Origin of the sequence: Streptomyces sp. NPDC060028 (assembly GCF_042736725.1) — a bacterium.
Taxonomy (GTDB): domain Bacteria; phylum Actinomycetota; class Actinomycetes; order Streptomycetales; family Streptomycetaceae; genus Streptomyces.
This window is the reverse complement of the sequence record NZ_JBHWVJ010000009.1, coordinates 1-56,233: the sequence shown is the minus strand read 5'-3', so window position 1 is coordinate 56,233 and position 56,233 is coordinate 1. Positions and strand designations below refer to the sequence as shown.

50 protein-coding genes (1 of these 50 cut by a window edge) are annotated in these 56,233 nt (G+C 73.6%); 20 read left to right on the top strand and 30 right to left on the bottom strand.

From position 1 onward, the window contains the following. On the top strand, nt 1-452 hold the 3' portion of the coding sequence (locus ACFWBF_RS07365; RefSeq protein WP_385596600.1) for a hypothetical protein. It extends 283 nt beyond the left edge of the window; the window shows 452 of its 735 coding nt (coding positions 284-735); the start codon falls outside the window, past its left edge; it ends in the stop codon at nt 450-452. Then, nucleotides 449-1,702 (top strand): ATP-binding protein, encoded by a 1,254-nt coding sequence (locus ACFWBF_RS07360; protein WP_385596597.1) that lies wholly within the window; start codon nt 449-451, stop codon nt 1,700-1,702. Before ACFWBF_RS07365 ends, ACFWBF_RS07360 begins: the two co-directional genes overlap by 4 nt. 106 nt (nt 1,703-1,808) lie before the next feature. On the opposite strand, the gene ACFWBF_RS07355 is transcribed toward ACFWBF_RS07360, so the two are convergent. The 3 genes from ACFWBF_RS07355 to ACFWBF_RS07345 all read right to left on the bottom strand — a co-directional run bounded on the left by ACFWBF_RS07355 (nt 1,809) and on the right by ACFWBF_RS07345 (nt 3,842). Next, nucleotides 1,809-2,084 carry a hypothetical protein gene (locus ACFWBF_RS07355; RefSeq protein WP_385596594.1) on the bottom strand — a complete coding sequence of 92 codons (276 nt, stop codon included), beginning with the start codon at nt 2,082-2,084 and terminating at the stop codon, nt 1,809-1,811. Nucleotides 2,085-2,094: 10 nt separating this feature from the next. Further along, nucleotides 2,095-2,808, bottom strand: a complete 714-nt coding sequence (locus ACFWBF_RS07350; RefSeq protein WP_385596592.1) for a TetR/AcrR family transcriptional regulator — start codon at nt 2,806-2,808, stop codon at nt 2,095-2,097. 95 nt (nt 2,809-2,903) lie between these two features. Further along, entirely contained in the window at nt 2,904-3,842 is a 939-nt protein-coding gene (locus ACFWBF_RS07345; RefSeq protein ID WP_385596589.1) for a diiron oxygenase, read from the bottom strand. Nucleotides 3,843-4,029: 187 nt separating this feature from the next. Between ACFWBF_RS07345 and ACFWBF_RS07340 the strand changes: the two genes are divergently transcribed. Then, nucleotides 4,030-5,136, top strand: a complete 1,107-nt coding sequence (locus ACFWBF_RS07340) for a ferritin-like domain-containing protein (RefSeq protein WP_385596586.1) — start codon at nt 4,030-4,032, stop codon at nt 5,134-5,136. 51 nt (nt 5,137-5,187) lie between these two features. Here ACFWBF_RS07340 and ACFWBF_RS07335 read toward each other — a convergent pair whose 3' ends face one another. Genes ACFWBF_RS07335 through ACFWBF_RS07325 form a run of 3 tightly spaced genes read right to left on the bottom strand, consistent with a single transcriptional unit; the run spans nt 5,188 to nt 8,589 of the window. Beyond that, nucleotides 5,188-5,673 carry a DUF3291 domain-containing protein gene (locus tag ACFWBF_RS07335; protein WP_385596583.1) on the bottom strand — a complete coding sequence of 162 codons (486 nt, stop codon included), beginning with the start codon at nt 5,671-5,673 and terminating at the stop codon, nt 5,188-5,190. Between the two features lie 43 nt (nt 5,674-5,716). After that, the gene (locus ACFWBF_RS07330) at nt 5,717-7,195 is read right to left on the bottom strand and encodes a penicillin-binding transpeptidase domain-containing protein (protein WP_385596580.1); all 1,479 of its coding nucleotides are present in this window, start codon (nt 7,193-7,195) and stop codon (nt 5,717-5,719) included. After that, nucleotides 7,192-8,589, bottom strand: coding sequence for an FtsW/RodA/SpoVE family cell cycle protein (locus tag ACFWBF_RS07325; RefSeq protein ID WP_385596577.1), 1,398 nt, complete (start codon nt 8,587-8,589; stop codon nt 7,192-7,194). The genes ACFWBF_RS07330 and ACFWBF_RS07325 overlap by 4 nt, the downstream gene beginning before the upstream one ends. A 96-nt stretch (nt 8,590-8,685) precedes the next feature. On the opposite strand from ACFWBF_RS07325, the gene ACFWBF_RS07320 reads away from it, so the two are divergent. The 3 genes from ACFWBF_RS07320 (at nt 8,686) to ACFWBF_RS07310 (ending at nt 10,902) form a co-directional block, all read left to right on the top strand. Then, on the top strand, nt 8,686-9,093 hold the full coding sequence (locus ACFWBF_RS07320) for a DUF6325 family protein (protein ID WP_385596574.1): 408 nt from the start codon (nt 8,686-8,688) through the stop codon (nt 9,091-9,093). Next, on the top strand, nt 9,093-9,485 hold the full coding sequence (locus tag ACFWBF_RS07315; RefSeq protein WP_385596571.1) for an SHOCT domain-containing protein: 393 nt from the start codon (nt 9,093-9,095) through the stop codon (nt 9,483-9,485). The genes ACFWBF_RS07320 and ACFWBF_RS07315 overlap by 1 nt, the downstream gene beginning before the upstream one ends. A 280-nt stretch (nt 9,486-9,765) precedes the next feature. After that, entirely contained in the window at nt 9,766-10,902 is a 1,137-nt protein-coding gene (locus ACFWBF_RS07310) for a C40 family peptidase (RefSeq protein ID WP_385596568.1), read from the top strand. Here ACFWBF_RS07310 and ACFWBF_RS07305 read toward each other — a convergent pair. Genes ACFWBF_RS07305 through ACFWBF_RS07285 form a run of 5 tightly spaced genes read right to left on the bottom strand, consistent with a single transcriptional unit; the run spans nt 10,863 to nt 16,395 of the window. Continuing rightward, nucleotides 10,863-12,113, bottom strand: coding sequence for a styrene monooxygenase/indole monooxygenase family protein (locus ACFWBF_RS07305; protein WP_385596566.1), 1,251 nt, complete (start codon nt 12,111-12,113; stop codon nt 10,863-10,865). The two genes, ACFWBF_RS07310 and ACFWBF_RS07305, sit on opposite strands and share 40 nt — an antisense overlap. Nucleotides 12,114-12,142: 29 nt before the next feature. Further along, nucleotides 12,143-12,766: an ATP/GTP-binding protein gene (locus tag ACFWBF_RS07300; RefSeq protein ID WP_385596563.1), complete on the bottom strand. Its 624-nt coding sequence runs from the start codon at nt 12,764-12,766 to the stop codon at nt 12,143-12,145. Beyond that, nucleotides 12,747-13,136 (bottom strand): DUF742 domain-containing protein, encoded by a 390-nt coding sequence (locus tag ACFWBF_RS07295; RefSeq protein WP_385596560.1) that lies wholly within the window; start codon nt 13,134-13,136, stop codon nt 12,747-12,749. Before ACFWBF_RS07295 ends, ACFWBF_RS07300 begins: the two co-directional genes overlap by 20 nt. Further along, a complete protein-coding gene (locus tag ACFWBF_RS07290; RefSeq protein WP_385596557.1) occupies nt 13,133-13,615 on the bottom strand; it encodes a roadblock/LC7 domain-containing protein in 483 nt (160 codons plus the stop codon). Before ACFWBF_RS07290 ends, ACFWBF_RS07295 begins: the two co-directional genes overlap by 4 nt. Continuing rightward, nucleotides 13,612-16,395, bottom strand: a complete 2,784-nt coding sequence (locus ACFWBF_RS07285; protein WP_385596555.1) for a nitrate- and nitrite sensing domain-containing protein — start codon at nt 16,393-16,395, stop codon at nt 13,612-13,614. The genes ACFWBF_RS07290 and ACFWBF_RS07285 overlap by 4 nt, the downstream gene beginning before the upstream one ends. Before the next feature lie 464 nt (nt 16,396-16,859). Here ACFWBF_RS07285 and ACFWBF_RS07280 point away from each other — a divergent pair, with 464 nt between their 5' ends. Beyond that, a complete protein-coding gene (locus ACFWBF_RS07280; RefSeq protein WP_385596552.1) occupies nt 16,860-17,633 on the top strand; it encodes a hypothetical protein in 774 nt (257 codons plus the stop codon). 138 nt (nt 17,634-17,771) lie between these two features. Here ACFWBF_RS07280 and ACFWBF_RS07275 read toward each other — a convergent pair whose 3' ends face one another. The 3 genes from ACFWBF_RS07275 to ACFWBF_RS07265 form a co-directional block, all read right to left on the bottom strand. Continuing rightward, on the bottom strand, nt 17,772-18,212 hold the full coding sequence (locus ACFWBF_RS07275) for a MarR family winged helix-turn-helix transcriptional regulator (RefSeq protein ID WP_385228118.1): 441 nt from the start codon (nt 18,210-18,212) through the stop codon (nt 17,772-17,774). A gap of 166 nt (nt 18,213-18,378) precedes the next feature. Beyond that, the gene (gene lon, locus ACFWBF_RS07270) at nt 18,379-20,775 is read right to left on the bottom strand and encodes an endopeptidase La (RefSeq protein WP_385596549.1); all 2,397 of its coding nucleotides are present in this window, start codon (nt 20,773-20,775) and stop codon (nt 18,379-18,381) included. A gap of 200 nt (nt 20,776-20,975) precedes the next feature. Next, nucleotides 20,976-21,389 (bottom strand): HIT family protein, encoded by a 414-nt coding sequence (locus ACFWBF_RS07265; protein WP_385596546.1) that lies wholly within the window; start codon nt 21,387-21,389, stop codon nt 20,976-20,978. A gap of 167 nt (nt 21,390-21,556) precedes the next feature. Here ACFWBF_RS07265 and ACFWBF_RS07260 point away from each other — a divergent pair, with 167 nt between their 5' ends. Next, nucleotides 21,557-21,937 (top strand): VOC family protein, encoded by a 381-nt coding sequence (locus ACFWBF_RS07260; protein WP_385596543.1) that lies wholly within the window; start codon nt 21,557-21,559, stop codon nt 21,935-21,937. A 35-nt stretch (nt 21,938-21,972) separates the two neighbouring features. Here ACFWBF_RS07260 and ACFWBF_RS07255 read toward each other — a convergent pair whose 3' ends face one another. After that, on the bottom strand, nt 21,973-22,830 hold the full coding sequence (locus ACFWBF_RS07255) for a sulfurtransferase (protein ID WP_385596777.1): 858 nt from the start codon (nt 22,828-22,830) through the stop codon (nt 21,973-21,975). Nucleotides 22,831-23,269: 439 nt separating this feature from the next. Continuing rightward, nucleotides 23,270-24,688: a glycosyltransferase family 39 protein gene (locus ACFWBF_RS07250; protein WP_385596540.1), complete on the bottom strand. Its 1,419-nt coding sequence runs from the start codon at nt 24,686-24,688 to the stop codon at nt 23,270-23,272. Between the two features lie 37 nt (nt 24,689-24,725). On the opposite strand from ACFWBF_RS07250, the gene ACFWBF_RS07245 reads away from it, so the two are divergent. From ACFWBF_RS07245 to ACFWBF_RS07230, 4 genes are all read left to right on the top strand, one after another. Continuing rightward, nucleotides 24,726-25,295 (top strand): hypothetical protein, encoded by a 570-nt coding sequence (locus tag ACFWBF_RS07245; RefSeq protein WP_385596537.1) that lies wholly within the window; start codon nt 24,726-24,728, stop codon nt 25,293-25,295. A gap of 229 nt (nt 25,296-25,524) precedes the next feature. After that, nucleotides 25,525-26,265, top strand: coding sequence for a response regulator transcription factor (locus ACFWBF_RS07240; RefSeq protein WP_385596534.1), 741 nt, complete (start codon nt 25,525-25,527; stop codon nt 26,263-26,265). Next, the gene (locus tag ACFWBF_RS07235; protein WP_385596531.1) at nt 26,262-27,344 is read left to right on the top strand and encodes an ATP-binding protein; all 1,083 of its coding nucleotides are present in this window, start codon (nt 26,262-26,264) and stop codon (nt 27,342-27,344) included. Before ACFWBF_RS07240 ends, ACFWBF_RS07235 begins: the two co-directional genes overlap by 4 nt. A gap of 258 nt (nt 27,345-27,602) precedes the next feature. After that, entirely contained in the window at nt 27,603-31,481 is a 3,879-nt protein-coding gene (locus ACFWBF_RS07230) for a multifunctional oxoglutarate decarboxylase/oxoglutarate dehydrogenase thiamine pyrophosphate-binding subunit/dihydrolipoyllysine-residue succinyltransferase subunit (protein WP_385596528.1), read from the top strand. A gap of 72 nt (nt 31,482-31,553) precedes the next feature. Here ACFWBF_RS07230 and fxsT read toward each other — a convergent pair whose 3' ends face one another. From fxsT to ACFWBF_RS07195, 7 genes are all read right to left on the bottom strand, one after another. Further along, complete coding sequence (gene fxsT / locus ACFWBF_RS07225; protein ID WP_385596526.1) at nt 31,554-34,541, bottom strand: FxSxx-COOH system tetratricopeptide repeat protein; 2,988 nt, start codon at nt 34,539-34,541, stop codon at nt 31,554-31,556. A 63-nt stretch (nt 34,542-34,604) separates the two neighbouring features. After that, the gene (locus tag ACFWBF_RS07220) at nt 34,605-35,849 is read right to left on the bottom strand and encodes an HEXXH motif domain-containing protein (protein ID WP_385596524.1); all 1,245 of its coding nucleotides are present in this window, start codon (nt 35,847-35,849) and stop codon (nt 34,605-34,607) included. Then, nucleotides 35,846-37,069: an FxsB family cyclophane-forming radical SAM/SPASM peptide maturase gene (locus ACFWBF_RS07215; protein WP_385596521.1), complete on the bottom strand. Its 1,224-nt coding sequence runs from the start codon at nt 37,067-37,069 to the stop codon at nt 35,846-35,848. The genes ACFWBF_RS07220 and ACFWBF_RS07215 overlap by 4 nt, the downstream gene beginning before the upstream one ends. 97 nt (nt 37,070-37,166) lie before the next feature. Beyond that, the gene (gene fxsA / locus ACFWBF_RS07210) at nt 37,167-37,361 is read right to left on the bottom strand and encodes an FxSxx-COOH cyclophane-containing RiPP peptide (RefSeq protein ID WP_385228079.1); all 195 of its coding nucleotides are present in this window, start codon (nt 37,359-37,361) and stop codon (nt 37,167-37,169) included. 90 nt (nt 37,362-37,451) lie between these two features. Further along, nucleotides 37,452-40,718: an SAV_2336 N-terminal domain-related protein gene (locus ACFWBF_RS07205; RefSeq protein WP_385596518.1), complete on the bottom strand. Its 3,267-nt coding sequence runs from the start codon at nt 40,716-40,718 to the stop codon at nt 37,452-37,454. A gap of 6 nt (nt 40,719-40,724) precedes the next feature. Then, a complete protein-coding gene (locus ACFWBF_RS07200; protein WP_385596516.1) occupies nt 40,725-41,741 on the bottom strand; it encodes an AAA family ATPase in 1,017 nt (338 codons plus the stop codon). A gap of 73 nt (nt 41,742-41,814) precedes the next feature. After that, on the bottom strand, nt 41,815-43,941 hold the full coding sequence (locus tag ACFWBF_RS07195; protein ID WP_385596513.1) for a trypsin-like peptidase domain-containing protein: 2,127 nt from the start codon (nt 43,939-43,941) through the stop codon (nt 41,815-41,817). A gap of 104 nt (nt 43,942-44,045) precedes the next feature. Between ACFWBF_RS07195 and ACFWBF_RS07190 the strand changes: the two genes are divergently transcribed. Next, nucleotides 44,046-44,231, top strand: coding sequence for a DUF6104 family protein (locus ACFWBF_RS07190; RefSeq protein ID WP_328719461.1), 186 nt, complete (start codon nt 44,046-44,048; stop codon nt 44,229-44,231). Between the two features lie 70 nt (nt 44,232-44,301). Here the strand turns inward: ACFWBF_RS07190 and ACFWBF_RS07185 are convergent, their stop codons facing one another. Continuing rightward, nucleotides 44,302-45,105 (bottom strand): hypothetical protein, encoded by an 804-nt coding sequence (locus ACFWBF_RS07185; RefSeq protein WP_385596774.1) that lies wholly within the window; start codon nt 45,103-45,105, stop codon nt 44,302-44,304. Nucleotides 45,106-45,270: 165 nt separating this feature from the next. Between ACFWBF_RS07185 and ACFWBF_RS07180 the strand changes: the two genes are divergently transcribed. Together ACFWBF_RS07180 and ACFWBF_RS07175 are read left to right on the top strand one after the other, a co-directional pair. Beyond that, nucleotides 45,271-46,203 (top strand): DUF4097 domain-containing protein, encoded by a 933-nt coding sequence (locus tag ACFWBF_RS07180; protein ID WP_385596510.1) that lies wholly within the window; start codon nt 45,271-45,273, stop codon nt 46,201-46,203. Between the two features lies 1 nt (nt 46,204). Next, a complete protein-coding gene (locus tag ACFWBF_RS07175) occupies nt 46,205-47,092 on the top strand; it encodes a helix-turn-helix transcriptional regulator (protein ID WP_385596507.1) in 888 nt (295 codons plus the stop codon). A gap of 36 nt (nt 47,093-47,128) precedes the next feature. On the opposite strand, the gene ACFWBF_RS07170 is transcribed toward ACFWBF_RS07175, so the two are convergent. The 4 genes from ACFWBF_RS07170 to ACFWBF_RS07155 all read right to left on the bottom strand — a co-directional run bounded on the left by ACFWBF_RS07170 (nt 47,129) and on the right by ACFWBF_RS07155 (nt 50,494). Beyond that, on the bottom strand, nt 47,129-47,689 hold the full coding sequence (locus ACFWBF_RS07170; RefSeq protein WP_385596504.1) for a Clp protease N-terminal domain-containing protein: 561 nt from the start codon (nt 47,687-47,689) through the stop codon (nt 47,129-47,131). Beyond that, nucleotides 47,689-47,898 (bottom strand): helix-turn-helix domain-containing protein, encoded by a 210-nt coding sequence (locus ACFWBF_RS07165; protein ID WP_385228056.1) that lies wholly within the window; start codon nt 47,896-47,898, stop codon nt 47,689-47,691. The genes ACFWBF_RS07170 and ACFWBF_RS07165 overlap by 1 nt, the downstream gene beginning before the upstream one ends. Before the next feature lie 74 nt (nt 47,899-47,972). After that, a complete protein-coding gene (locus ACFWBF_RS07160; RefSeq protein WP_385596500.1) occupies nt 47,973-48,935 on the bottom strand; it encodes a zinc-binding dehydrogenase in 963 nt (320 codons plus the stop codon). Nucleotides 48,936-49,291: 356 nt separating this feature from the next. Further along, nucleotides 49,292-50,494: an NADP-dependent malic enzyme gene (locus ACFWBF_RS07155; RefSeq protein WP_385596497.1), complete on the bottom strand. Its 1,203-nt coding sequence runs from the start codon at nt 50,492-50,494 to the stop codon at nt 49,292-49,294. A 525-nt stretch (nt 50,495-51,019) separates the two neighbouring features. Here ACFWBF_RS07155 and ACFWBF_RS07150 point away from each other — a divergent pair. The 3 genes from ACFWBF_RS07150 to ACFWBF_RS07140 are packed head-to-tail and all read left to right on the top strand — an operon-like array spanning nt 51,020 to nt 53,711. Then, entirely contained in the window at nt 51,020-51,967 is a 948-nt protein-coding gene (locus ACFWBF_RS07150; protein ID WP_385596494.1) for an ABC transporter substrate-binding protein, read from the top strand. A 29-nt stretch (nt 51,968-51,996) separates the two neighbouring features. Further along, nucleotides 51,997-52,947: an amino acid ABC transporter permease gene (locus tag ACFWBF_RS07145; protein WP_385596492.1), complete on the top strand. Its 951-nt coding sequence runs from the start codon at nt 51,997-51,999 to the stop codon at nt 52,945-52,947. A gap of 11 nt (nt 52,948-52,958) precedes the next feature. Continuing rightward, nucleotides 52,959-53,711, top strand: a complete 753-nt coding sequence (locus ACFWBF_RS07140; RefSeq protein ID WP_272263541.1) for an amino acid ABC transporter ATP-binding protein — start codon at nt 52,959-52,961, stop codon at nt 53,709-53,711. A 74-nt stretch (nt 53,712-53,785) separates the two neighbouring features. Here the strand turns inward: ACFWBF_RS07140 and ACFWBF_RS07135 are convergent, their stop codons facing one another. Beyond that, complete coding sequence (locus ACFWBF_RS07135) at nt 53,786-54,580, bottom strand: class I SAM-dependent methyltransferase (RefSeq protein WP_385596489.1); 795 nt, start codon at nt 54,578-54,580, stop codon at nt 53,786-53,788. An 81-nt stretch (nt 54,581-54,661) separates the two neighbouring features. Here ACFWBF_RS07135 and ACFWBF_RS07130 point away from each other — a divergent pair, with 81 nt between their 5' ends. Next, nucleotides 54,662-55,291: a CGNR zinc finger domain-containing protein gene (locus ACFWBF_RS07130; protein WP_385596486.1), complete on the top strand. Its 630-nt coding sequence runs from the start codon at nt 54,662-54,664 to the stop codon at nt 55,289-55,291. On the opposite strand, the gene sodX is transcribed toward ACFWBF_RS07130, so the two are convergent. Further along, the gene (gene sodX / locus ACFWBF_RS07125) at nt 55,195-55,662 is read right to left on the bottom strand and encodes a nickel-type superoxide dismutase maturation protease (RefSeq protein WP_385596482.1); all 468 of its coding nucleotides are present in this window, start codon (nt 55,660-55,662) and stop codon (nt 55,195-55,197) included. The two genes, ACFWBF_RS07130 and sodX, sit on opposite strands and share 97 nt — an antisense overlap. Nucleotides 55,663-55,785: 123 nt before the next feature. On the opposite strand from sodX, the gene sodN reads away from it, so the two are divergent. Next, nucleotides 55,786-56,181, top strand: coding sequence for a superoxide dismutase, Ni (gene sodN / locus ACFWBF_RS07120; RefSeq protein ID WP_136215065.1), 396 nt, complete (start codon nt 55,786-55,788; stop codon nt 56,179-56,181). The last annotated feature ends 52 nt before the right edge of the window (nt 56,182-56,233 follow it).

Below are 56,233 nucleotides of genomic sequence, written 5' to 3'. Positions count from 1 at the left end.
CCCTGGTCCAGGCCGAGGTGCGGGCGCGCCCGAAGGCCGATGTCGGCCCGGACGGGATGCCCCGGGAGACGGCCGACGCGATCAAGGAGTGCGGAGAGGAGGGGGCGGAGCCCCAGGACTGCCCGGTGCTGACGCCGTACTACCGGGACCTCACCGGGAACGGCAAGGACGAGCTGATCATCGGTGTGCGGCTCCCCGAGGACCAGATGTCCGTACGGGTGTACACGGCGGACGCCGACGGGCGGCTCAACCGCATCATGGCGACCACCCAGACCCTGATCAGCGTGGAGCTGGCCGGGCAGGACGTGATCCTGCACATGCCGAGCGGGCTCGGCGGGTACGAGCTGATCAACGCCTGGTCCTGGGACGAGAAGCAGCGCAGCATGCTGCCGACGCGCGAGCAGATCGTACGGATGCCCGCGGGCGGCGCGAGCGGGCCGGGCTCTTCGTGAGGATCCGGCTGCCCGCCTGGACGGCCACGCTGACCTGGAAGTCGGCGTGCTTCATCGTGGTGATGTGCTGCTCGCTGGCGGCGGTGGTGGGTGCGCTGGTGCACGTCGAGGTGACGCGGCAGACGGTCGCGACGGCGCGGGACAAGGCGCTCGGCAAGCTGCACGACGCCTCGCGCGCGTACGAGGCGGGCGAGGCGCTGCCGCCGGCGTCCGGGCTGGACCCGGCCGAGCTGCCGGCCTCGCTGCGGGCGCTGGCCCTGTCCGGGCACCGCGGCACGGTCGTGGCCGACTACGAGGGCCGGCCGGTGATGTGGGCGGCGGCGCCGGCCGACGGGCGGGCGCTGGCCACCGCGGTCGACTACGGGCAGAGCGCGCGGACGATCAGCGGCCTGGACAACGCGATCATCGGGTCCTCGGTGCTGGCGATCGGCGGGACGCTGCTGGTCGGCGCGTTCGCGGTGACCCGCGTGACGCGGCGGCTGCACCAGACGGCGACGGTCGCGCGGCGGATCACGCAGGGGGACCTGGACGCCAGGGTCGGGGACGCGCGCACGAAGGACCCCTCGCGGCACCAGGACGAGGTGGCGACGGTCGCGGCCGCGCTGGACACGATGGCGGGGAGCCTGCAGGCGAAGCTGCTGAGCGAGCAGCGGTTCACGGCGGACGTCGCGCACGAGCTGCGCACTCCGCTGACCGGTTTGCAGGCGGCTTCGGAGCTGCTGCCGGAGAGCCGGGCCACGCAGTTGGTGCAGGAGCGGGTACGGACGATGCGCGGGCTGACCGAGGACCTGCTGGAGATCTCGCGGCTGGACTCCGGCAGCGAGGTGGTGGAGACGGACCTGCACCAGCTGGGGCGGCTCGCACGGCGGGTGGTGCGGGCGTCGGGGGCGGAGGCGCAGACGGAGGTCGTCGTGCTGCGGGACGCGCACGTGGAGACGGACCGGCGGCGGCTGGAGCGGGTGTTGGGGAACCTGGTGGCCAACGCGCACAAGCACGGGCGGGGGCCGGTGGTGGTGACGGTGGACGGGCCGGTGGTGACGGTACGGGATCACGGGGACGGGTACCCGGCGTACCTGGTGGCGCACGGGCCGCAGCGCTTCCGCAGTGGCGGTAAGGGGCACGGGCTGGGGCTGACCATCGCGGTGGGCCAGGCGGAGGTCATCGGGGCGCGGCTGGAGTTCGGCGCGGCGGAGGGGGGCGGGGCGGTGGCGATCCTGACCCTCCCGGAGCCCCCGCCGGCCGTCCCGTAGCCCGGGCGCCTCGCCTCACGCTCCCCCAGCCTCCCCCCGGGGGGACCCCCCGGGGGCTGGATTTCGGCTGATGCCGCCGCCCTTCATCCCCACCGGCGTCGGTGCGTCAGGGCCGCGGGGTCGGGGGCTTCGACCAGGGCCAGCGCGGCTTCGGCTTCGTGCCCGAGGGGGTGTAGGCGTACTTCCAGCCCTTCTGGAGGCCCAGCCGCTTCGAGTAGCCCGACGGGACCCGCTCGTACAGCAGCAGTGTCGGCGGGCCGCCGTCCGGGGTCGGGACCGGGATCTCGTACCACTTCGGGGGGTGGCCGGTGGGGCCGAGGAGGATCGGCAGGACCCGGCCGTCCATCGGGCCGCCCTCGAAGGGGGTGGGTTGGCTTCTCACCCCTCCAGTGTCACAGCAGGTGCGCGGCCTCGGAGACCACCGGGATCACGCGGCGGGCGAGGACCCCGACCGGGCCGTCCGCCGATTCCAGGGCGAGCGCGGCCCGTGCGGCGGCCGCGGTTTCGGGGTCCGTGGCGGAGGTGGCCGTCAGGAGGGCGATGAACTGGTCCACCAGCCAGTCCCGGAGCGAGTCGACCTGCGGCTGCTTGCCCTCGTCGATCCAGATGAGGGAGGCCGCCTCGACCGCCGTGATCCAGGTGCGGACCATCATGCGCAGGCGCGGCCCGGGCGCCGGAACGGACAGGTGGAAGAGGATCTGTTCGGCCGCCGCGCGGCGGATGCCGTCGACCGTGGCCGTCGTACGGGAGGTCTCGACGACGCTGCCGCCCTGGAGCAGGGCGGCGAAGCCGGCGTCGTGTTCGTCGACGAAGGCGAGGTAGCGGTCCAGGGCCCGGGACAGCCGCTGGGTGAGCGGGCCTTCCTGGGGTTCCGCGAAGCACAGTTCCAGGAGGTCCGCCGCCGAGCGCAGGGCGGCCTCGTACAGCTGCTGCTTGCCGCCCGGGAAGTAGCGGTAGACGAGCGGGCGCGAGACCCCGGCGGCCTCGGCGACGTCGTCGAGCGAGACCTCCTCCGGCGCCCGGTGCGCGAACAGCGACAGGGCCGCGTCGAGGAGCTGGGCCCGCCGCTCCTCGACGCTCAACCTGCGGTACGCGCGTACGGTCATGTCCGCAGGGTAGCCCTACGCCGTCCGGGTCACGGGGTCATCGGGCCACCGGGGCACCGGGCACCGGGGCACCGGGCCCATGGGGCGTCAGCTCATCAGGCCAGGAGCCCCGAGCTCTTCCACAGCCTCCGGCCGGCCCCGCGCAGGACTCCTATGTCGTCGAGGAAGTCGGTGAGGCGCTTCGCGCCGCCCTGCATCACTTCCCGGCGGTGCCCGCTCGCCTTGACCTGGGCGAGCGCCTCGCGGCGGTCGAGGCCCACGTTGTCGTAGACGGCCGGGTTGACGAAGGCGAGGGAGAAGACGCGGGCGGCCTGGCCGCAGCTGATCCGCGTGAGCTCCTGCTCCCAGCGCGGGGCGGTGAGCATCTGGCGGCGCAGCTCCTCACGGGCGTAGCGGACGTGCCGGGCCTCCTCGATGACGTGGATGCGGGTCACGCCGCGTACGAGGGGCTGGACGCGCTCGTCCGGGAAGGTGAGGCGCTGCATCCAGTCGAGGATCTCCTCGCCGAGGAGGGTGCAGGCGAAGGAACCCGGGGTCGTGGAGATGGTCTTGAGCACCCGGGCGAGGTTGTGGTTGAGGCGGGAGACCGGGTAGGCGGGGGCGCCGGCCTTTTGGATCATGCGGGCGAACATCATCGAGTGGCGGCACTCGTCGGCGATCTCGGTGAGCGCGTAGCGGACGTGATTGCTGGTCAGGGACTTGTCGTAGATGTGCCGGACCAGCAGTTGCATGAGGATGATCTCGAACCAGATGCCGAGCGAGCCGAGCGCCGCCGCCTCGTGGCGGGAGAGGTCGATGCGCTGCTCCTCGCCCATCTTCTTCCAGAGCGGGGTGTCGTAGAGGGAGAGCAGCTCGGGCGGCCAGTAGTACTTGCCCTCGATCGGCGGGGTGTCCCAGTCGAGTTCCTTGTCGGGGTCGAAGGAGTGCTTGGCCGAGGATTCGAGGAGTCGCTCGGCGATCTGCTCGCGGTCCTTGAGGAGGCCGAGCGCGTCCTGCAGGACCCGGCGATCCGTGGGGTCGGTCGTGGTCGTCATGGCGGGGGCACCTCGCCCATTCGTTGGATGGATACAGCCGGGGTTACCAGCGGTCACTCCTTATGAGACTGCCTGTCAGCAAGGTCGTCAATCCCCCGCGCACGACTTGTTGACCGCGCGTCTACCAACGTGTGACGCTGCCAACTGTCCAGTCTTGTACGGAAGTACGTGACCGAGGGGGGCGTCAGTGTCGACGCACGAGCTCTACACCAACGACCCGGGCGAGGGCGTCTGGCCCGTCCCCGCGACCGGATCGGCCCGGTTCAGCTGGGAGTACGACGGGGGCCGCGAGCGGCTGCTCGCGCTCTACCAGAAGGGCAAGGACAAACAGTGGGACGGTGCCAAGCGCATCGACTGGGACCTGGAAGTGGACCCGTACAACCCGCTCGGCACCCCGGACGAGGCCCTGACCCTCTACGGCACCCGGCACTGGGCCAAACTCACCGAGAAGGACAAGGGTGAGCTGCGCCGGCACTACACCGCCTGGAACTTCAGCCAGTTCCTGCACGGCGAGCAGGGCGCGATGGTGTGCGCGGCGCGGATCGTCGAGTCGGTGCCGGACCTGGACGCGAAGTTCTACTCCGCGACGCAGACCATGGACGAGGCCCGGCACGCCGAGATCTTCGGGCGCTTCCTGCACGAGAAGGTCGGGATGCTCTATCCGATCAACGACAGCCTCCAGGGGCTGCTCGGCGACACCCTGCGCGACTCGCGCTGGGACATGCCGTACCTCGGCATGCAGGTGCTCATCGAGGGCCTGGCCCTGGCCGCGTTCGGGATGATCCGCGACACGACCGACAAGCCGCTGCCGAAGCAGATCCTCGCGTACGTGATGCAGGACGAGGCCCGCCACGTGGCCTTCGGGCGGATGGCGTTGCGGGACTACTACAAGCAGCTGACGGACGCCGAACTGCGTGAGCGCGAGGAGTTCGTGATCGAAGGCTGCCACCTGATGCGGGACCGGCTGCGCGGGGTGGAGGTGCTGGAGAACTTCGGCATCCCGAAGCGGGAGGCGGAGCAGTTCAGCGAGGAGTCGGAGTTCCTGCACCTGTTCCGCAAGCTGCTGTTCAGCCGGATCGTGCCGTGCGTGAAGGACATCGGGCTGTGGGGCGAGCGACTGCAGAAGGCCTACCTGGAGATGGGTGTCTTCGACATGGGCGACTCCAACCTGGACCTGCTCATGAGCCAGGACGAGGAGATCGCCGAGGCCCTGGACCGCGAGCGCTTCAGGGCCGAGGAGGAGGAACGGGTGGCGGAGGTGCGGGCCGCCATCGCGGAGGGAGGCGAGGCGTAGACCCGCAGACCCGCCGGCCCCGCGCGGGCGGGGCCGACGCACCGCACCCGGCTACACCGAAAGCGCCGCGGGCTCCGGCTCCGGCTCCGGCTCCGGCTCCGGCGGGAAGGACGCCCGCAGGGTGAAGGCGTACGGGGTCGGGCCGTGCTCGCGCAGGTGCAGCAGGCGCCGCTCGGCCTGCGCGACCGTCGGGCGCTCGCCCGCCGGGACCCACCACAGAACCGTCGCCGCCTCCGCGAGCTGCTCGAACCACTCCCGCCGGCGGGCCATCAGTTCGCGGTGCCGCCCCTGGTACATGAAGGCGGTCAGGGTCTCGGTGTCCCGCCACACCGACATGTTGACCAGGATCCACTCGTCGCCGAAGAACAGCACGTCGGTCGCGTCGCCGCCCTCGCCCTGGAGCCGCCACAGGAAGCCGTCCGCCGCGTCGGCCCCCGCGTTGACCGGCTCCAGCCCGTCCACGAAGTCCTTCAACTCCGCCGAGTCGAGCCGGTATTTGAGTCGGGACACGTTCACCTGGGCCAGTTCGTGGGTCATGCCGCCAGCGATATCACCCGGGCCGCCCGCCCCGCCGGGCGTTTCACGGAGCGGACGGCCCCCCGGCCCCGGACAGCGCGGCCTCCATCACCGCCCGCGCGATCGGCGCGGCCGCGCTGTTGCCGCTGATGTCCCCGCGGTCGGCCGCCGCGTCCTCGACCACCACCGCCACCGCGACGGCCGGCAGCGGGGCGCCCTCGGCCTTGGCCCAGGAGATGAACCACGCGTACGGGGTGCCCGCGTTGCCGACCCCGTGCTGGGCGGTGCCGGTCTTGCCGCCGACCACCGCGCCCGGGATGGCGGCGTTGCGGCCCGTGCCGTTCTCCACCACCCGGACCATCAGGTCCTGGAGCCGCATCGCGGTGGCCGGGTTCATGGCCCGGCCAAGGGTGCGCTGGTCGGAGCGGCGGACCTGGTCGCCGTCGTCCTGCGTCGTACGGTCCACGAGCCGGGGGGACTTGAGTTCACCGCCGTTGGCCACGGCGGCCGCCACCAGCGCCATCTGCAGCGGGGTGGCCGTGGTGTTGAACTGCCCGATCGAGGACAGGGCCAGCTGGTCGGGGCTCATGTCGGTGTCGAAGTTCGACCGCGACACCCAGGACGGCACCCGCAACGCCTCGTCGTTGAAGCCGAAGCGCCGCGCCGCCTCGACCATCCCGCGCAGGCCCACCTGTACGCCGATCTTCGCCATCACCGTGTTGCAGGACCACTGCACCGCGTCCGCCATCGAGGCGTCCTGGCAGCCGGTGCCCGCGTTCGGCAGCCGGGTGCTGGTCCCGGGCAGCGGGTAGGGGTCGGGGGTCTGCGTCGGCGCGTCCACGTCGGTGACCACGCCCGCGTCGAGCGCGGCCGCCGCCGTCACGATCTTGAAGGTGGAGCCGGGCGGGTAGGTCTCGCGCAGCGCCCGGTTGAGCATCGGCTTGGCCGGGTCCGCGTTCAGCCGCTTCCAGGCCGCCTCGACCCCGGGGCCCGTCCCGGAGAGCAGCGCCGGGTCGTACGAGGGGCTGCTGACGAGCGCGAGGATCCTGCCGGTCGCCGGCTCGACGGCCGCCACGGCGCCCCGCTTGCCCCCGAGCCCGGTGTACGCGGCGGCCTGCACGGCGCCCCGGACAGTGGTGACGGCGTTCCCGCCGCCGGGGCGGCCGCGCGACAGCTCGTACCAGAGCGGGAAGGCGGAGAGCCCGGGATCGGTGCCGGAGAGGATCCCGTCCTCGGCGCGCTCCAGGAAGCTGGTCCCGTAGGTCTGCGAGGAGTAGCCGGTGACCGGGGCGTAGAGCGGGCCGTTCTTGTACGTCCGCTCGAAGCGCAGCAGTTGGCGGCTGTCGCGGGAGCCGGTGACGGGCCGGCCGTCGACCAGGATGTCTCCGCGGGGTTCGGCGTAGCGCTCGATGGCGGGGCGCTTGTTGGCCGGGTTCGCTCCGTAGGCGGCGGCCTCCCAGACCTGCACGCGGGCGACGTTGACCAGCAGGGCGACGAGCAGCAGGGCGCAGAAGTACGCGCACCAGCGGATGTAGCGGATCACCCCGCACCGCCTTGCGCCGCGGGCTCCCGGGCCGGCTCCTGGGCGGGTCGGGGTCGGCGGGCGCTGTCGCTGAGCCGGATCAGCAGGGCGACGATGATCCAGTTGGTGACGACGGAGGAGCCGCCCTGGGCCAGGAAGGGCATGGCCATGCCGGTGAGCGGGATGAGCCCGGTGACGCCGCCCGCGATGACGAACACCTGGAGCGCGACGATCGAGGCGAGCCCGGTCGCCAGGAGCCGCCCGAAGGGGTCGCGCAGCGCGAGGCCGGCGTGGAAGCCGCGGGAGACGAGGAGCCCGTAGAGGAGCAGGATCGCGGTGAGGCCGGCGAGGCCGAGCTCCTCGCCGGCGGTGGCGAGGATGAAGTCCGACTTGGCGGCGAAGCCGATCAGGAAGGACTGGCCGTGGCCGAGTCCGGCGCCGAGCAGCCCGCCGGCCCCGAAGGCGAAGAGGGACTGGGCGAGCTGGCCGGGGCCCACGCCCCGTTCGATGGAGGCAAAAGGATTCAGCCAGTCGTTCACACGGCTGTGCACGTGCGGCTCGAAGGTCCCGACGGCGTACGCGCCCACGGCGGCCAGCAGCAGTCCGATCGCGATCCAGCCGATCCGCCCGGTGGCGGTGAACAGCATGATCACGAACAGTCCGAAGAACAGCAGCGAGGTCCCGAGGTCGCGCTCCAGCACGAGCACGCCGACGCTGAGCAGCCAGATCGCGAGGATCGGACCGAGGACGCGGCCGGGCAGGAGCTTGAGCTTCCAGAACAGCCGGCGGCCGGTGAGCGCGAGCGCGGTGCGGTTCGCCGCGAGGTAGGCGGCGAAGAAGACGGCGAGCAGGATCTTGGCGAACTCCCCCGGCTGAAAGGAGAGTCCGGCGAACCGGATCCAGATGTGGGCGCCGTTGACCGCCGGGAAGAAGACGGGTACGAGCATCAGCGCGAGGGCGGCGGCCACCGAGAGGTAGGCGTAGCGCTGCAGTACGCGGTGGTCGCGCAGGGCGGCGACGACGAGGACGAAGAGCGCGAGCCCGAGGGCGGACCAGCGCAGTTGCCCGCCTGCGGTCAGGTGGCCGGGGGTGGTCGCGTCGAGGCGCTGGATGAGGACGAGGCCGAGGCCGTTGAGCAGGACCGCGATCGGGAGCAGGAGCGGATCGGCGTACGGGGCGCGCAGCCGCACGGCGAGGTGCGCGGCCAGGGCCGCGGCGGCGAGGCCGCCGGCGTAGTGGGCGGCGGCGCTCGGGACGCGGCCGGTGGTGGCGAGGCCGACGTAGAGGTGGCCGAGGACGGCGATCAGGACGGCGCCGGCGAGGAGCGACAGCTCGACGCCGCGACGCCTGGGGGCGCGGGCGTCGGGGGGCGGCGGCGGGGCGGGGTCCGCGACCTTTGCCGTCAGAGCGGTCATACGGGGAAACGTAGCAAGCAGGCGGCCCCTATGTCCGGTTATGTCATAGTGTGCCGAAGAGTCGTCAGAACCGGTCGGAATCAGGAGCCGAGCCTCATGGGACCTGTGGAATTCATCGTCCTGGCCTTTCCGGAGGAACAGTTGCGGGTGCCGGCGGTCGAGGCGGTGATGGGACTGCGCAAGACCGGGGTGGTACGGCTCATCGACGGGCTCGTGGTGACGAGGACGGCGGCGGGGGAAGTCCTGGCCGCCGAGTTCGACGAGTTCGTGGAGCTACGGGGCCTGCTGACGGGCCGTGACGCGGCCCGGCTGATCGGGCCGGAGGACGTACAGGAGTCGGCGGGGCTGCTGGAGCGCGGGAGCTGCGCGCTGCTGCTGGTGGTCGAGCACGTGTGGGCCGAGGACGCGGCGATCGCGGTACGGGCGGCGGGCGGGCGGATCGTGGGCTCGGTCCGGATCCCCGTGGACCGGGTCCCGGCCGATCCCCGGACGGGCGCGGCCTGATGTTCATCCGGCCGGTGCGGGTCACGGTGCGGTCGGCGGATCGCCCTGCGGGCAGCCCGCTGTTGCGGGGGCTGCTGGCGCGGGCGGCGGGGGCGGCGGAGGGTACGGTGCGGGCGGATGCGCCGCGGCACGGGGTGCGGTGGATTCCGGCGGGGGCGGTCGAGCCGGCCGAGCCGGAGCCGGGCGAGCCGGGGCCGGTGGAGCCCGCCGAGTCGGCCGAGCCGGCCGAGCCCGCCGAGCCGGAGCCCGTGGAGCCCCCGGAGGCAGGGCCTGCGGAGCCGCCGCGCGGCGGTCTGGCGGCGGAGCTGCGGCAGCTGGCCGACCTGGCCCGGGAGGGCCTGCTCACTCCGGAGGAGTTCACCACGGCCAAGGCCCGCCTCCTCCACCCGTAGCCGGGGCTCCGCCCCGGACCCCGCGCCTCAAACGCCGGCGGGGCTGGATTTGCCCGGGCGGGGCTGCCCTGGCTCGGGCATGCCCCGGGCTCCGCCCGGACCCGCGCCTCAAACGCCGGCGGGGCTGATTTTGCCCGGGCGAGGCTGCCCCGGCCCGGGCAGCGAGGCTGGATTTGCCCGGGCGGGATGCGCCGGATGGGTGGGCTCGGGGTGGGGCGGGGGCTCGGGTGGGGGATTTGTCATACCGGGCGTGGCAGCATCGCGGGCCGGAGGTGATCACATGTCAGGTCGGCTGTTCCGCGCCGCCTGCGTTGCCGTGGTGCTCGTCGCGACCGCATCGGCCGGCGCCCGCGCCGAACCGGCCACGCCCGCCGAACCCGTCGGCGTCCTGCTCACCCGGCTCCAGGGGCTCTACCAGAAGGCCGAGCAGGCCGCCGAGGCGTACAACGCCGCCGAGGCCGCGCTCACCGCCCGGCAGAGCGAGGAGCGGCGGCTCGGCGTCGAGCTCGGCAGGGCCCGGGGAGCCGTCGGGGCCGAGCAGGCCGCCGCCGGGCGGCTGGCACGGGAGCAGTACCGGGGGGCCCGCGGGTTCTCCCCGTACGCCCGGATGCTGTTCTCCGGGGACCCCCGCAGCGCCCTGGAGCAGCGCCGCTTGGCCGCCCGCGAGGGCGCCCGCCGGGCCGGCGTACTGGCCCGCCTCGCCCGGGGCGAGCGGCAGGCCGACGCCCTCGCCGGCGCCGCCCGCAAGGCCCTGGACTCCGAGCAGCAGCTCACGAAGGAGCGCAAGCGCCACCAGGACGAAGTCGCGCTCCAGCTCAAGGAGGTGGAGAAGGTGCTCGCCTCCCTCACCCCCGAGCAGCTCGGCCAACTCGGCACCCGGGAGGCCGAGAACACCGCCACCGCGCAGCGGGAGCTGCTCGATTCCGGCAAGCTCGGCGCCACGCCCCGTACGCCCACCGCTGCCGGCGGCACGGCCCTGACGTACGCGACCGCGCAGCTCGGCAAACCGTACGTCTGGGGCGCCGAGGGGCCGGGGTCCTTCGACTGCTCGGGGCTGACCTCGCAGGCCTGGGCGCACGCCGGCCGCGCGATCCCCCGTACCAGCCAGGAGCAGTGGGCGCGGCTGCCCAAGGTGCCGCTGGACAAGCTGCGGCCGGGCGACCTGGTGGTGTACTTCCCCACCGCCACCCACGTGGCCCTGTACGTGGGCGACGGGAAGGTGATCCAGGCCCCGCGGCCCGGGGCCCGGGTGAAGGTCTCGCCGATCGCCGCGAATCCGCTGCTGGGGGCCGTACGGCCCGATCCCGACGGCGCCCCGCTCGCGGACTTCACCCCGCCGCCGCTGCCCGAGGCGGCCGCGGCGGGGGACGACACCGGCTACTCCGCGGAAACCGAACCCGCGACCTCGGACAGGTAGTCCGCCGCGTCCTCGGGGTCGTAGAAGTACGCGTCGAAGTCGGCCGGGTTGTCGAAGCCGTTGGCGAAACGATCCGCCACCGGCTGGAGCTGCCCGGCCGCCCCGATCAGGTTCAGCACGTGCTCCGGCGGGACGCCCAGCATCGCATTGGTCCACTGGGTCACCGGCTTGCCGGTGGTGAACCAGAACTTGTCGAAGGTCGCCTTCATCCACGCCTCGTCGAACGGCTTGTCCCCGTGCATGAGGATCGAGGAGAGGTACGAGGCCGCGCACTTGGCGGCGGAGTTCGAGCCCTGCCCGGTGATCGGGTCGTTCGCCACGACCACGTCCGCGACGCCCAGCACCAGGCCGCCGCCCGGCAGCCGGCCGACGGGGTTGCGCACGACGGGCGCGTAGCGGCCGGCGAGCGTGGCGCCCGCGTCCGTGAGCTCCGCCTCCTTCGCCCGCGCGTACTCCCACGGCGTGAACTTCTCCATCAGCTCCAGCGTCAGCGCGAGGTGCTCCGCCGGGTCCTTCACCCCGTTGAACACGTCCAGCGGACCGCCCGGCAGGCCCTCCCAGAACAGGATGTCCGCCCGCCCCGAGGTGGTCAGCGTCGGCATCACGAACAGCTCGCCCACGCCCGGCACCAGGTTGCAGCGCACGGCCTCGGTCTCGGGGCGCTCGGGCCGCGGCCCGAGCCCGTGGACGTAGCTGACGGCCAGGGCCCGCTGCGGGGCGTCGTACGGGGAGCGCGCCGCGTCCCGCCCGAACATCGACACCAGCTCGCCCTTGCCGGCCGCGACCAGCACGAGGTCGTACGTACGGGAGAAGTAGTCCAGGTCGGCGACGGACGCGCCGTGGATGACCAACTGGCCGCCGCGCTGGGCGAAGGTGTCCAGCCAGAGCGCCATCTTCACGCGCTGGTCGACGGACTGCGCGTGGCCCTTCAGCCGGCCCAGCCAGTCGACGGCGCGGCCGCCGTCGGGGGCGGCGACCGAGACGCCCAGGCCCTGGATCTTCGGGGCCTGCTGCTCCCAGAAGTTCAGCCCGAGGTCCCGCTCGTGCTGGAGCGCGGTGTCGAACATGACTTGCGTGGACATGACCCGCCCGGTGCGGATCTCGTCCGCCGTCCGGTTGGACATGAGGGTGACCTCGTACCCCTTGGACTGGAGTCCGAGGGCGAGCTGGAGGCCGGACTGGCCGGCGCCGACGACGAGTATCTTGCGCATCTCTCACGTTCTCTGTTCGGGAGGGGGCCCTATTCGGGAGTGGCGTCGAGTGCGTGGCCCACCAGGGTCAGCAGCGATTCGACGACGGTGGTGCGGCGCCGCGCGTCCATGATCACCACGGGTACGCGGGGCGGGATGGTCAGCGCCTCCCGCACGTCCTCGGGCTCGTACGAGGGCGTGCCCTCGAAGTGGTTGACGGCGACGGCGTACGGCAGCCCGCAGCTCTCGAAGTAGTCGAGGGCCGGGAAGCAGTCGCGCAGCCGGCGCGTGTCGGCGAGCACGATGCCGCCGATGGCCCCGCGGACCAGGTCGTCCCACATGAACCAGAATCGTTCCTGCCCCGGCGTCCCGTACACGTACAGGACGAGGTCGTCGTCGAGGGTGACGCGCCCGAAGTCCATCGCGACGGTGGTGGTGTTCTTGTCCGGGGTCGCGGACAGGTCGTCGGTCGGCGCGCTGGCCTGGGTCATCACCGCCTCGGTACGCAGCGGGGTGATCTCGGAGACGGAGGACACGAAGGTGGTCTTGCCGACGCCGAAGCCGCCCGCGACCAGCACCTTGACGGCGACGGGGGCGCGGGAGCGGTCGTACTGCCAGGGCTGCACCGCCTCGTCGTCCTCGGCCGTGGGGGTTTCAGAGACGGCGAAGACCACTGAGCACCCTTTCCAGCAGCGCGCGTTCGGGACGGCCGGTGCCGTGCCCGGTCCCGTAGACGCGCAGCCTTCCCTGGTCGGCGAGGTCGCTGACCAGGACGCGGACCACCCCGAGCGGCAGCTTCAGCAGCGCCGCGATCTCGGCGATCGTCCGCATGCGGCGGCAGAGCTCGACGATGGCGGGCATCTCGGGCATACGGTCGGGCTTCTGCGGCCGGGACGCGTGGGGGTCCAGGGTGGCGACGAAGGTCTCCACCAGCAGGACGTGCGTGACGCGGGTGCGGCCGCCCGTGAGGGAGTACGGGCGGACGCGGGCGGGGCGGCGCTCGGCGCCGCGTATCGGCAGCCGGTCGGAGGCCGGACTCCTCACGCTGTTCTCTCCATCGACTGGCGCAGCTCACTGCGGACTTCGGGGGTCAGGACGTGGCCGGCGCGGCCGACGAACAGGGCCATGTGGTAGGCGACGACGCTCATGTCGCAGTCGGCGGCGGCGTGCACGCCGAGGAGCGAGCCGTCGCTGATGGCCATGACGAACACGGAGCCGTGTTCCATGGCCACCATGGTCTGCTTCACCGCGCCGCCGTCCATGAGGGCGGCGGCTCCCGCGGTGAGGCTGCCGAGGCCGGAGACGATGGTCGCCAGGTCGGCGGAGGCGCCACGCGGGCCCTTGGGGCGCCCGGCGGGTGGCCGGTCCGGCTCCGGGACGAGGTCGGAGGAGAGCAGCAGCAGCCCGTCCGAGGACACGACGGCCACGGAGTCGACGCCGGGCACCTCCTCGACCAGGTCGGTCAGCAGCCACTGCAGGTTGCGGGCCTGGCTGCTCAGTCCGTACGTACTGGGCGCGGTCATGTGCGTGCCTCCTGTGCGGTGTCCCCCCGGTCGGTCTGCCCCTGGTGCTGCGCGTTCTCGGCGGCGGCGACGCGCCGCCCGTCCTGGGCGCCGCGGTAGAACCCGCCGAGGCGGCGGCGCAGTTCGTCGGCGTCGACCCGGCGCGGTTCAGTCCGTACGTCGTCCCCGCGCCCGGCGGCCACCACCCGGGGGGTCCGCTTGGGCAGGCCCTTGCCGGTGACGGGCTCGGCTTCGGCCTCTGCCTGGTCGCCGGCGGGGTGGCTGCCCTGGCGGGGCAGCCAGTCGTCGTCGGCGGCGGGGGCGTGGCCGTGCGGCTCCGCCTCCGGCGCGGGTTCGGGCACGACCCGCGCGAGCAGCTCCTGCCCGGGGTCCCCCTGGGCCGGGACGGTGAACACCTGGTCCGCGGGCGGCAACTGCGCGCCACCGGCGGGGTACCCGGACTCCTGCTCCGGCGCGGCGTCGAACTCCGGCCACAGCTCCGGCTCCGGCTCCGGACCGGCGGCGGACGCGCGCTCCGGCAGCGGCTCGGCCCCGAACCCGTACTCCGGCTCGGCAGCGAACTGGCGCTCCCGCGTCGGCTCGGGCGCCGAATCCGCCCGTGGCTGCGGCGAAGGCTGCGGGTCGGTGGTCGGCGCGGCCTCGGAGGTCGGCTCGGACGTCGGCTCGGGCGTCGGCTCGGACGTCGGCTCGGATGCCGGCTCGGGCGTCGGCTCGGGCCGCGGCTCCGCCGGGCCTCGGGTCCGGCCCTGGAGCGTGTTCTGGTTCGCCTCCGCGATCACGCCCGGCAGGTGCAGGGCCGGCGCTCCCGGCGCTCCCAGGGTGTGGACCGGCGACACCGGCGGGGTGTCCGGCAGCAGCGCCGCCGGGACGACCACCAGCGCCTCGGTCCCGCCGTGCCGCGCTGCGCGCAGCTCCGCCGTCACCCCGTGCCGCGCCGCGAGCCGCCCGGCCACGTACAGGCCGAGGCCCAGGCCGTGTTCCGCCTCGGGCTCCTCGTCGTAGGCCTCCGGCGTGGACAGCCGGGAGTTCAGCGACTCCAGGCGGTCCCCGGTGACCCCGATGCCCTCGTCCAGGACGGAGAGCACCACGTCGCCGGAGTCCAGCAGCCACCCGGACACCTTCACCTTGACGTCCGGCGGCGAGAAGGTGGTCGCGTTCTCCAGCAGCTCGGCCAGCACGTGCGAGATGTCGTCGGCCGCGTGCCCGGCGACCTGCGTGTACGAGGGCAGCGCGGCCAGGTCGACCCGCTCGTAGCGCTCGATCTCGCTGACCGCCGCCCGCATGACGTCGACCAGCGGCACCGCCGCGCCCTGCCCGTGGCCGTGTTCCTGCCCGGCCAGGACCAGCAGGTTCTCGTTGTGGCGGCGCATCACCGTCGCCAGGTGGTCCAGTTTGAACAGGGTCGCCAGCCGGTCCGGGTCCTGCTCCTCGGACTCCAGCTCCTCGATGACCGCGAGCTGGCGCTCCACCAGGCCGAGCGTGCGCAGCGAGAGGGAGACCGAGGTCGTCGACATGATGCGGCGGTGCTCCTCCAGCCCCGCCCGCAGCTGCGCGAGCTCGTCCTCCAGCGCTTCGCGGCCCGCGGCCAGCGCCTCGTTGCGGCCGATGATCCGCCGCCGGTCGGCGTCGAGCCCGGCGATCCGGGTGTGCAGCGAGACCGTCTGGTCGCGCACGGCGTTGAGGTGGCGTACCACCTCGGCGAACTCGTCGTTGCGGCCCGTGAACCGCACCGGTTCCACCGAGCCCTCCGGGGTCGCCAGCCGGGCCGCGCCGCGCCGGAGCACCGACAGCGGCCGGGTCAGCGAGCGGGCGACGGCCGTGGAGACGGCGATGGTGACCAGGAACAGCACGCCCAGGAAGGCGACGAGGGTCTCCAGCGAGGTCACGTCGTCGTCCCGCAGCGCGGCGAGCGTGGTGGCCCGCTGGCCGGCGAGGGTGGATTCCACCGACCTCATCCGGTCGATGCGGGCGGTGAGCGCGGAGCCGACGGCGGCTCCGTCGAGCCTTCGGTCGGCGCCGGTGAGGGTGGGCCGTTCGGTGAGCCGCCGGAGGTAGTCGTCGGCCGTCTTGACCTCGGGGCCGGTGACGGTCGCGGCGAGGGTCTGGCGTACGTCGGGGCGCGCGGCCCGGGCGAAGTCGTCGAGGGCGGCCTGCTCCCGTACGCGCGCACGCTGGGCGGCGGTGGTGAGTTCGTCCATCACCGCCGAGCCGGGGGGCTGCTCGCCGCGGGGGACGGCCAGCGCGGCGAGCAGCAGTCCACGGGTGGCCGCGGCCTGTTCCACGGCCTGGCCGAGGGGGGCGAGCGGCCGGGTGGTGGCGAGGGCGGCCGCGGCGCGCGGCGGGGTGAGCTCGGCGAGCCGGTTGCCGGGGGCGAGGAGTTGCGCGATGACCCCGGCGTAGGCCTGGTGGGCGGCGAGGGCGGTGCCCTTGCCGTCGAGGGCCTCGGTCCGCACGGCCCGGACCCGGCCTATGGCGCGGGCGAGTTCCTCGTCGGCCAGGGCCTGGACCTCGGCGAGCTGCCGGTCGGTACGGGCGGCGCGCTCCTGCACGGGGCCCTTGGCGGCGGCGCCGGGGCGGCCCTCGGCCACGTACTCGATGACGGCGTCGCGCTCGTCGCCGAGGAGGTGGGAGAGGGTGAGGGTCTGCCGGGTCTGCTCGGCGAGCGTGACCAGGCGCTGGGAGTCGTTCAGGTCCGCCGAGGCGGAGACGGCGGCGGGGGCGCCGGCCGCGAGGACGGCGAGTCCGGCGGCGGCGACGCCGACGACCAGCCGGCTGCGCACGCGGACACGGCGTCCTGCGGGGGCGGGCCCGTCGGGGGCGGTGCCGTTCTGTCGAGACCGCTTCTTCTGCACCGGTGCTCGCAATCCTGTACGTGTTGCTCGTGCTGCTCGTCTACTCGTGTGGCCGAGGTAACGGCCGGTCAACAAGTAAACGCTCCTTGCCCCCTCGTACCGCCACAGACCTTCGCAGTGTGTTGGGGAGAGAGCCGCCCATCGCCCGCCCGGCCACTCGAAGGAGTGAACATCACGGATGAGTTGGCGACCAACTCGGCGATCGGGTGTCAGAGCGCGGCCGTGGACGGGTGGTTGAAAGATCGATGCGGCTTTTGGCAGTATGCCCGCCCACATCCGGGCGGCTCCGCGGGTCCCGCTGCGGCCCCACGCGTCCCACCCGTCTCGGGAATTGGTACGGACTTTTCGCGGGCGGAGCCGCGCCGCCAGGGCCCGGCGGGCAGAATGTCCGTATGCGCATCGACCTGGCCTCGGCCCCCGGCAGCCCGGAACGCCCCAATGAGGACTGGGTGTCGGCCGCGATACCCGCGTCGGGCGGCGGCGTACTGGTCACCCTGGACGGGGTCACCCCGCCGCGCGGGGAGGTGGGATGCGCGCACGGAGTGCCCTGGTTCGCGACCCGGCTCGGCGGCCGATTGACCGAACTGTCCGGATCGCGGCGGGACATGCCGCTGAGCCGGATCCTGGCGGAGGCCATCGGCGCCACCGCCGGGGCCCACCGCGACACCTGTGACCTTTCTCACGTACGCACCCCGCAGGCGACGGTGGTCGTGGTGCGCTGGGACGAGGACTGGGTCGAGCACCTGGTGCTCTCGGACTCCGTACTGCTCCTCCAGGCGCCCGGCGGCGAGGTGACGGCCGTGCTCGACGACCGGCTGGACCGGATCCCGCGCGAGGCGCTGCGCTCGGTGGCCGGGGCGGACGCACTGCGCAACGCCGAGGGCGGCTTCTTCACCGCGGCCGCGGACCCGGCGGTGGCGGCGCGGGCGGTCACCGGGCGCACCCCGCGGGCGGACGTCCGGGCGCTGGCCGCGCTCACGGACGGGGCCAGCCGGTGGACGGACACGTTCGGGGAGGGCGACTGGACCGAGTGCCTGGCCGTGCTGCGCAAGGAGGGCGCGCAGAGCCTGATCGGCCGGGTCCGGGCGCTGGAGTCGGACCCGGCCCGGCCGCAGGCGCGCGGCAAGCGGCACGACGACGCGTCGGCGGTGTACGCGGAGCTGTAGGCGGGGCGGCGGGCGGGGGCGACGGGCGGGGCGCAGCGGCAGGCGCGCCGTGGGCCGGCCTCCGGGGCTCGACTTCGTCCAGGGGCGCCCAGGTCACTGTCACAACGGCCATGCGGCGCAACCCACCCGCCGGTTCGGCTACTCGGCCCCCGCGTTCAACTGGTTGAGCAGCCGGGCCAGCTCGGCGACCTCGCCCCGGTCCCAGTCGGCGAGCTTGCGCATGTACTGCTCGCGCCGCGCGCCCCGTACCCGCAGGAACCGCTCGCGGCCCTCGTCGGTGAGTCCGACCAGGAAGGCCCGGCCGTCCGCGGGGTCCGGCTCGCGGGCGACCAGGCCCAGCAGCTCCAGGGCGCGCAGCTGGCGGCTCATGGTGGCCTTGCCGACCCCGAAGTAGGCGGCGAGTTCGGTGGCGCGCTGGCGGCCCGCGGCCTCCAGGCGCGTGAGGAGCCCGTACGCGGCCGGCTCCAGCTCGGGGTGCAGGGCGCGGGCCATCTCCCCGGAGGAGGCGCGGGCGCGCCGGAGGAAGACGGACAGCTCCCGCTCCAGGGCAAGGAACTCCTGATCTTCGCTCCCGTGCACGTCCTGCTCCTTCGGTGGGGTGCGGCGCTCCGGCCGCGTCGGCCCCCAGTATTTCGCAGCGGGCACACCGAGGGCCCGGGACCCCGCCGGAACGGGTCCCCGGGCCACTGCGGCGCAGGTCGGGCGAAGGGCGGTCGAAGAAGGCCGGGCGGCGGGAGGGCCGCGGTCAGGCCGCCGTGGTGAAGGACACCTCCTGCCGGGCGAGCGCGATCTCCAGGACCTGGCGTACATCCGTCACCGGGTGCACCTCCAGCCCCTCCAGCACCTCGGCCGGGACATCGTCCAGGTCGGCCTCGTTGCGCTTCGGGATGATGACGGTGGTCAGCCCGGCCCGGTGCGCGGCGAGCAGCTTCTGCTTCACGCCGCCGATCGGCAGGACCCGGCCGGTGAGCGAGACCTCGCCGGTCATGGCCACGTCCGTACGGACCTGCCGCCCGGACAGCAGCGAGGCCAGCGCCGTCGTCATGGTGATGCCCGCGCTCGGGCCGTCCTTGGGCACCGCGCCCGCCGGGAAGTGGATGTGCACGCCCCGGTCCTTCAGGTCGGCCACCGGGAGCTCCAGCTCCGCGCCGTGCGAGCGCAGGAAGCTGAGCGCGATCTGCGCCGACTCCTTCATGACGTCACCGAGCTGTCCCGTGAGCGTGAGCCCGGCCGCGCCGGTCTCGGGGTCGGCCAGGGAGGCCTCGACGAAGAGCACGTCGCCGCCCGCCCCGGTCACCGCGAGGCCGGTGGCCACGCCGGGCACCGCGGTGCGCCGCTCGGCCGGGTCCTGCGCGGACTCCGGCACGTGGTGCGGCCGCCCGATCAGCGCCCGCAGATCGCCCGCGCCGATGCTCAGTGGCAGCTCCCGCTCGCCCAGCTCGTGCTGCGAGGCCACCTTGCGCAGCAGCCGCGCGATGGACCGCTCCAGGGTGCGCACGCCCGCCTCGCGGGTGTACTCGCCGGCCAGCTTCCGCAGCGCCTCCTCCTCCAGGACGACCTCCTCCACGCCCAGGCCGGCGCGCTCCAGTTGACGCGGCAGCAGGTGGTCGCGGGCGATGACGACCTTCTCGTCCTCGGTGTACCCGTCGAGCCGGACCAGCTCCATGCGGTCGGCGAGCGCCTCCGGAATGGCTTCCAGCACGTTGGCGGTGGCCAGGAAGACCACGTCGCTCAGGTCGAGTTCGACCTCCAGGTAGTGGTCGCGGAAGGTGTGGTTCTGCGCCGGGTCCAGGACCTCCAGCAGGGCCGCGGCCGGGTCTCCCCGGAAGTCGGACCCCACCTTGTCGATCTCGTCGAGCAGCACCACCGGGTTCATCGACCCGGCTTCCTTGATGGCGCGGACGATCCGCCCCGGCAGGGCGCCGACGTACGTCCGGCGGTGGCCGCGGACCTCGGCTTCGTCGCGTACGCCGCCCAGGGCCACCCGTACGAACTTGCGCCCCATCGCGTGCGCCACGGACTCCCCGAGGGAGGTCTTGCCCACCCCGGGCGGTCCGACGAGGGCCAGCACGGCCCCGCCGCGGCGGCCGCCGACGACGCCCATGCCGCGCTCGCCGCGCCGCTTGCGCACGGCGAGGTACTCGGTGATCCGGTCCTTCACGTCGCTCAACCCGGCGTGCTCGGCGTCGAGCACCGCGCGGGCGCCGCGGATGTCGTACGCGTCCTCGGTCCGCTCGTTCCAGGGCAGTTCGAGCACCGTGTCGAGCCAGGTGCGGATCCAGGACCCCTCGGGCGACTGGTCGCTGGCGCGCTCCAGCTTCTCGACTTCCTTGAGCGCGGCCTCCCGTACCTTCTCGGGCAGGTCGGCGGCTTCCACCCGGGTCCGGTAGTCGTCGGACTCCTCGCCGTCCTTCTCCCCGTTCAGCTCGCGCAGTTCCTTGCGGACGGCCTCCAGCTGGCGCCTGAGCAGGAACTCCCGCTGCTGCTTGTCCACACCGTCCTGTACGTCCTTGGCGATGGACTCGGCGACGTCCTGCTCGGCGAGGTGGTCGCTGAGCGCCTTGACGGCGAGCTTGAGCCGGGCGACGGGGTCGGCGGTCTCCAGGAGCTCGACCTTCTGGGCCACGCTCAGGAACGGCGAGTACCCGGAGTTGTCGGCCAGGGCCGACACCCCTTCGATCTGCTGGACCCGGTCCACGACCTGCCAGGCCCCGCGCTTCTTGAGCCAGCTGGTGGCGAGCGCCTTGTACTCCGTGACGAGCTCGGTGACGGCCCCCGGCAGCGGGTCCGGGAGGGTCTCCTCCACGGTCTCGCCCTCGACCCAGAGGGCGGCCCCGGGCCCGGTGGTCCCGGCCCCGATGCGGACCCGGCCCCGTCCCCTGATCAGCGCGCCCGGATCCCCGTCGGAGAGCCGGCCCACCTGCTCGACGGTCCCCAGCACACCGGTGCCGGCGTACTTGCCGTCGACCCGCGGCACGAGCAGTACCCGGGGCTTTCCGCTCCCGACGGCGGCCTGGGCGGCCTCGACGGCCCCGCGCACCTCGGCGTCGGACAGATCCAGCGGAACGACCATCCCAGGCAGCACGACCTCGTCGTCGAGCGGCAGCACGGGCAGAGTGAGCGTTACGGACGTCGAACCCATGATCTTCCCTCCGGCAGTCAAGTTGAGCTATGCCGACTCAATGCATGTGCGCCCGCCGTTGTTCCCCAACCCCCGTTCGCCCGGGGCGAACGGGAGCGTGCCCGCCGTGAGGCGGTTCCGCGAGGGCAGCCGGCGCTCGTGGGCCCGGTCGTTGTGGCGGGGGTCGTCGCCCGTCCACGGTGCGGGGGGGCCGGGGGGCATCAGCCCGCTCCGGTCAGCGCGGCGGCGAGGCGGGCGACGGGGTCGCCGGTGGCGGGGTGGGCGGAGCGGCGGGCGGGCCAGGTGGAGAAGCCGTCGTCCGCCCAGCGGGGCACCACGTGGAAGTGGAGGTGGGGCACCGACTGTTCGGAGCCGGGCCCGTTGGCACTGAGGATGTCCACGCCGCCGGCCCCCAGCGCGCCGCGCATCGCTCCGGCGAGACGCTGCACGAGGGCCATGGTGTCGGCCAGGGTCTGCGGGGGCGTATCGAAGACGTCGGCGTGGTGCGCGGTGGGCACCACCAGGGTGTGCCCCGGCGCGAGCGGGTCCAGCGGGGCGAACGCGCAGGCCACGGGGCCGCGGTGCACCCAGCGGGCCGCGCCGTCCCGGATCAGGCGGCAGAAGATGCAGTCCATGCGGCCGACCTTGCCAGGGCCGGGGGCTCGGGCGCGCTCGGATTTCGCGGCCGGTGGCAGCGTGAGCGGTGCGGGCCTTCGGGACGTCGGATCCGTCGGCAGGCGGCCGTTGGGGGCCGCCCGAATGCGCTGGACAGGGGTCCGGGAACTCACCGATAGTGCGCCGCATGGCTTCTCTCGTACGACACCTCACCTTCGACTGCTCCGACGCGTACCGCCTGGGGCAGTTCTGGGCCGCCGTCCTGGACGGCTCGCTCGGCGACGACGACTTTCCCGGGGACCCCGAGGCACTGGTCACGGCGCCCGGCTCCACCCTGCTGTTCGTGACCGTGCCCGACGCGAAGACCGCGAAGAACCGGCTGCACGTGGATCTGCAGCCCCGGGACCGGTCGCGCGACGAGGAGGTCGAGCGGGTCCTCGCGCTGGGCGCCACCCTCGTCGGCGATCACCGCAAGCCCGACGGGACCGGCTGGGTGACCCTGGCCGACCCCGAGGGCAACGAGTTCTGCGTCGAGCGCAGCGCCGCCGAGCGGGGCCCGGTGGGTTAGTGCTGTGGCCGGAGAACCGCCGCCCTGGCGGCGGACTAACTCCCCGTGGCCACCGGCAGGTCGGACGGCATGCCCCACTCGCTCCAGGAGCCGTCGTACACGGCGAGGTGCGCATGGCCGGGCCCGGGCCCGTGCCCGTATCCGGCGAGGGTCGCGCCGAGGGCGAGGACGCAGGCGGTCACGCCCGAGCCGCAGCTGAACAGCAGCCGGTCGCGCTCGCCGACCCCGCCGACCAGCGGCTCGAAGGCCGCACGCAGTTCCGCGGGCGGCCGCATCAGGCCGCCGTCGCGCTGGAGTTCCCCGAAGGGGAGGTTGACCGCGCCGGGCATGTGGCCGCCGCGCAGGCCCGGCCGGGGCTCGGGGGCGGTGCCGGCGAAACGCTCCCGGGTGCGGGCGTCCAGTACGGCGGCGGCCGGGTCCGCCAGGGCCGCCACCACGGCGGCGCTGTCCACCAGCAGGCCGGAGCGCGGCCGGGCGGTGAAGGAGCCGCGCGGGCCCCCGTACGCCGGGCCGTGGGCCTCGGCCTCCCGCCCGGCGGCGAGCCAGGCGGGCAGTCCGCCGTCGAGGACCGCGACCCGGTCGAAGCCCATGGCGCGCAGCATCCACCAGGCGCGGGCGCTGGAGTAGACCCCGGCGCCGTCGTAGACGACCACGGTGTCGGTGTCGTCGAGGCCGAGCCCGCGCATCGCCTCGGCGAACTCGGCGGCGCCGGGCATGGCGTGCGGCGCGGGCGCGTCGTGGTCGGACAGCACCCCGTCGAGGTCGAAGGGCCGAGCCCCGGGGATCCGCCGGTCCGTGGCCCGGTGGGCCCCGACGGAGGCATCGAAGACGACGAGCCCGGCCGCCCCGAGCCGCCCCGCCAGCCAGTCAACCCCGACCAACGGCCCGGGCAGCGGGCCCGCCGGGGGGCCGGGCCGGGCGCTGGGCAGCGGGCCAGGCTGGGCGCCACCGCGCAGTTCGGGGCCGGCGCCAGACAGCGATACGGGCAGCGGACCAGGCCCGGAGACCGCGCCCGGCAGCGCTTCAGGCAGCAGGCCGGCCCCGGCACCCGCGGTCGGGCCGGAGACCACACCCCGCAGCGCCTCCGGCAGCGGGCCGGGCTCGGACCCCGCGGTCGGACCGGTGGCCGCGACCGGGAGTGCCTCGGATCCCGCGGTCGGGCCGGGCGCCGGGGCTGCGGGCTTGTCCGGCGTGGGGTCTCGGGGGGCGGGGTTCTCGTGCGCGGGCATGGGCACCTCCGGAGGTCGGCGGCCGCGCCGGGTGGGCGGCGCGGGACGGCTCATCCTCCTGTGCGGCTCCCCCGGCCCCGCAGCCGGCCCGGGCCGGCCGGGCTCACGGGCAGCCGCCCGGCCGGGCGAACACCGCCACCCGGGCGCCCCGCACCTCGGTCACCGAGCACAGGTCGAAGGACGAGACCAGGGTCTGGCGTTTGACCGCCTCCCCCGGGTTGCCGTCCACCGGCTGCCCGGCCGGGTCCAGCAGGGCCACCACCCGGTCCGCCTCCAGCAGCGCCGCCCGGATCTCCGGCGCCGGCCGCTCCGTGCCCTGGAGGCTGCGCGAGGCCGCCGGGGAGCGCTCCAGCGCCAGGTCGCGCAGGGACCCGTACACCCGCGGCGAGGACAGCAGCCACTCGCGCCGCCTCGACGGCAGGAACAGCACCGCGTCCCCCGGCCGGGCCCGCTCCCGGACGGCCGCGGCCACCGCGAGCACGTCGTCCTTGCGGCTCTCCGGGGTGCGCAGCCACGCCGACCACCAGCCGAACGGCACCAGCAGCGCCGCGACCAGCAGCCACGGCAGCGGGCCGCGCGCCGCCCCGAGCCGGGCCCCGGCCAGCAGGGCGAGCCCGGCCAGCGCGTAGAGCACGTACCGGTCGACGTACCAGGGGTGCACCAGCGAGACCGCGAGCAGCAGCCCGGGCGGCAGCAGCGCCAGCGGCAGGGCGACGCGTACGAGTTCCCGCGGGGCCGAGGCTCCCCGCGCGAGCAGCAGCGCGGCCGCCGCGGCCAGCCCGTACGCAGCCCAGTCCTGCCAGCTCGGGCGCCCGAGCCAGCCCAGCTGCTGCTGCGCCTGCCGGGCGCTGACCAGGGCCAGCGGCAGCAGCCCGGCCGCGACCGCTCCGGCGCTCCGGCGCCAGCCGCGCGAGCGCCGGGCGGCGAAGCCGTGCGCGGGCAGGGCCAGTACGGCGAACTCGTGCAGCCAGCAGCCGAGCAGCAGCACTCCGGCGTACGCCACCCAGCGCTCGCGCAGCATCAGGTACGTCGCCCAGACCACGGCGGCCGCGACGAGGGCGTACGAGCGGCCCTCCTGGGCGTACATCTGCACCGGCGGCGCCACGGCGTAGGCGAGGCCCGCGATCAGCCCGGCCCGCTCCCCCGCCAGCCGGTGCCCGACGGCGGCCACGCCGGCCGCGGCGAGGGCGGTGGCGACGACGGAGGGCAGCCGCAGTGCCCACAGTCCGCCGCCGGGCAGGCCGCCCGGGAGTCCGGCCGCGTCCCACACCGCGAAGACCCCGTGCATGAGCAGGTAGTACAGGCCGTGGACGGCGTCGACCTGCCCGAGCAGTTCCCAGAGGCCTCCCAGCGGCCGGTGCGCGGCCTGCCAGGTGACGGATTCGTCACGCCACATGCTCCCGCCGCGCTCCAGACCCCAGAGGCCGAGGGCGGCGGCGGCGAGCGGCGGCAGCCAGCGCCAGGGGGCGATGCGGCTGATGTCGGCCTCCGGGTGCTTCCGTGCGGGTGGTGCGGACTCCATACTCGTGGTTCGGTCCGGCTTCCTGCGGGGGTGGGGTGTGCGAGCGTTTCGAGCGGCCGCGCTGACGGCGGTACTGACGGCGGTACTGACGGCGGTGCTGCCGGTGGTGCTGGTGCTCGGCGGGTGCTCCTCGCCGGGGGCGGACAAGAACGCCCCGGACGAGGTCACCGTCACGCTCACCGCACACCTGACACCCGCCCAGAGCCCGAGCGGGAGCCCGGGCCGGACGCCGGCGCCGGGCGCGAGCCCCACCCCCCGGGCACCCGACCCCGACGAGACGCTCGTCCGGGTCACGCGCAGCGGCGGCTTCGCCGGGCAGACCCACAGCCTGGTCGTCAAGGGCGACGGCTCGTTCCTGCGGCTCGACGCGAAGGCGAAGCAGACCGGCACCGGCAAGCTGTCGGCGGCCGCCCTGGAGCAGCTGCGCAGCGCGCTCCGGGAGGCGGACTTCGCGCACCTGCCCCGCACCTCCACGGGCGGGACGGTGTTCGACGGGTACGCGTACGCCATCGTGCACGACGGCCACGAGGTGGCCGCCGACCAGGGGTCGCTGCCACCGGGCCTGGAGAAGGTCATCGCGGCGCTGCCCCCCTTCGAGGGGGAGTAGGGACTCGGAGCCGCGAACCCGGCCTCCCCCACCGCCGCGGGCTGAAGATTTGATTCCACTTTCTTCGGGGCCCTTGACGGCCCCGCATATGCCGCTTGCCCGTCCCCTGGCGGGAAGGGCGCCCGCACCCTCACGCTCCGCGTTCGTCCCTGTCCGAACCGCGCATAGCCGCAGGCCGGTGCCTCCTCTACGCTGCACCCCTATCACGCGGGATCTTCAGGGGCGGGACATGGAACAGACACACACCACCCACAACGGCGCCGCGGCAACCCCCGGCGCTCAGCGGCGCGTGCTCGTGGTCGAGGACGACCGCACCATCGCCGACGCCATCTCGGCCCGGCTGCGGGCCGAGGGCTTCCAGGTGCAGACGACGTACGACGGGCCGGCCGCGGTGGCGGCCGCCGAGAGCTGGCTGCCCGAGCTGCTGGTTCTCGACGTCATGCTGCCCGGCTTCGACGGGCTGGAGGTCTGCCGCCGGGTCCAGGCGCAGCGGCCCGTCCCCGTGCTGATGCTCACCGCCCGGGACGACGAGACCGACATGCTGGTCGGCCTCGGGGTCGGGGCGGACGACTACATGACGAAGCCGTTCTCCATGCGCGAGCTGGCCGCGCGGGTCCACGTACTGCTGCGGCGGGTGGAGCGGGCCACGCTCGCCGCGCACGCCCCGCGCGGGGCCACCCTGCGGCTGGGGGACCTGGAGATCGACCACGCGCAGCGCCGGGTCCGGGTGCAGACCGAGGACGTGCACCTGACGCCGACCGAGTTCGACCTGCTGGTGTGCCTGGCGGGGACCCCGCGGGCGGTGCTCTCGCGGGAGCAGCTGCTGGCGGAGGTGTGGGACTGGGCCGACGCGTCGGGGACCCGTACCGTCGACAGCCACATCAAGGCACTGCGCCGGAAGATCGGCGCGGAGCGGATCCGTACGGTCCACGGCGTCGGGTACGCCCTGGAGACCCCGGCGCAGGCGTGAGCGCGGGGCGCCCGCACGGCGGGGGTCTGCGGCCGTTCTCGCCGTTCTCGATCAAGACCAAGCTGGGCACGCTCGTCGTGGTCTCGGTCTTCATCACCACGGGCCTGCTGATGGTGGCGGTGCGCACCGACACCGAGTTCCGCTTCATCACGGTGTTCTCGGTGATCGCCTCGATGCTGATCACGCAGTTCGTCGCGCACAGCCTGACCGCGCCGCTGGACGACATGACCACCGTGGCCCGTGCGATATCCCACGGCGACTACACGCGCCGGGTGCGCGGCGCCGGGCGCCGCGACGAACTGGGCGACCTGGCCTCCACGATCAATCTGATGGCGGACGACCTGGAGGCGGTGGACCGGCACCGCAAGGAACTCGTCGCCAACGTCTCGCACGAGCTGCGCACGCCGATCGCGGCGCTGCGGGCGGTGCTGGAGAACGTGGTGGACGGGGTCTCGGACCCCGATCCGGAGACCATGCGGACGGCGCTGAAGCAGACCGAGCGCCTCGGGCGGCTCGTGGAGACCCTGCTGGACCTGTCCCGGGTGGACAACGGGGTGGTGCCGCTGCGGGCCCGCCGCTTCGAGGTGTGGCCCTACCTGTCGGGGGTGCTCAAGGAGTCCGGGCTGGCGGCCGCCGGGCGGCCGGGGCTGTCCACGGGCTCGGGCGGGCACACCCGCAACGACGTGCACCTGCACCTGGACGTCTTCCCGTCCGACCTGTCGGCCTACGCGGACGCCGAGCGGCTGCACCAGGTCGTGGCCAACCTGATCGACAACGCGCTCAAGCACAGCCCCCCGCACGGCCGGGTCACCGTACGGGCGCGGGCCGGCGACGCGCCCGGGAGCCTGGCCCTGGAAGTCCTGGACGAAGGTCCCGGGATCCCGGAGGCGGAGCGCCACCGGGTCTTCGAGCGGTTCAACCGCGGCAGCGCCCGCGGCGGCGACGGGGGCACCGGACTGGGGCTGGCCATCGCCCGTTGGGCCGTCGGACTGCACGGAGGGCACATCGGAGTGGCCGAATCGTCACGGGGATGCCGCATCCTTGTCACGCTTCCGGGCAGCTCACAGGTGCCGGGTTGACGTAGGGTTCGAGTGGGAAGGACATGATCTCGGCCACACGTCCCGAGGTCCGTCAGGGGTGCGAAGCCACGGGGGCCGCAACCACGGTGGCTCCTGCCCGAACCACGCTTGTTTCCCGCCATTCCAGGCAGTGAAACCCGCCGTTCGATGTGACCTGCGCGACGGAAGTCCCGCCCGGTCTGCATCCGACCGTCCGGGAGGCGTAGCCTTTATTCCCGCTGTCCATACCTTGTGAAGCGGAAGAGGGCGGTTGCCGCCGTGTCGCCACAGTCCCCCAGTAACTCGAGCACCACGACCGAAGCAGCAGAGGGCGGGAAGAACCCTGCCTCAGGCTTCGGCGCGAATGAGTGGCTCGTCGACGAGATCTACCAGCAGTACCTCCAGGACCCGAATTCGGTCGACCGGGCCTGGTGGGACTTTTTCGCCGACTACAAGCCGGGGGGCGCTGCCGCTCCGGTGAAGGCCGATCAGTCCGTACCCTCCGCGACGACGACGGAGGGCGCCTCCGCACAGGCCGCCAGCTCCGCCGCCGCCGCCGCGGCCCCGCAGGCCTCCGACGCCGCCGCCACGGGGGCGGCCGACGCCGGACCGTCCTCAGCGCCCGTGCCCACGCCTGTGTCAGCTCCTGCCCCTGCTCCTGCCACCCCCTCTGGTGCCCCTGCTGTGACTGTCACCTCCCAGGCCCCGGCCGCCGCACCGGCCGCCGCCGCTCCCGCTCCGTCTCCCGTAGCCCCCAAGCAGGCCGCGCCCGCCGCCGAGGCCCCCGCGGGCCCCGAGCTGGTGACGCTCCGCGGCCCGGCGGCTGCCGTCGTCAAGAACATGAACGCCTCGCTGGAGGTGCCGACGGCCACGTCCGTGCGCGCCGTCCCGGTGAAGCTGCTCTTCGACAACCGCATCGTCATCAACAACCACCTGAAGCGCGCCCGGGGCGGGAAGATCTCCTTCACCCACCTCATCGGCTACGCGATGGTGCAGGCGATCAAGGCCATGCCGTCGATGAACTACTCCTTCGCGGAGAAGGACGGCAAGCCGACCCTGGTCAAGCCGGAGCACATCAACTTCGGCCTCGCGATCGACCTGGTGAAGCCCAACGGCGACCGCCAGCTCGTCGTCGCAGGCATCAAGAAGGCCGAGACCCTCAACTTCTTCGAGTTCTGGCAGGCCTACGAGGACATCGTCCGCCGGGCCCGCGTGGGCAAGCTGACGATGGACGACTTCACCGGCGTCACCGTCTCGCTGACCAACCCCGGCGGCCTGGGCACCGTGCACTCCGTGCCCCGCCTGATGCCCGGACAGTCGGTCATCATGGGCGTCGGCTCGATGGACTACCCCGCCGAGTTCCAGGGCACCTCCCAGGACACCCTGAACAAGCTGGGCATCTCCAAGGTCATGACCCTGACCTCGACCTACGACCACCGCACCATCCAGGGCGCGGCCTCCGGCGAGTTCCTGCGCATCGTCGCGAACATGCTGCTCGGCGAGAGCGGCTTCTACGACGACGTCTTCGAGGCGCTGCGCATCCCGTACGAGCCGGTCCGCTGGCTCCGGGACATCGACGCCTCGCACGACGACGACGTCACGAAGGCCGCCCGCGTCTTCGAGCTGATCCACTCCTACCGGGTCCGCGGCCACGTCATGGCCGACACCGACCCGCTGGAGTACAAGCAGCGCAAGCACCCCGACCTCGACATCACCGAGCACGGCCTCACCCTGTGGGACCTGGAGCGCGAGTTCGCGGTCGGTGGCTTCTCCGGCAAGTCGATGATGAAGCTCCGCGACATCCTCGGCGTGCTGCGCGACTCGTACTGCCGCACCACCGGCGTCGAGTTCATGCACATCCAGGACCCGAAGCAGCGCCGCTGGATCCAGGACCGCATCGAGCGCCCGCACACCAAGCCGGAGCGCGAGGAGCAGCTGCGCATCCTGCGCCGCCTGAACGCGGCGGAGGCCTTCGAGACCTTCCTGCAGACGAAGTACGTCGGCCAGAAGCGCTTCTCCCTGGAGGGCGGCGAGTCCGTCATCCCGCTGCTCGACGCCGTCATCGACTCGGCCGCCGAGGCCCGCCTCGAAGAGGTCGCGATCGGCATGGCCCACCGCGGCCGCCTGAACGTGCTGGCGAACATCGTCGGCAAGTCGTACGCGCAGATCTTCCGCGAGTTCGAGGGCAACCTCGACCCGAAGTCCATGCACGGCTCCGGCGACGTCAAGTACCACCTGGGTGCCAACGGCACCTTCACGGGCCTGGACGGCGAGCAGATCAAGGTCTCGCTCGTCGCCAACCCCTCGCACCTGGAGGCGGTGGACCCGGTCCTGGAGGGCGTGGTCCGCGCCAAGCAGGACATCATCAACAAGGGCGGCACGGACTTCACCGTCCTGCCCGTCGCCCTGCACGGCGACGCGGCCTTCGCCGGCCAGGGTGTGGTCGCCGAGACGCTGAACATGTCGCAGCTGCGCGGATACCGCACCGGCGGCACCGTCCACGTCGTGATCAACAACCAGGTCGGCTTCACCGCCGCCCCGGAGTCCTCGCGTTCCTCGATGTACGCGACCGACGTGGCCCGCATGATCGAGGCGCCGATCTTCCACGTGAACGGCGACGACCCGGAGGCCGTGGTCCGCATCGCGCGGCTCGCCTTCGAGTTCCGTCAGGCGTTCAACAAGGACGTGGTCATCGACCTCATCTGCTACCGCCGCCGCGGGCACAACGAGTCCGACAACCCGGCGTTCACGCAGCCGCTGATGTACGACCTGATCGACAAGAAGCGCTCGGTGCGCAAGCTGTACACCGAGTCCCTCATCGGTCGCGGCGACATCACGCTGGAAGAGGCCGAGCAGGCGCTCCAGGACTTCCAGGGCCAGCTGGAGAAGGTCTTCGCGGAGGTCCGCGAGGCCGCCACGCAGCCCGCCGTCGCCGCCCCTGCCCCGGTCACGCAGGCCGACTTCCCGGTCGCCGTGAACACCGCGGTCTCCCCGGAGGTCGTCAAGCGGATCGCCGAGTCCCAGGTCAACATCCCCGACGGGGTCACCGTCCACCCGCGTCTGCTGCCGCAGCTGCAGCGCCGCGCGGCGATGATCGACGAGGGCACCATCGACTGGGGCATGGGCGAGACCCTCGCCTTCGGCTCGCTGCTGATGGAGGGCACCCCGGTCCGGCTGTCCGGCCAGGACTCCCGCCGCGGCACCTTCGGCCAGCGCCACGCGGTCCTCATCGACCGGGAGACCGGCGAGGACTACACCCCGCTGCTGTACCTGTCGGACGACCAGGCCCGGTACAACGTCTACGACTCGCTGCTCTCCGAGTACGCGGCCATGGGCTTCGAGTACGGCTACTCGCTGGCCCGCCCGGAGTCGCTGGTCCTCTGGGAGGCCCAGTTCGGTGACTTCGTCAACGGCGCGCAGACCGTCGTGGACGAGTTCATCTCCTCGGCCGAGCAGAAGTGGGGCCAGACCTCCGGCGTCACGCTGCTGCTGCCGCACGGCTACGAGGGCCAGGGCCCGGACCACTCGTCCGCGCGCCCCGAGCGCTTCCTCCAGATGTGCGCGCAGGACAACATGACGGTCGCGATGCCGACCCTGCCGTCGAACTACTTCCACCTGCTGCGCTGGCAGGTCCACAACCCGCACCACAAGCCGCTCATCGTCTTCACCCCGAAGTCGATGCTGCGTCTGAAGGCTGCGGCGTCGAAGGCGGAGGAGTTCACGAACGGTTCGTTCCGTCCGGTCATCGGCGACGCGACCGTGGACGCGAACGCGGTCCGCAAGGTCGTCTTCTGCGCCGGCAAGGTCTACTACGACCTGGAGGCCGAGCGGGAGAAGCGCGGCATCACGGACACGGCGATCATCCGCATCGAGCGGCTGTACCCGCTGCCGGGTGCGGAGCTCCAGGCGGAGATCGCCAAGTTCCCGAACGCGGCGAAGTACATCTGGGCGCAGGAGGAGCCGGCGAACCAGGGTGCGTGGCCGTTCATCGCGCTGAACCTGATCGACCACCTCGACCTGGCGGTCGGTGCGGACGTCCCGGCGGGCGAGCGCCTGCGGCGCATCTCGCGGCCGCACGGTTCTTCGCCGGCGGTGGGCTCCGCGAAGCGCCACCAGGCGGAGCAGCAGCTCCTGCTGAACGAGGTCTTCGAAGCCTGAGCTTCGTAACCCCGGAAGGCCCGGCACCCCTCGGGGGAGCCGGGCCTTCCGGCTGCAGCACCGTTGCCGGGGCTACGGTTGGGGTTCGAAGTCCCAGTACGGGCGGGTCTGCTGACGGGCCGAGACCGTGTGGACGTGTTGGGGGCCGAGGGTGCGGATCAGGCCCTTGATGCCCGCGTCCTCGTGCTTGCCCGCCTCCGCGTCCTCACGGACCGACCGCAGATCCGCGGCGAGCGCGATCTGCGCGCTGAGCGCCATCGGGTGGTCCGGGCCCAGCACCTGCTCGGCGGTGCGCAGGGTCTCCCGGCTCAGGTCGACCGCGGAGTCGAGCCGCCCGGTGATGTTGCGGTGCCCGGTCGCGTTCAGGGCGCAGCCCAGCGTCCACGGGTGCCGGTCGCCGAGCGCGCCCCGCATGCCCACCAGCGCCTGTTCCGCGAGCGACAGCGCCTCCACCCGCTCGCCCTGCGCGCGCAGCACCAGGCCGAGGTTGCCGACCGTGCCGATGCTGTACGGGTGGGCGAGCCCGAGCTGGGACTGGTAGCCCCGTACGACGTCCTCGGAGATGCGGCGGGCCTCGCCGATGTCCCCGTACTCGCGCAGGTACGTCGCGTAGTCCGAGGCGACCATCAGCGTCCAGGGGAACTCGGCGCCGAAGACGCGCGTGGAGCGTTCCAGGACGCTGCGCAGCCGGGCGCCGGCGCCGGGGATGTCCCCGGAGCGGCGCAGGCACATCCCGAGGTTGTGCTCGGCTCGCAGGGTCTGCGGATGGTTGGCGCCCAGCACCTGGATGTGGATCTTGAGGCCCTGTTCCTGGCGGGCCAGCGCCTCCCGGTAGCGCCCCATCAGCCGCAGTCCCATCGCGCAGCCGATGCCCGAGGAGAGCGTGGCGATGTGCCGTACCCGCAGGACGCGTTCGCGCCGGCGCAGGGTGTCCAGGTCGGTGTCGTACGCCTCCTGGAAGCGGCCGAGCAGGCGCAGGACGACGGCGACGTTGTTCTGGGCGTTGAGGGTGGTGGAGTCGTCCTCGCCGAGCAGTTCGCGATAGGTCGCGAAGGCGTGCTCCAGCAGCTCCCGTGCCTCCTCGAACTTGGCGGTGCTGAGCAGGACCCCGGCGTAGGTGCTGGTGGCGCGCAGGGTCTCCAGGTCCCGGTCGCCGCGCTCGGCGAGGAGCCGGTCGGCGCGGGAGCGGGCGAGGGTCTCGGCGCGGCGGAAGTGCCCGAGCATGCGCAGGGCACCGGTGTGGTGGTAGCTGAGCTCGCGCAGCTGGTCGTGGTCGTCGCCGAGCATCGCGCGCCAGATGCCGTCGGTCTGTTCGACGAGCCGCAGGCAGGTGCGGTACTCCCCGGCGAGCATCAGGTAGCGCAGGCAGTGCAGCAGGAAGTTCTGGATGCGCGGGTTGGTGCTGGTCAGCACGCCGGCGGAGTCCAGGTGCGGGATGAGTTCGGCGTACCGGGGCCAGAGCCGGGAGTCTGCGGGCCGTCCGGGGTCGGCGGCGGCGAGCACCTGGCGCACGGCGCGCGAGAGCGGCTCGGCCTCCTGCTCGCCGAGGTCCTCGCGGACGATGTTGTGGACCATGCGGTGGAGTTGGACGGTCTCCAGGCCGCCGCCCTCCTCGACGGGCAGGTCGGAGTACTCCAGGCGGACCACGGAGAACTGGACGAGCTTGTTGAGGGCCGCGTTCCACCGGATCTGGTCGTTGATGAGGCCCGCGAGGTCCTCGGGCACGTCGTCGGCGGGGAACTCGCGCAGCAGCCGCAGCGGCACCCGGCCGGGTGCGAAGAACACGAACAGCCGGAGCAGGGCGAGGGCGTCGGGGAAGTTCTCGCGGATGTTGTTGAGCAGTATGGCGAGGGCGGTGGGGAAGGGCAGCGGGTAGTCGTCGGAGATGGTGACGGCTTCCCGGGAGTCGAGCCGGCGCCTCAGCAGCGCCAGGTAGTCCCCGACGGGCAGCGGGGAGTCGGCGAGCCAGCCCGCGGTCTGGTCGAGGGCGAGCGGGTAGTCGTCCAGGGCCTCGGCGAGCTGGTCGGCCTCCTCGCCGGTGAGGCGCAGGGCCCGGCGGCGGATGAAGGTGATGGACTCGGGCCGCGCGTAGAGGGGCACTTCGACCAGGCTGCTGTGCCGGGAGGCCCATTCGCGGTTGCGGGAGGTGATGATCACGTCGCCCGCGCCGGCCGGCAGCAGGTCGGTCAGGTCGTCGGGGTTGTCACAGCCGTCGAAGACGATCAGCCAGCGGTTGTACGGGGAGCCGCGCCGCAGCGCTTCGAGGACGGCCCGGATCTGCTCGCCGTAGCTGCCGGCGCCGCGCGGCAGGCCCAGCGCGGGGGCCAGGTCGGCGAGGCGCTCGCGCAGGGTGGGCCGGTCCTCGGCCGGGACCCACCACACGACGTCGTACTCGGAGGCGAAGCGGTAGGCGTACTCGGTGGCGACCTGGGTCTTGCCGACCCCGGAGAGCCCGAGCAGGGTCACGGTGGAGGCCCCGGGCGGGGCCTGTGTCAGGGCTTCGCGGAGGTTGCCGATGACGTCGTTGCGGCCGGTGAAGCGGGGGTTGCGGCGCGGGACGCGGCCCCAGATCTCGGGCGGGTCGTTGGGGAAGCGCGGGCCGCGGCGGCCGGTCTCGGCGCCGACCCGGTCGGTGGGCAGGTCGAGGCGGCGCAGCACCCGGTACTCGGCCTCGTACGAGTCCAGGCCCCACAGGTCGGTCTTCTCCAGTACGGCGACGGCGCTGGGCAGCGGGGCGTCGGTGAGGCAGACGGCCGCGAACCGGTCGGGGTGGCGGTCGGTGACCTCGCGCAGGGCGGTGTTCCACTCCGCGTCCTGCATGTCGGAGTGGGCGCCGGCGGAGAAGTAGCGCTCGCTGAGGACGAGCAGCACCCGGCCGCCGCCACGGGCCAGGTCGTCGAGGGCCTCACCGATGCCGGGGCTGTTCTGCGGGTCCCAGCGCTGGAGGGTGACGCGGTGGCCGTACTCCTCCAGGCGGTGGGCGATCCACACGGCCCAGGGGCGGTTGAAGCCCGCGAAGCTGATGACGAAGCGCTGCGGTTGGAGGCTTCCGGTCGTCATGCTGCCGTCTCCCTGGATGCGGGCGGTGGACGGGGTTGAAAAGGTACCGCAGTGGACGGTCCGTCAGCCTTGTGCGAACGGGGCGAGTTCGGGGTGCTCCGCGCACCAGGCGCCGCGTTCCAGGTCCACCGCGCGGCGGGCGGCGGCCTGCTGGCCCGCGGGGGGCGCCACCTCGTCCATGGCCTGTTCGGCGGCGGCCATGGCCTCGGTGAACTCCCGGCCGGCGGCCGTCAGTTGGCGCTGAGCCTGGATGACGGGCAGTACGGCGGCCACCTGTGCGCGGATCCGGGCGTGCTGGGCCCACGCGCCCCGGGCCCCGTAGAGGGCGGCGCGCTGCCAGTACCCGGCGAGGGCCAGGTGGGCGTACGCGCCGTGCAGCAGCCCTTCCAGGGGGCGGGGGTCGTCGCGCCAGGGGGCCCAGTGCCGGGGCGTGCGGTCGGCGGTGTGCAGGGTGACCACGTCGGCCAAGGCGGTCAGTTTGCCGTGCTGCACCTCGTGCACGAGGGTCGCGGCGAGCGCGGGCGGGGCCTGCGCCCGGGCCAGTACGGAGCCCGCGGCGGCGGGCAGGGTGGCGCCGCTGGAGCGGGAGCCGCCACCGAGCGGGACCACCGAGCGCAGCAGCAGGCCCGTCTCCTGCGCGCGGGCGGTGTCGTAGCGCTGGAGCAGGGTGAGGGCGCCGGACCACTGGGTGTCCCAGCGCTTGTGGCCGCGGGGGGTGAGCCGGCGGGCCGGGCGCACGGGCGCCGGCCGGTCCGGGCCGGGGGCCCGGTAGGGGTCGAGGTCGTCGAGGGCGGTACGGCCGCCGGGCAGGGTGTGCAGGGCCAGCGCGGCCGGGTCCTCGGGGTCCCAGGAGCACTCGGTGAGCGCGAGCGGCCCGGGCCGGGCCGGGCGCAGCAGGCCGACGGTGGGCAGGACCAGGCGGCCGTGCACGGGCCGCAGGGTGGCCTTGAAGGTGATCCCGGAGCGCAGGGCGGCGGCGACGGCGAGCGCCCCGAGGTGGGCGAGGTCGGCCGGGGGTCCGCACGGGGCGTGCAGCCGGCGCAGGGTCTCCTCGGCCCACACCCCGGTGGCCGGGTAGTGCAGGACGTCGCGCACCGCGTCGGGGGCGTGCCGCTCGGCCTCCTCCAGCAGGGCCCAGTGCTCGGCGGCCTCCCCGGCGCGCCCGCCGGGGGCCGCGTCGAGCACGGCGCGCAGCAGGACCAGGCGCTTGGAGCGGCGTACGTCGCGCACGAGGCGGGTGCCGTCGGCCGAGGGCTCGGTGGAGGCCAGGGCGCGCAGGGTGGCGGAGGTGACGGTGAAGGGGTTCACGACGCGGCCCGCCGGGTGGCGTCGCGCAGGGCGTGGGCGATGTGCCGGATGAGGACCTGGAGGTCGGCGCAGTACACGGAGGGCTGGCGGAACCCCTCGCCGGCGAGGTAGCGGTGCGGGTAGTGCCCGCCGCCGCACACCTCGACCAGTTCGCAGGAGCGGCAGGCGGCGGCGAGGGCGTCGCGGCCGAGCTGGCGGGCGACGAGCCCGGGGTGTTCCAGCAGTTCGTCGAAGCTGTGCGTGGCGAGGTCCATCCCGGTGCCGGCGGCGCCCTCGTAGGCGGACTTCAGTGAATCGGCCTGCTCGATGGCCCCGTCGGTTTCGACGACGGCGGTGGCGGCGGGCGCCAGGCCCAGGGTCTCGGTGGCGGCGGGCAGTCCGAGCAGCAGGGCGATGATCTCCTCGAACATCCGGATCCGGGTGCGCCGCTGCCCGTCGTGCCACCAGCGTTCGAAGACGGCGAGGAGCCAGTCGGCGTACGGGGTCTCGCACGGGCTCCGGCCCTGCGGCGGGGTGCTCCAGTTGGCCAGGGGCAGCAACAGGCCGATGCTGGGCGGCGCGAAGGCGAGCAGGGACTCGTACGTCTCCACGGGGTCCTGGTCGAGGTCCACGACGCAGAGCACCCCGGCGTAGCTCTCGGGGTGGCGGCCCAGCAGCCGCAGGCCCCGGGCGGCGGCGGTGAACCCGGGGCGCCCGGCGTGGTCCACCCGGCGGGCGTTGTGCGCGGGCAGCCCGCCGTCGAGGCTGACGCCGACGCGTATCCCGGCGGCGGCGAGCGCGGCGAGCCGGCCGCGGGTGAGCAGGACGCCGTTGGTCTGGACGGTCGCGGTGACCCGGGTGCGCGGGGCGGCCGCGCGCAGGGCGTCCCGTACGGCCTCGACGGGTGCGGCGAGGTCGGCGGGGGCGGTGAGCAGCGGCTCCCCGCCGTGCAGGACGAGGTCGACGCGGGGCAGGTCGTGGGCGGCGGCGTGTTCGGCGATGCGGGCGGCGGCGCGGGTGACGGTGGCCGGGGTCATGACGGTGGGCTGGGCGCGCCAGCCCTGGTCCGCCATGGCGTAGACGTAGCAGTAGGTGCAGGCGAGGTTGCAGCGGCTGCGCGTCTTGAGGACGAACTGCCGTATGGGGTGTGGCCGGTGGCCGCCGGCCCGGGCAGCGGGTACGTCGAGCCGGGTGTAGGGCCAGGGGGCGTGCCGCGCGTGACTCGTGTTCGTGTGCCTCATCGCCTGTGCCTCCCTCCCCCGGGACGTCCCCATCCCTGCCCTTCCGGGGGCCCGCGCTAACGGCGGAAAGTGGTCAACTCCTTTCAGGGCAGACAGATCAGACGACTCCGGAGTCGAAGGCGTTCAGGATCTCGGCCGGGTGGGTCACCCGCTCGACCATGCCCTCGATCACCTGGGCGAGCACGGGGTGCTCGATCCCCCGCAGTGCGGCCAGGTCCAGCCCGGAGAGGTCCGGTAACCGCCCGGGGCACTCGGGGGCCGCTGCCGCCGCTTCCTGATGCTTGGTCACCATGTGCGGCCTTTTCCCTCCGAGGGGTAACCGGAAACGGCGGCGGCCCCGCCCCCTGTTGGGCTCCGCCCCGGACCCCGCGCCGAGGGGTGGTCACAAAGGCGGCTCCAGGGCGCGGATGCGGGCGCGGACGGCGGCGGCGCGGGTGTCGGCGCCCGCGCCGAGCCGCGTCCACGACTCCAGCGCGGAGCGGTACGCGTCCAGCGCCGCCCGCGGCCGCGCGAGCCGCTCCAGCACCTCCCCGCGCAGCTCCTGCACCCGCGCGGCCAGCTCGACGGCGGTGTCCCGCCGCTCCCCCCGGTCGGTCTCCAGCGCCGCCCGCCACGCCCGCCGATAGGAGTCCGCGGCGCGGTCGAGCCGTTCCAACGCCCGCGTCTGGGCGTGGATCTGCTGCTGTACGTCCCCGTGGTCGCGCCAGGCCCCGGCCTGCTCCAGGGGGCTGCGGCTCTGCCGGACGGCCACCTCCAGCAGGTACTCGGCCTCGCGCAGGTCCACCAGGTCGCCCTCGTACGTGTGCCGCAGGCGCAACCCGGCCGCCAGCCGGATCAGCCGGTGCGCGGCCCGGGGGTCGGACTGCGGCACCGCGGCCCGGCTCTCGCGCAGCACCCGCACCGCGGTGGAGGCGAAGGCGCGCCCGTCGGCCTCGGCGGCCCCGGCTCGGGCCAGGAGCACCTCGCCCCACTCGGGCAGCAGTTCCCCGAAGGTGTCCCCGTCCCGGGGGATCAGCCGCCGGGCCCGGCTGTACGCGCCGGCCGCGTCCTCCAGGGCCGTGGGGTCCGCGTCCCGTTCGTGGCGGGCCTGGTGCACCCGCGCCAGGCAGAGCAGCGCGGACACCCGCAGTTCGGGGTCGCCGGCGGCCTCGGCCAGCGCGGCCTCCAGTTGCCCGGCGGCCTCCTCCAGCCGTCCGGGCAGGTGCCGCAGGGCCGTGGCCCGTTCGACGCGGACCCGGGCCCGCGCGCCCCGCCCGGCGGCCGGGTCCACGGTCAGGTGGTCGGCGGCCCGCCCCCCCCCGGCGGGGGGGGGGGGCGGGGGGGGGGGGGGGGCCCCCCGCGCCCGCCGGGCGCGGCCGAGCGCGAGCCGCAGCGCGGGGTCGACGCCGGCGTGCGCGTTGGCGGCGGATTCCGGATCCGGATCCGGATCCGGGTCGGGGCCGAGGCCGGGGCCCGTCAGGGCCTCCAGCGCGGCCCGCGCCTCCCGCAGGGGCCCCGGGTCCTCCCGCAGCCCGCTCAGCCGGATCAGGGCCTGCGCCCGCCGGACCGCGCAGTCCACCCGCAGCCCCGGGTCGAGGTCCGCCGCGGCCCCGGCGGCGGCGAACTCCCGTTCGGCCGCGGCCAGCAGCCCGGCGTCGCCCAGGGGTGGCGGCCCCGGGGCCGCCAGGGCGCGCTCGTACAGGACCCGGCCGAGCGCCGCCCGCGCCCCGGGGGTGTCCAGTCCGGCCAGGGCCCGCTCGGCCTCCGCGAGCAGTTCGGGGTCGCGTTGGAGCGCCCACAGCCGCAGCAACGCCCCGGCCAGCTCGGTCTCGGCCTCGCCCGGCGGGTCGCCGGGTCCGGCGGGGGTGGCCACCGCCCGCCGCAGTAGCGTCACGGCCTCGTACAGCGGGCGCTGGCCGCTCGCGTCCCCGCTGCGGTCGTGCTCCGCGAGCCGCTCCCGGGCGGTCCGCAGCGCCTGGTCGCGGCCGGGCGGCGGCGGGCTGCTCGCCGCCACCGCCGGGCCCTCGGGCGGCGGGCCGGGCAGGTAGCGGCGTACGACCTTGGCGGAGACCTGCGCGAAGGCCTGCGGCAGCCGGGCCGCCGGGACCCGCTCGTCGGCGTCCTCGGCCGGCGCGGGGGCCCCGGTCAGCTGCGAGACGGCGAGCGCGGGGAAGTTGCGTACGCCCCGCCCGAAGTGCGCCAGCACGTACTCCGAGCAGTGCTTGAGGACCAGTGCGGCCTCGTCCCGCCCCAGCGGCCCCAGCAGTACGTCCTGCACCCCGGGCACGAAGGCGTACCAGCCGGCCTCGGAGGTGCGCCTCAACAGCCCGCTCAGCAGCACCTCCGCCAGGTCCGAGGGCTCCGAGTCGGGCAGCATCGTGCGCTGCACCAGCCGCATCACGGGCAGCGTCAGCGGGGCCGCCGACAGGTACACCGCGAGCTGTACGGCCCGGGGCGCGGCCGAGGCGCGGAAGCGCCGCACCAGTTCGCGCGGCGGCCGGGCGGCCCGCGGCGGCGGCGCGGGCGCGGCCGGGTGGCGGGCGAGGACCCGGCCCACCTCGGCGGGGACGGGTCCGGTGCCGAGCCCGGCGACGAGCCGGGCCCAGGCGCCGAGGGCGGTGGCGCTCGGGGGCAGGACGGGCACGGTCAGCCCGCCGGTGGGCCGCCCGGCCCGCGGCGGCCGGTCCGGGCGGAACCTCAGCTTCCCGCCGCCGCCCTCGACCCGCGAGAGCGTGCCCCGCTCGGTGGGCAGCCAGCTGCGGCTCCAGAGCCGCTGCGGCAGGGGCTGCACGACCACGCAGGGGGTGCACTCGGCCCACCGGTACAGCAGCCGCTGCGCCTGGCCCTCGCGCCACACCGGCCCGGCGCAGTCGGAGACCACCATGGTCAGCGCCCGCCCGGTGGGGTCCCGCAGCTGGTCCCCGGAGGCCGCCCCGGCGCCGGGCAGCGGGCCGCGCCCGACGGCCGCGCCGCCGTCCACGAGCCGGTGCAGGTAGTACACCTGCACGTCCCGGAAGGCGCCCAACCGCTCGCACACGGAGCGCAGTTCCTCGAACATGTCCTGCCACACCGCCATCGACGGCGACGCGTCCATCACCAGCCGTACGGTCGCCTCGCGCCGGCTCTCGCGCCGGAACACCGGGATGACCAGCCCGAGCGCCCGCGCGCTGGCCTCGGCGGTGGCGGGCTCGTCGAGCACCGTCCGGCCGGGCGGCGAGGGCGGGCGGTGGCGCTGGAGGGCGCGCAGGGCCCGCTGGACGTCCAGGATCCGGGGCAGCGCGGCCGCCGCGGGGACCCGTACGGGCACGCCGTCCAGGGCCTCCGGCGCGTCGGCGGCCCGCGACCCGCCGCCGGGACCGGCCCCGGAGTCGGACCCGGACCCGGACCCCGGGTCCGGGGTGCCTCCCGGGCGGGCCTCCGGCGCGTACAGGCCGATCGGTTCCTCGGCGCGCGGCCGCGGCGGCCGTACGGGCTCCGGCCCGGGCGGCGCCTCGTCCGGCTCGGCGGCCGGCTCCCGTCCGGGCGCATCCGCGTCCGGCGGCCGGCCGCCCGGGGGGCTGGTGTGGCCGGCGAGCCAGAGCGCGTCGGCGATCTCCTCGGTGGACGGGTCGAGCCCGGCGGCCCTGAGCAGGGCGGCCAGTTCGCGGATGCCGGGCCCGGCGGCTGGCACGGCCCGTCACCTCGGGCGGTCTAGGCGCTGGATGAGCAGGTCCGCCAGGTCCTCCCGGGTGGGCGGCGCGGCGTGGTGGGTGAGGTAGATGGCGTTCAGCAGCTGGTCGGCGGCGACCAGTTCGGACTGCGAGCGGCTGAGGAACTCCCGGATCAGATCGGCCCCCAGCCGGGCCGCCTCCTCGCCCAGGTGCGCCCGCACCATGGTGGCGAGCCGCTTCTCCCCGGGCTGCCCGAGCTTGAGCTGGATGCACCGGCGCAGCAGGGCGGCCGGGAAGTCCCGCTCGCCGTTGCTGGTGAGGATGATGAAGGGGAAGGCCCGGCAGCGCACCCGCCCGCCCCGGACGGTCACCTTCGCCCCGTCGTCGGTGAGCACCTGCACCTCGGGCTCGGTGTCGGCGACCCGCTCCAGCTCCGGAAGGGCGAACTCCCCTTCCTCCAGGACGTTCAGCAGGTCGTTGGGCAGGTCGATGTCGCTCTTGTCCAGCTCGTCGACGAGCAGGACGCGCGGCCGCCCGGTGGGCAGCAGGGCCGTGCCCAGCGGCCCGAGCCGGACGTACTTCCCGATCCCCGGGGGGTCGGCCCGGCCCTCGGCGGCGGAGCCGGCCGCGAGCTGCACGTCCTGGAGGCGGGCGATGGCGTCGTACCGGTAGAGCCCGTCCTGGAGCACGGTCCGCGAGACCACGGGCCAGCGCAGGACGCGCCCGAGCTTCAACTCGTGCGCGACGGCGTGCGCGAGGGTGGACTTCCCCGTTCCCGGGTACCCGGTGACCAGCAGCGGCCTGCGCAGGTACAGCGCGGCGTTGATGGCCTCCAGCTCCTCGGGCTCGGGCCGGTGCATCTCGGCGGCCTGCCGGTGCGCGCCGAGCCGGCGCGCCACGTTCCCGTCGGGCTGTGCGGCGGCCGCCCCGGTCTCCCCGACGGGTCCGCCGTCGAAGTCCCGCCAGGGCGGCGGGTCGGGCAGGGCGTCGATCCCGTCGTGGGGTTCGCCGACGCCGCGGTAGATGAGCCATTCCTCGTTCACGCGTGCTCCTTCCCCTCAAGTCGGTCCCGGAGGTGCCCCGCTGCGGGCCGGCCCGGCGCGGGCCCCGGCCCCCTCACAGGTCCCCCTGGAGCGGCTCGTCCTCCGGCAGCGGCCGCCCGGGGTCGTTCCAGATCAGGGCCACCCCCGCCGCCCAGTAGGCGTCCGGGTCCGCGCCGTGCAGCCGGCTCCGCAGCGCCTGGAAGCGCTGCGGCAGCAGCGCGCCCCGGCCCGCCTGCGTGAACTCCTCGCGCAGCCCCCGGTGGTACGGCTCGCACGACGCCCCCGGGTCCGGTGGCGGCCGGCGGCACACCGCCACCCCGTACCCGGCCGCCCGTACCGCGAGCAGCGACCCCAGCGTGGGCTCCAGCCCGGGCGCCCGGCAGTGCACCGGCACCGTGTTGTCCGCGAGCCCCGCCAGCCACCGCGGCGAGGGGCTGCGCGGCCGCCCGCCCGCGCAGTCGGCCCGCTCGTCGGCCGGCGGGGCCGCCTGGACCCGCGCCCAGCGGCGGGCCGCCTCCTGCGGGTCGGAGCCGTCCGCCGGATGGCGCAGCACCACCGGCCGCTGCACCCCGACCGGCACCCCGCCGGCCACCGGCCACTCGTCCACCGCCAGCCCGAACAGCTCGGGCGCCACGGCCACTTCGAGCAGGGCCGCCGCCTCGTGCGTGTCGCAGCGGCGGAAGGCCTCGGCGAGCGGTGCCCGCAGCGCCTCCGGCAGGGCCACCAGGGTTGCCCGTACGCCCGATTCCACCGGGGTCACCCGGCCCGGCCCGGTGAGCACCGAGACCCGCCAGTCGTACACGTCCTCCCAGCCGTGCGCCCACGCCTCCAGCAGTACCGAGGGCCCGGCGGGCAGCGCGGCGGCGGCCCGCGGCGAAGCCCCGTGGGCTTGGTGGACGGCCTGGGCGGCCGCGGCGCGCCGGCGCCCCGCAGCTTCCGCCAGGCCCCGGGCCCGGCGCTCGGCCAGCTCCCGCCGCAGCCTGCGCCACAGCCGCTCCGCGGTCGTCCGTACCCAGTCCCACAGCTCCTCGTCGGCGCCCGGCGACGGTGGCTCGCGGTGGACGGCCACGCTCACCTCGGTCGCGTACCGGAGCATCGCCGCGGCCTCCCCCTCGCCGCCGGGCGGGTCGCGCAGCAGGCCGAGCCCGTCGCGCCAGCTCAGCGGGGCCGGCGCCGAGGGGTCCGGCTCCTGCCCGCGGGCCTCCTCGACCAGGGCCCGTACGGCCTCCGAGGAGCCCGGGGCGGGGAGTTCGGCGAGCAGCCCGCACAGTGTGGTCCGCTCCCCCGCGGTGAGGCGCCCGCGCGCGCCGAACGGATCGGCGTCCGGCGCCGGCAACTCGTCGTGCACGTCGGTCCAGGTGCGGCGGCTGTTCAGGTCGCTGCGGTGTTCGTCGTAGTGGTACAGGTCGTGGGCCTGCATGACCCGGCGGTACGTCCCGACCTGCCCGGTCGCCGGCACCAGCGGCAGCGTCCGCAACTGCACCACCGACACCGCGAGTCCGCCGCCGCCCGTGTGGCGCCGGGCCTTGACCACGCCGACGACCTCGCCGGTGGCCAGGTCCACCACCGGGCCGCCGGACATGCCGGGCTCGATCTCGTCTTCGCCGCCGAGCCGGATGGCCGCGCCGTTCCCGGCGGAGCCGCGCAGCCGGGTCGTCCGGCCGGTGATCTCCGGGGTGCCGAGGTCCTCGGTGCAGCCGAAGTAGGCGACCTCGGCCAGGCGGGGTCTGGGCCGGTCGGTCAGCCAGGCGCAGGCGTGCGAGACCGGCGCCAGCACCCGCACCAGCGCCAGGTCGGGCAGGTCCCACAGGGACCGCCGGCCGGGGCGCCGGCCCTCCAGCCGCTCGGGCAGCACGCAGTCCACGCGCCCGGCCACGGTCCCGCTGGCGGCGCCGTTCCCGGCGGCGTTCCCGGACTGGAAGGTGATGGCGACCTCGCGCCCGACCAGACGCACCGCAGCACCCCCTTCGCCGACCACGTGCGCGCACGTCAGGACCCAGCCGGGGGCGATGAAGAAGCCGCTCCCCCACGTGGGTCCGGACCAGCTGTTGCCAGAGCTGTCATACCCGCCGGAGGGGGCGTGGACGCGTACGGTCGCCGCCCGGACGAGGGGCTCCAGGAGCTCGTAGGCGCGCGCGGACCCCTCCGAGCGCCCGTCCGGCATTCCCTGGCCCGCCCCCCGCTCGCCCTGTGTGGCCATCAAGGCTAGCGCCGGGCGGCAGAGCGCGGGAGGTGTCTTCGCACGGCGGATTATCCTGGCGGGAAACACCCCATCACGACCGCCTGTACGGCACGGAGCCCGACTTGTACTTCACCGATCGCGGCATCGAGGAGCTGGAGAAGCGGCGCGGCGAGGAGGAGGTCACTTTCGAGTGGCTCGCCGAGCAGCTGCGCACCTTCGTCGACCTGAACCCGGACTTCGAGGTCCCGGTGGAACGCCTGGCCACCTGGCTGGCCCGCCTGGACGACGACGAGGAAGAGGACGAGTAGCCGGGGCCCGGGCCCCGGTGCCCGTCACGACCAAGGGGCCCCGCCGCTGCCGGCGGGGCCCTTTCGTCGGTCAGCGCGGCGGGCGGGCCCGGTCGTACGCCAGGGACAGCGCGCCGTGGGTGACCAGCAGTGCGCCCGCCGTCAGCCAGCCCGGGCTGCGGCGCCGGGCCGCCCAGAGCAGCAGGGGGGCGCCCGCCGCCAGTTGGGCGGCGCCCAGGCGCCGGGCCTTCGGGCCGCGGACCCACGGGCCCAGGGGGCCGTCTTCCAGCACGTCCAGCTCCGCCCGCACCGCGTCGCGCCAGCCCGACCACTCCACCGTCTCGGCGCCGGGCGCGACCCGGGCCGCCTCCCGTAGCCGGTCGGCGGGCTCGCCGGGGGCCAGTCCGGCGGGCAGTGCCAGGCCGGCCCGGGCCAGGAGCGCGATCAGCCCGAGCAGCCGGGCGGCGCCGTCCGCGGCGTCGTCGGGGCGGGTGAGCCGCTCCAGGTCCTCCAGGTCCAGTACGGGGTCCAGCCCGAGCCGCACCGCCAGCACCCGCATGGCGTCCGCCTCGCCGACCGGCCGGCCGGCCGGGTCCCATTCGTACACGGCGGGCCGCCGGAAGCCCGATGCCAGCGCGAAGCCGGTGTGGCCGCCCTCCCACCACAGGCTCAGCACCGGCCAGTTGGCGCCGATCGCGAGCGCCGAGCCCCAGCCCGACAGCACCTCGGCCGCGGACTCTTCGCCGCCGAGCCATGGCTTGCCCTCCGGGACCAGCGCACTCCACTCGCCGGCGGGGGCGAGCAGCAGGCGTTCGCGCAGGAGGTGTGCGGCGGGGCGGGCGACGAGCGGCTCGGTGCGGCAGAGCAGCAGGCCGCCCGCCGTGGTCTGAGAGATCGGCATGTCCCACACGCTAAGGCAAATCGCAGTAGAGCATCGTAAGTCGGGCGTAAAGGGATGCGGCATCGCGCTTGACTTCCCCCATCCGCGATATATCGTGTTCCCCAGAAGACGCGATATGTTGCGTGCGTCGAGACCTTACGCCGAGGAGGATCAGCAACCATGGCTGAGCAGAAGACGTGGTCGGTCGCCGAACCGCAGAAGATCACCTTCGACGAGCCGGTGACCGAGGTCCGCGTCCGCGTGGCCGGCGGCACCGTCAACGTCGTCGCCGCGGCCGCCGCCGACGAGGAATCGGCCCGCCTGGAGGTGGCCGAGGTCGACGGACCGCCCCTGCACGTCGTGCAGGAGGACGGCGTCCTCACCGTCTCCTACGAGGACCTGCCCTGGAATGGTTCCCAGGGCTTCAAGAAGTGGTTCGAGGGCAAGCCGTGGAAGGCCTGGTCCGCCTCCGACTCCGGCCACAAGGCCTGGGAGCGCAGCGCGACGGTCACCCTCACCGTCCCCGCCGCCACCCGCGTCCAGCTGGCCACCGTCAGCGCCACGGTCTTCGTCTCCGGCATCAGCGGCGACACCGACGTCAACGGGGTCTCCGGCGACGCCACGCTGGTCGGCCTGTCCGGCAAGGTCAAGACGCACACCGTCTCCGGCGGCGTCGAGGCCCAGTCCGTGACCGGCGGCCTCGGCTTCCACTCCGTCTCCGGCGGACTGACCGTGGTCGACGGCGCGGGCGGCAGCGTACGGGCCGACTCGGTCAGCGGCGACATGCTCATCGACCTGGCCCTCGAAGAGGCCGAGCCGCGCCCGGTGGACATCGTCCTGAACTCCGTCTCCGGCCAGGTCGCCATCCGGCTGCCGCACCCGGCCGACGCCCGCGTCGAGGCCAACACCGCCACCGGCGGCGTCTCCAACGCCTTCGAGGACCTGCGGGTCTCCGGCCAGCTGGGCACCAAGCGGATCACCGGCACGCTGGGCGCGGGCACCGGCACGCTGCGCGCCACCACCGTCTCGGGCTCGATCGCGCTGCTCCGCCGGCCGCAGGCCGACGCCCCGGCCGCCGAAACCCCGCTCGCACTCGACAAGAAGGTGCTCTGACATGCCGCCCGTCTTCGCCCACGGCCGCCTCCGCCTCTACCTCCTCAAGCTGCTGGACGAGGCCCCGCGCCACGGGTACGAGGTGATCCGCCTGCTGGAGGAGCGCTTCGAGGGCCTGTACGCGCCCTCCGCGGGCACCGTGTACCCGCGCCTGGCCAAGCTGGAGGCCGAGGGGCTGGTCACGTACGCCACCGAGGGCGGGCGCAAGGTCTACTCCATCACCGAGGCGGGCCGCGCCGAACTGGCCGACCGCGGCGGCGAACTGGCCGACCTGGAGCTGGAGATCCGCGACTCGGTCTCCGAGCTGGCCGCCGAGATCCGCGCCGACGTGAGCGGCGCGGCGGGCGACCTGCGGCGCGAGATGCGGGCCGCGGCCAGCGCGTCGGCGACGCAGGTGGAGGACGAGTCCTGGAAGGCGGCCAAGGAGGAGCTCCGCAAGGCCAGGCAGGAGTGGAAGGAGCAGGCGCGGCGGGCGAAGGACGAGAGCCGCCGGGCCCGCGAGGAGGCCCAGCAGGCCCGCCGCCAGGCCAAGGAGGCGCAGGAGCGGGCCCGCGAGGAGGTCCAGCGCATCGCCGGCCAGCTGCAGGAGCAGTTCGCCAAGTCGGGCGGGGTCCTGGGCAGTCTGGCCGGAGCCTGGCTCGGCGGCACCGGGGGCACCTCCGCGCCGACCGCGTCCACGCCCGAGGCGGCCCCCGCCGCCGACTGGGCCGAGGACCTGACCCCGACCGGGGACCCGGTGCGGGACCTGGACCGGCTGCTGGACCGCTTCCGCGACGAGGTCCGCGACGCGGCCCGCGACCACGGCGTGACCCCGGCCCAGCTGGCCGAGTCCCGCGCCCACCTGGCCGCCGCGGCGGCGCGCCTCACCGCCGCCCTCCGCACGCGCTAGCGCCGGGGCCGTCAGGACGTGCTAGCGCCGGGGTCGTCAGGCCGCCAGGCCCGTTTCCGCCGTCGCGTAGGTGACGCCGTGGTCCGCCAGGACCTCGGCGGGAGTGCCCGGGCGGGACAGGAGCGCCAGCAGCAGGTGCAGCGTCGAGATGTGGCGGTCGCCCCGGCCCACGGCGATGCGCAGCGACTGCTCCAGCACCTTCTTCGCACCCTGGGCGAAGGGGACGTGCCGGGTGTCGGACTCCGGACGGCCGAGGGCCGAGCGGAGCGAGGAGCCCAGGGTGCGCCGGCGCGGGGCCGCCGAGGCCAGGGCGCCTTCGCCGTGGTTCTCCTCGACCCGGGAGACGATCTCCCCGAGGTCGATGCCGAGGCCGGCCAAGGCCTCCTCGTCCGCCCGGGACATGCCGCCCCGGCGGCGGGCGGCGGCCAGGTCCGCGCCCATCGCGGCCCGGTCGACGCCCAGGGGGTCCAGCGCGCCCTGGGCGAGCAGGGCGAGGAGCACGTGTTCCTCGGTGACCGTGGCGGCCCGCGCCCGGCGGGCCTCGGTGACCGCGCCCGTCACGGTGTCACGGGCAGCGGCGGTGAAGCGCTCGAACATCAAAGCCTCCCGTACTTCTTGTGCACGGCCTGCCGGCTGACGCCCAGCTCGGCCGCGATGTCCTGCCAGGACCACCCCTGCGCGCGGGCACTGCGTACCTGTACGCCCTCCAGCTGCTCCAGCAGTCTGCGCAGGGCGGCCACGGCACGCAGGCCCACGCGCGGGTCGCGGTCTCCGGCCCGTTCGGCGAGATCGGTGGCTTCCGTCATGTATGTCAATGTAGGTTGACACGCGGGAGATGTCAACCTCGGTTGACACATGGATCCGGGGCCGGGCCGGGCCGTCAGACGGTCAGGACCACCTTGCCGAACAGGTCGCCCGACTCCAGCTTCTGGAAGCCCTCCCGGGCCCGGTCCAGGGGCAGCACCTCGTCGATCACCGGCCGGACGCCCGTCGCGGCGCAGAAGGACAGCAGGTCCTCCAGCTCGTCCTTCGAGCCCATCGTCGAGCCGACCACCTTGAGCTCCAGGAAGAAGATCCGGGTCAGCTCCGCGTGCGCCGGACGGTCGCCGCTGGTCGCGCCCGAGATGACCAGGGTGCCGCCCGGCCGCAGGGACTTGATCGAGTGCGACCAGGTGGCGGCGCCGACCGTCTCGATCACCGCGTCCACCCGCTGCGGCAGCCGCGCGCCGGGCTCGTACGCCTCCACGGCGCCGAGCTCCACCGCCCGCTTGCGCTTGGCTTCGTCCCGGCTCGTGGCGAAGACCCGCAGGCCGGCCGCCTTGCCCAGGGCGATCGCGGCGGTCGCGACACCGCCGCCGGCTCCCTGGACGAGCACGGAGTCGCCGGGGCGGACGCCCGCGTTGGTGAAGAGCATGCGGTACGCGGTCAGCCAGGCGGTCGGCAGGCAGGCGGCCTCCTCGAAGGACAGCTCGGCGGGCTTGCGCAGGACGTTCCAGGCGGGGACGGTCACCTGCTCGGCGAAGGTGCCCTGGTAACGCTCGGTCAGGATCGAGCGGGGCTCGTCGGGGCCCACCCCGTGGCCGCTCTGGCCGATCACCGAGTGCAGGACGACCTCGTTGCCGTCCTGGTCGATCCCGGCGGCGTCGCAGCCCAGGATCATCGGAAGTTTCTCCTCGCCGAGGCCGACTCCGCGCAGCGACCACAGGTCGTGGTGGTTGAGCGAGGCGGCCTTGACGTTCACGGTCACCCAGCCGGGGCGGGCCTCGGGGGCCGGGCGCTCGCCCAGCTCAAGGCCGCGCAGCGGCTGGTCACGGTCGATTCTGGCGGCATAGGCAGCGAACATGCGGCCAGAGGCTACCGTCCGGTAGCCCAAGTCGGCCAGGGGCCCCGATCCGGCGGAGTGTCCGAACGGAATGAGTTGTACGGTCCTCAACCACCTGCCGTACCAGTTGGTTTGCCTACTCCCGGGTCACAAGCGGAACGTCGAGAACGATCCACGATCGGGGGTAACATTCAAGCCATGCGGCGCGCTCGTCATGAGCCTGTCATCTTTTCCGCATTCTCCGATTCCGGACGGCACGACCCCTCCCCGCTCGGGGGCGGGGAGGGTGCGCCAACCGTCCGAATGCGAAGGAGGCCCGGCCGGATCACTCCGGCCGGACCTCCACCCGTACAGCTCAGCTCACCTCGGCTCGGCGCTCAGGCCAGGCGGGCCACACCGTCGGCCTTGGCCGCCGCCGCGACGGCCGCGGCGACCGCCTCGGCCACGCGCGGGTCGAAGGGCGACGGGATCACGTAGTCGGCGGCGAGCTCGTCACCCACGACACCGGCGATGGCGTCGGCGGCGGCGATCTTCATGCCTTCGGTGATCCGCGTGGCGCGGACCTTCAGCGCGCCCGCGAAGATGCCCGGGAACGCCAGCACGTTGTTGATCTGGTTCGGGAAGTCCGAACGGCCCGTGGCCACGACCGCCGCGTACTTGTGCGCGACGTCCGGGTGGACCTCCGGGTTCGGGTTGGCCATGGCGAAGACGAACGCGTCCTTCGCCATCGAGGCCACCGCGGCCTCGGGGACCGTGCCGCCGGAGACGCCGATGAAGACGTCCGCGCCGGCCAGGGCCTTCTCCAGCGAGCCGGCCTGGCCCGTCTTGTTCGTCAGGCCCGCGATCTCCGCCTTGACGTCCGTCAGGTCGGAGCGGTCGGCCGAGACGACGCCCTTGCGGTCGGTGACGCAGACGTCGCCGATGCCCGCGTCGACCAGGATCTTGGCGATGGCGATGCCCGCCGCGCCGGCGCCCGAGATCACGGCGCGCAGGTCGCCGAGCGTGCGCCCGGTGAGCTTCGCGGCGTTGCGCAGGGCGGCCAGCGTCACGATCGCCGTGCCGTGCTGGTCGTCGTGGAAGATCGGGATGTCCAGGGCTTCCTGGAGCCGACGCTCGATCTCGAAGCAGCGGGGGGCGGAGATGTCCTCCAGGTTCACCCCGCCGAAGGACGGCGCCAGACGGATGACCGTCTCGACGATCTCGTCCGTGTCCTTGGTGGCGAGCGCGATGGGCACCGCGTCCACGCCGCCGAACTGCTTGAACAGAATGGCCTTGCCCTCCATCACGGGGAGGGAGGCCTCGGGTCCGATGTCACCGAGTCCGAGCACGGCCGTGCCGTCGGTGACGACGGCGACCACGTTGGACTTCCAGGTGTACTCGTTGACGAGCTCCGGCTGCTCCGCAATGGCGGTGCACACCTTCGCCACGCCGGGCGTGTACGCCAGGGACAGGTCGTCCGAGTTGTTGACCGGCACAGTGGCCTGGATTGCCATCTTGCCGCCCCGGTGCAGCGCGAACACCGCGTCCGGGTTGTTGTCCGTAACGGTGTCGCTGCGAGGGTTGACGATCTCCGCTGCCACTTTGTGTGACCCCTTAAGTCCTTTGAATCGTTGAGGGTGGCCACTCCTGGTTAAGGGGTGGGCGGGCACCGCGTCCGTACTCCGCATCGACGGTTGGCCCGTCTCCGCGAAGGGGAGGTTCGTACGCGCGGGCGCGCCGCACGCGCGCCCTGAGCCCCGGATGAGGGGTGTAAGGATCTGTTCTACCTGAAGAACGCTCACCCAGACGAGTCGATTCCTGCTCGACCATAGGCCGCTTGTCCCGGTTTTGGCTAAAAGTCCAAACCTCTCTGTCCAATGGGCGAGACGCGCCGCAAATAGTGAGCCCAAAAGACCTGGTCACGGGGGTTTGTGCGGTCTGGAGGGGCCTTGTCCGCAGTCCTGTTGGGAGGCCGGGGGTGTCCGTTATCTGATTTTGACCTGATGAGCAGCCTGAATGCGTCAGTCCGAATGGCAAGATGCCGTAATCACACAAGGTCGCGACACTCGATGGTGCGTGTCCCGACCGTTCTCGGATGCTTTTCCACCAGCCGGAGGAACCAGCTCATGACCGCAAGCACCACCCGTCGTACGACCGCCGCCCGGTCCCGGATCGCCGCGGTCGGTGCGATCGCGGTCGCCGGCGCCCTGATCCTCACCGGCTGTGGCGACCAGACCGACAACTCCTCCTCGACCCCTTCGGGCAACGCGAACAGCGCACCGCTGTTCTCCAAGCTCCCGGAGAAGATCCAGAAGGCCGGTGTCATCAAGGTCGGCACGGACGCGGCGTACGCCCCGATGGAGTACACCGAGGGTGGAAAGATCGTCGGTGTCGACCCCGACATCGCCGACGCGCTGGCCAAGCAGCTCGGTGTGAAGTTCCAGTTCACCTCCGGCACCTTCGACGGCCTGATCACCTCGCTGGAGACCGGCCGCCAGGACGTCGCGATGTCGTCGATCTCCGACAACAAGAAGCGCCAGGAGGGCCTGGACGACAAGGGCGCCAAGATCGGCAAGGGCGTCGACTTCGTCGACTACTTCTCCTCCGGCGTCTCGCTCATCGTCAAGAAGGGCAACCCGCAGAACATCAAGTCCCTCGAGGACCTGTGCGGCAAGACGGTCGCCGTCCAGCGCGGCACCATCTACGAGGACACCTTCAAGGCGCAGGCCGAGAAGTGCGGTGACAAGAAGCTCACCATCGAGGCCTTCGACACCGACGCCGAGGCCCAGACCCGCGTCAAGGCCGGCGGCGCCGTGGCCGACATGAACGACTTCCCGGTCGCCGCGTACATCGCGAAGACCTCCGGCGGCGGCAACGACTTCGAGGTCGGCGGCCAGCAGAGCGACGTGGGCCTCTTCGGCATCGCGGTCTCCAAGGACAACACGCAGCTGCGCGACGCCCTCAAGGAAGCTCTCGACGCCACCATCAAGGACGGCTCCTACGCCAAGGTCCTGGAGAAGTGGAACGTCAAGGACAGCGCCGTTCAGTCCGCGACGGTCAACGCAGGCAAGTAGCCCGAGCGCTCCACTGAAGGGCAGTCGTTGTGACTGACAAGATCGACAAGGGTCCGGCTGCGACTCCGCCGGCCGGACCCGACGCCTCGGGCAACCCCTACGAGGCCATCAAGGCAATCCCCGTACGCCACTACGGCCGCTGGATCAGCGCCGTGGTCGTCGCCGTGCTGCTCGGCTGGCTGATCTACGCCTTCTCGCAGGGCAAGGTCATCTGGGCGACGGTCGGCGACAAGCTGTTCGACCCCTCGGTGATCGCCGGTCTCGGCAACACCGTGATCATCAGCATCACCTCGATGGCGCTGGGCCTGGTGCTCGGCATCCTCTTCGCGGTGATGCGGCTCTCGAACAACCCGGTCACGAGCTTCGTGTCCTGGCTGTACATCTGGTTCTTCCGCGGCACCCCGGTCTACGTGCAGCTGCTGGTGTGGTTCAGCCTCCCGCTGATCTTCCAGTACATCAACCTGGGTCCGATCTACAAGAACGAGACCGTCGACGTCATGACGCCGTTCATGGTCGCCCTGCTGGGCCTCGGCCTGAACGAGGGCGCCTACATGGCGGAGATCGTCCGGGCCGGCATCCAGTCCGTCGACGAGGGCCAGAGCGAGGCCTCGCACGCGCTCGGCATGACCCGGACGCAGACCATGCGCCGCGTGGTGCTCCCGCAGGCGATGCGCGTGATCATCCCGCCGACCGGCAACGAGTTCATCAACATGCTGAAGACCTCGTCCCTGGTCTCGGCGGTGCAGTACACCGAGCTCCTGCGGGCCAGCTCCAACATCGGCAGCACGGCCGGCGCGGTGATCGAGATGTACTTCGTCGCCTCCATCTGGTACCTGGCTCTGACCAGCGTGTTCAGCGTCGGCCAGTACTACCTGGAGCGCCGCTACGCCCGCGGTTCGCTGCGCAGCCTGCCCCCCACGCCGCTTCAGCGACTGAAGGCCAACCTGAACATGTTCCGCCGTACGGAGGTGGCGAAGTGACCGCCCAGCCGATGGTCAAGGCCGAAGGCGTCCACAAGTCGTACGGCGCCGCCCACATCCTGCGCGGCATCGACCTCGAGGTCGCCCCCCGCGAGGTCTTCTGCCTGGTCGGCCCGTCCGGCTCCGGCAAGTCGACCTTCCTGCGGTGCATCAACCACCTGGAGCGCATCAACGCCGGCCGGCTCTCGGTCGACGGCCAGCTGGTGGGCTACAAGCAGAAGGGCGACAAGCTCTACGAGCTGAAGGACAGCGAGGTCGCGGCCCAGCGCCGGGACATCGGCATGGTCTTCCAGCGCTTCAACCTCTTCCCGCACATGACGGCCATCGAGAACGTCATGGAAGCCCCGGTCATGGTCAAGGGCGAGTCCAAGGCGGTGGCGCGCGAGCGCGCCGTACGCCTCCTGGACCGCGTCGGCCTCGGCGACAAGGGCGGGAACTACCCCACCCAGCTCTCCGGCGGCCAGCAGCAGCGCGTGGCCATCGCCCGTGCGCTCGCCATGGAGCCGAAGCTGATGCTCTTCGACGAGCCCACGTCGGCGCTCGACCCGGAGCTGGTGGGTGACGTCCTGGACGTCATGCGCGGTCTCGCCGAGGACGGCATGACCATGATCGTGGTCACCCACGAGATGGGCTTCGCCCGCGAGGTCGGCGACAACCTCGTCTTCATGGACGGCGGCGTGGTCGTCGAGTCGGGCAACCCGCGCGACGTGCTCGGCAACCCGCAGCACGACCGGACGAAGGCGTTCCTGTCCAAGGTGCTCTAGCCGGCGCCGCGTGTACGTGGGTGAGGGGCGGTACGGATTCCCGTACCGCCCCTCACCACGTCCGGGGCCGGGTCCTACTTCAGACCCAGGACCAGCGCGTCCGAGGGGGAGCGCCAGACCGTACGGGCCTCCGCGAAGCCCGCCGCGCGCAGCGTGGCCGCGTGCCAGTCGGCGGGCGGGGTGTCACCGTCCGCGTGCTCGCCGTAGATCTCGAAGCGGCGCTTCGTCGGCTCGGCGAGCGCCGGGTCGGCGGCGGCCACGGCCCACCAGTCGGCCCAGTCGAGCGCACCGGCCCCGCGGGCCCGGTCCATGCCGGCGTGCCGGTGGGCGCGCTCGGCGGCGTTGATCCGCGGGGTGGCCGGGTCGGGCATGTGGTCGGCGTTCATGAACACCCCGCCGGGACGCACCAGCGGCGCCAGCTGCCCGTACAGCACGGCCAGGTCCTCGCTGTGCAGCCAGTGCAGGGCGGTCGCCGTCAGGACCGCGTCGTACGTGTCGTACGGGAGGGCCGCGCGCCAGTGCGGGTCCTTGAGGTCGGCCGTGACGAAAGTGACCCGGGAGTCCCCCGCGAAGTGGCCCCGGGCGATGGTCAACAGTGCGGGGTCGAGATCGACTCCCGTACTGGTGGAATCCGGGAACCGGCGCAGGAGCCGGTCCGTGATACTTCCCGTACCGCACGCGAGATCCAGCACCCGGGGGGTGGGTCCCACCAGCGCCTCGGCCATGTCCAGCATCACCCGGAACCGCTCCTCGCGGTCGGGCATGTACCACTCCTGTTGGCGGTCCCAGCTGTCCTGCCAGGCCTGCCAGTCGTGTCCGTCGGCCGCCTCGGTGCTCCGCCCGGTCGCACCGGTCACCGCGTCTGCCATCCTGCACCCCTCCGTGCGTAATACCCTCGAATACGTATCAGCCGTTACCCAGACACTAATCCGCAGCCGTAAGGACTACAAGTGGAACTGGCCCATTACTCGGACTACGCCGTGCGCCTGGTCAACACCGAGGAGCCGGCCCGCAACAAGGACTCGCTCACCTCGGTGGACGCCGTCCGCGCCCTGTTCGGCGCCAGCGTGCAGATGGCCCGGCGCGTCACCGACACGGACGTCACCCGCTTCCGCAACGTCCGCGGCCGGCTGCGCTCCGTCTTCGAGGCCGCCGACAGCGGCGACCACGTCCTCGCCGTCGACCTGCTGAACTCCCTGCTCATGGAGTTCCCCGTCAGCCCCCAGGTCTCCGGCCACGAGACCCTCGGCGAGCACGGCGGCCCCAACTGGCACATCCACCTCGCCGACCACCCCTCCAACGCCTCCGCCGGCTACGCCGCGATCGCGTCCATGGGGCTGGCCTTCCACCTCACCGAGCACGGCCCCGACCGCCTCGGCCTCTGCCAGGCTCCGCCGTGCCGCAACGCCTACCTCGACACCTCCACCAACCGCTCCCGGCGCTACTGCTCCGACCGCTGCGCCACCCGCGCCAACGTCGCCGCCTACCGCGCCCGCAAGCGGCTGGAGGCCGATGCGTCCGCCCACAGCGGCCGCAGCGCCGACACCGCCCAGGAGGCCCGGGCCCTGAGCGAGCGCTGATCCACCGCGCGCGGCCGGAAGCGCAGCACCGCCGTCGCCAGCACCAGTTCCGCGGGCACCGCCCCGTAGACGGTGCTGTCGCCGGTCTCGTTGTACGGGTTGTCGCCCAGCACCCACCAGCCGCCCGGCCGGCGCTCCGCCGCCCGCTTGACCACCAACAGGTCCTGCTGGAAGGGGTGGCGCAGCACGACCACGTCCCCCGGCCGCACGACGGCCCCGTAGCGGACCAGCAGCCGGTCCCCGTGGAGCAGCGTCGGGACCATGGAGGGACCCGTCACCTCCAGCACCTCGAACCGCGGCCGCGAGCGCCTGTTCTCCACCATGTCCGACCTCCTCCTCTCTCCCGCATGCTGCCGCACGTTCCCGTACATTCGCTCACCGGCAGCGACACGGCGCTGGACTTTTGTCCCAAGCCTCTGGGGGCGACCGCGAAATCGTCTTTCTCACGGAGTAATCTCCCCCTTGAGAAGACGATCACGAGGAGGACAAACTCCATGCTTTCCCGCCTCTTCGCCCCCAAGGCGAAGGTCTCCGCCCACTGCGATCTTCCGTGCGGCGTGTACGACCCTGCCCAGGCCCGCATCGAGGCCGAGTCCGTCAAGGCCGTACAGGAGAAGTACCAGGCCAACGACGACGCCGACTTCCGCGCGCGCGCCATCACCATCAAGGAGCAGCGCGCCGAGCTCGCGAAGCACCACGTCTCGGTGCTGTGGAGCGACTACTTCAAGCCGCCGCACTTCGAGAAGTACCCGCAGCTGCACACCCTGGTCAACGACACCCTGAAGGCCCTCTCGGCCGCCAAGGCGTCGAACGACCCGGCGACCGGCCAGAAGGCCCTCGAGCTCATCGCCGAGATCGACCGCATCTTCTGGGAGACCAAGGCCGCCTGATCCAGGGCGTCCTCGGCGTACGACAACGGCCCGACCGCTCCCGCGGCCGGGC

Coding starts and splice junctions, on each gene's coding strand:
- ACFWBF_RS07140 (WP_272263541.1), top strand. CDS start 52,959: ATGGTCAAGGCCGAAGGCGTCCACAAGTCGTACGGCGCCGCCCACATC.
- ACFWBF_RS07345 (WP_385596589.1), bottom strand. CDS start 3,842: ATGACGACCACGACCGACCCCACGGATCGCCGGGTCCTGCAGGACGCG.
- ACFWBF_RS07195 (WP_385596513.1), bottom strand. CDS start 43,941: ATGGCCACACAGGGCGAGCGGGGGGCGGGCCAGGGAATGCCGGACGGG.
- ACFWBF_RS07170 (WP_385596504.1), bottom strand. CDS start 47,689: ATGTTCGAGCGCTTCACCGCCGCTGCCCGTGACACCGTGACGGGCGCG.
- ACFWBF_RS07160 (WP_385596500.1), bottom strand. CDS start 48,935: ATGTTCGCTGCCTATGCCGCCAGAATCGACCGTGACCAGCCGCTGCGC.
- fxsA (WP_385228079.1), bottom strand. CDS start 37,361: ATGGTGACCAAGCATCAGGAAGCGGCGGCAGCGGCCCCCGAGTGCCCC.
- ACFWBF_RS07310 (WP_385596568.1), top strand. CDS start 9,766: ATGTCAGGTCGGCTGTTCCGCGCCGCCTGCGTTGCCGTGGTGCTCGTC.
- ACFWBF_RS07150 (WP_385596494.1), top strand. CDS start 51,020: ATGACCGCAAGCACCACCCGTCGTACGACCGCCGCCCGGTCCCGGATC.
- ACFWBF_RS07260 (WP_385596543.1), top strand. CDS start 21,557: ATGGCTTCTCTCGTACGACACCTCACCTTCGACTGCTCCGACGCGTAC.
- ACFWBF_RS07215 (WP_385596521.1), bottom strand. CDS start 37,069: ATGAGGCACACGAACACGAGTCACGCGCGGCACGCCCCCTGGCCCTAC.
- ACFWBF_RS07175 (WP_385596507.1), top strand. CDS start 46,205: ATGCCGCCCGTCTTCGCCCACGGCCGCCTCCGCCTCTACCTCCTCAAG.
- sodX (WP_385596482.1), bottom strand. CDS start 55,662: ATGTACGGGAACGTGCGGCAGCATGCGGGAGAGAGGAGGAGGTCGGAC.
- ACFWBF_RS07280 (WP_385596552.1), top strand. CDS start 16,860: ATGCGCATCGACCTGGCCTCGGCCCCCGGCAGCCCGGAACGCCCCAAT.
- ACFWBF_RS07335 (WP_385596583.1), bottom strand. CDS start 5,673: ATGACCCACGAACTGGCCCAGGTGAACGTGTCCCGACTCAAATACCGG.
- ACFWBF_RS07250 (WP_385596540.1), bottom strand. CDS start 24,688: ATGGAGTCCGCACCACCCGCACGGAAGCACCCGGAGGCCGACATCAGC.
- fxsT (WP_385596526.1), bottom strand. CDS start 34,541: ATGACGACCGGAAGCCTCCAACCGCAGCGCTTCGTCATCAGCTTCGCG.
- ACFWBF_RS07265 (WP_385596546.1), bottom strand. CDS start 21,389: ATGGACTGCATCTTCTGCCGCCTGATCCGGGACGGCGCGGCCCGCTGG.
- ACFWBF_RS07315 (WP_385596571.1), top strand. CDS start 9,093: ATGTTCATCCGGCCGGTGCGGGTCACGGTGCGGTCGGCGGATCGCCCT.
- ACFWBF_RS07165 (WP_385228056.1), bottom strand. CDS start 47,898: ATGACGGAAGCCACCGATCTCGCCGAACGGGCCGGAGACCGCGACCCG.
- sodN (WP_136215065.1), top strand. CDS start 55,786: ATGCTTTCCCGCCTCTTCGCCCCCAAGGCGAAGGTCTCCGCCCACTGC.
- ACFWBF_RS07350 (WP_385596592.1), bottom strand. CDS start 2,808: ATGACCGTACGCGCGTACCGCAGGTTGAGCGTCGAGGAGCGGCGGGCC.
- ACFWBF_RS07290 (WP_385596557.1), bottom strand. CDS start 13,615: ATGACCGCGCCCAGTACGTACGGACTGAGCAGCCAGGCCCGCAACCTG.
- lon (WP_385596549.1), bottom strand. CDS start 20,775: ATGGGTTCGACGTCCGTAACGCTCACTCTGCCCGTGCTGCCGCTCGAC.
- ACFWBF_RS07325 (WP_385596577.1), bottom strand. CDS start 8,589: ATGACCGCTCTGACGGCAAAGGTCGCGGACCCCGCCCCGCCGCCGCCC.
- ACFWBF_RS07320 (WP_385596574.1), top strand. CDS start 8,686: ATGGGACCTGTGGAATTCATCGTCCTGGCCTTTCCGGAGGAACAGTTG.
- ACFWBF_RS07305 (WP_385596566.1), bottom strand. CDS start 12,113: ATGCGCAAGATACTCGTCGTCGGCGCCGGCCAGTCCGGCCTCCAGCTC.
- ACFWBF_RS07180 (WP_385596510.1), top strand. CDS start 45,271: ATGGCTGAGCAGAAGACGTGGTCGGTCGCCGAACCGCAGAAGATCACC.
- ACFWBF_RS07135 (WP_385596489.1), bottom strand. CDS start 54,580: ATGGCAGACGCGGTGACCGGTGCGACCGGGCGGAGCACCGAGGCGGCC.
- ACFWBF_RS07240 (WP_385596534.1), top strand. CDS start 25,525: ATGGAACAGACACACACCACCCACAACGGCGCCGCGGCAACCCCCGGC.